This window comes from Anaeromyxobacter terrae (assembly GCF_022690685.1).
Classification (GTDB): Bacteria; Myxococcota; Myxococcia; order Myxococcales; family Anaeromyxobacteraceae; genus Anaeromyxobacter; species Anaeromyxobacter terrae.
In genome coordinates, this window is record NZ_JALCYY010000015.1 from 1 (window position 1) to 56,083 (window position 56,083).

Genomic DNA, 56,083 nt, shown 5'->3' on the forward strand with positions numbered 1-56,083 from the left:
CGCTCGCGCACGAGGCGGCGCGGCTCGCCCATGGGCTCTTCTCGCGGCTCGGCGTCGGTCACGTGCGCGCGTTCCGGCTCGGCACGGCGGCGCTCGCCGCAGTGCTCTCCGCGCTCCTCCTCCTCGCCGGTCACGCCCTCGGGGGCGCGGGCGGGGCGGTCCTCGCGCCCCTGCTCTTCTGGCTCGTCCCGCGCCACCTCCACGCCGGCCTCGTCGCCACCCCCGACCTCGCGGCGGCGGCCCTCTGGCTCGCGTCGGCCTGGGCGTATCGCCGCGCGGCTCGCGCGACGGGCGCGGCGGAGCAGCGGACCGCGGCGGCAGCGGCGGGCCTCCTCTTCGGCGCGACGCTCCTTGCGCGCGCCGACGCCTGGATCCTCCTCGCCGCGCTCGGGCTGCACGCGCTCCTCGCACCCCGCGTCTCGCCGCGGGCGGCGGGCGGCGCGGACGCCGGCGACGCGGACGCCGGTGACGCGACTGCGAGGCGACGGCGAGGCGGTCCGCTCGCGGTCGCCGCGATGGCGCTCCTCGGCCCGGCGATCCTCGTCGCGGCCTGGCCGTGGCTCTGGGTGAACCTGCCCGCGCGTCTCGCCGCCGCGCTCTCTCCGGCGCGTACCGCGGCGGAGGCGACCTGGCATCTCGCCGGCGCGCTGACCGCCGGTCGTCACGGGCTCCTCGTCATCGCGCTCACCGTCCCCGCCGCGATCCTCTGGGTCTCCGCGGGAGGGCTCCTCCTGGCGATCGCCGAAGCCGTGCGCGAGGCGCTCCTCCCGGGCGGACGCCGCGGCGTCGAGACCGACGCGAGGGATGCGCTCCTCCTCGCCCTCTGCGCCGTCGCCCCGTTCGCGGCCCGCGCGGCCGGGCTCGCGCCGCTCGGGCCCGGCGTCGGCCCGTGGCTCCCCGCGATGCCCTTCCTCGCGCTGCTCGGCGCGCGCGCGCTCGTCGCCGCCGCCGGGGCGGCGTGGTCCTCGCGCCGCGCGCCGCTCCTCGCGGCGCTCTCGGTGCTCGTCCTCTGGCCGGCGCTCCGCCAGACCGTCCACGCGTTCCCGGCGGGAACTTCGGCCTGGAACGAGCTCGCCGGGGGTGCGCCCGGCGCGGCGTCTCGGGGGCTCCGGCGCCAGGAGGGCGGCGAGGCGGCGGCCGCGGTGCTCGAGACGCTCAACGCCCGGGCGCGGCCGGGCGCGCGGGTCTGGTGGCCGACCACCGGGCCGGAGGCCTTGAGCGCCTGGGTGCGAGACGGGCGGCTGCGCGCGGATCTCCTCCGCGCCGACGGCCCCGAGGGCGCGGACGTCGCGGTCGTCGCGCTCGACGGTGCGAGCCGCGACGACGAGTACAGGATCTGGGCGGCCTTCCGGACGGCGCGCCCGTCGGCCGGCGCCTACCTCGACGAGGTTCCGCTCGTGCTCGTGTACGCGCGCAGCGGCGCGTGGCAGTGACGCCACGCGCCGCTCACGCAGCGTGACGGGCCGGGCCCTCGTCCGGCAGCGGCACGCGGGCGCGCACCACGATGACCGGGCACGGCGCCTCTCGCGCGACGCGCGCGGCGACCGACCCGAGCCGGCGCCCTCCCGGCGCGCTCCGGCCTCGCGCACCCAGGACGAGGAGGTCAGCGTCGCAGTGTCGAGCGAGGCGCAGGATCTCCGTCGCGGGATCGCCCGCGACCACCTCCGCGTTCACCAGCGCCCCGGTCCTCCGCTCCGCCTCGGCCCGCCAGACCGCCACGTCGCGGTGCAGGTCCACGGCGGACATCTCGAACGCCTCGGGGCGCACCTCGCCTTCCGGGACCGCGTGGACGTGAATGAGCCTCAGCTCGGCGCCGCTCCAGCGCGCGAGCTCGGCCGCCTCGACGAGCGCGAGCAGCGAAGCCTCGGAGAAGTCGATGGCGCAGCAGATGCGAGCAGCGACCATCGCAGTCACCTCCCTCCGCCCGGGCTGCCGCGCGCGCCGGCGTCCGGGCCCTACGCGTAGTTCGCCGCCTCTGCGGCGACCTCCCCCGCCTCGCCGGGGACGCGCGCGCGCGCGACGAGCACGGGACAGGGTGCCTCGCGGAGCACGCGCTCCGCGACGGAGCCGAGGATGAACCGGCGGATCCCCTTGCGGCCGTGGGTGCCGAGCACGAGCAGATCCGGTCCGTGCTCGCGGGCCCAGCGCACGATCTCACCAGCCGGATCTCCGACCAGCGTCGCCGTGCTCACCGCCCGCCCGAGGAGCTTCTCCGCGTCCGCCCGCCAGCCGGCGAGCGTGCGCTCCATCTCGTCGGCGGACATCCGTGCGATCTCGGCAGGGGAGATGATCACGTCGGAGGGGTTCGCCGGCGGCGGCACGTGCACGTGAACGAGCACGACCTCCGCGCCGGTTCGCCGCGCCTGCTCCACGGCCTCCGCCAGCGCGAGGCGCGCCGGGTCCGAGAAGTCCACCGCGCAGCCGATCTTCTTCCACTCGCTCATCGCCTGCCTCCTCCTCGCCTCCCTGGGCGGGGTCGGCCACGACGGCCCGATGGGATCGTACGCCTCCCGCGAGGAGCCACGCGCGCCGCGTCGGGTCGCCCCGCTGGCAGGGTCAGGCTGCCCGAGGCTCGCAGCGCCGCACGCCCGCGCCGGACGTGCGAAGCGGCGCCGCGGCCCACCCGAGCGCGCGCCGGGGCGCGCACGCCGGCGCAGAGTTTCGCCGGGAGAGGAGCATGGATGCCGGCGCCCTCGCCGCGCTCGTCGCCGCCGACGCCGCCGTCGCGCTCGGCTCGAGCGAGGACGGCCTCGCGCCGGAGGAGGCGGCGCGTCGCCTGCGCGCACACGGACCGAACGAGCTGCCGGCGGCGCCCAGGCTGTCCGGCTCGCTGCGGATCGTCGCGCAGCTCACCCACTTCATGGCGCTCCTCCTGTGGGCGGCGGGCGCCCTCTCGTTCGTCGCCGGCCTGCCCGAGCTGGGCTGCGATCTTCGCCGTCGTGCTCGTGAACGGCGCCTTTGGCGCATGGCAGGAGCACCGGGCGGAGCGGGCGCTCGAGGCGCTGGAGTCCCTCGTGCCGCGCCGCGCGCGGGTCGTGCGGGCGGGCGCGCCCGTGGAGATCCCCGCCGCGGCGGTGGTCCCGGGCGACGTCCTCGTGCTCGAGGAGGGCGACCGCGTGGCCGCGGACGCTCGCGTCCTCTCCGCGACGCTCCTGCGGCTGGACGTGTCGCTCCTCACCGGCGAGTCGCTGCCGGTGGAGCGCGACGCGCGGCCGTGTCCGCCCGGGCAGGCGATCGCGGACGCGACCTGCCTCGCGCCCGCCGGCGCCACGGTCGCGAGCGGCCGCGCGCGGGCGCTGGTGTTCGCAACCGGCCCCGGCACCGAGCTGGGGCGCCTCGCACGGCTCGCCACCGCGACGCGCCGCCAGCCGTCCACGCTCGAGGTGCAGGTGGCACGGCTCGTCCGCGTCGTGACGGTGATCGCCGTTGGAATGGGGGGCGCGGTGTTCGCGCTCCTCGCCCTCCTCGGCGCGGCGCCGGGCGAGAGTCTCCTCTTCGCCATCGGCATCCTCGTCGCGAACGTGCCCGAGGGGCTCCTGCCGACCATCACCGTGACGCTCGCGACGAACGTCCAGCGGATGGCGCGCCGGCGCGCCCTGGTGCGGCGGCTCTCGGCGGTCGAGACCCTCGGCGCGGTCGACGTCGTGTGCACCGACAAGACGGGGACGCTCACCCGGAACGTCCTCGCCGCGCGGGAGCTCTGGACCTGGGACGGGTCGCTCCCGCTCCCGGGCGGCGGCTCCGGGGGCGACGCGACCCTTGCGCTCTCGGCGGCGGCGCTCGCGAGCGACGCGCGGGGCGGCCCGGGTGCGCACCGCGGCGACCCGATCGACCGCGCGCTCCTCGACGCCGCGCGCGCCGCCGGGCTCGACCCTGACGGGCTCGCGCGCGCGTGCCCGCGTGTCGCTGAGCTGCCGTTCGACGCCCGCCGCCGCCGCGCGACCGCCCTCGTCCGGACCGGACCGGCGCTCGGACCGGCCGCGGCCGCCCCCTGCGCTGCGATCACGAAGGGCGCGCCACGCGCCGTGCTCGAGCGCTGCACCGCCGTGCTCGCCGGCGGCGCTGCCCGGCCGCTCGACGACGCCGCCCGGGCCCGCGTCATCGCGGCCGAGGACGGGCTCGCCGCCCGCGGGCTCCGCGTGATCGCGGTCTCGCTCCGCGCGGGCGGCGCCGAGCTCGCGGCGCTCCCGCTCGAGGCGGTCGAGCGGGACCTCACCCTCCTCGCTCTCTTCGCCTTCGAGGACCCGCCGCGTCCCGGCGTGAGCGAGGCGCTCGCCACGTGCCGCCGCGCCGGCGTCACGGTCACCGTCGTCACCGGCGACCACGCCCTCACCGCTCGCGCGATCGCGGAGGAGGTGGGGCTGTGGAGCGCCGGGGCGCGCGTCGTCGAGGGGCCGGCGCTGGACGCGCTCGACGACCGCGCCGTCGAGGACCTCCTCTCCGCCGGCGCCCCGCTCGTCTTCGCGCGCGCGATCCCCGAGCAGAAGCTGCGCCTCGTCCGCGCATACCAGCGGCTCGGCCGCGTGGTCGCGGTCACGGGCGACGGCGTGAACGACGCGCCCGCGCTGCACGCCGCGCACGTCGGCGTGGCGATGGGCCAGGGCGGGACCGACGTCGCCCGCGCCGCGGCCGACGTGGTGCTGCTCGACGACGACTTCTCGAGCCTCGTGGCGGCCATCGAGGAGGGCCGCGCGACCTTCGCGAACGCCCGCAAGTTCCTCGCCTACGTGCTCACCTCCAACGTCCCCGAGATCGTCCCGTTTCTCGCCATGGCGGCGCTGCGCATCCCGCCCGCGCTCGGGATCCTCCAGATCCTCGCGATCGATCTCGGCACCGACATGCTGCCCGCGCTCGCGCTCGGCGCGGAGCCGCCCGAGCCAGGCGCCATGCGCGTGCCGCCGCGGCCGCGCGCGCGCCGGCTCCTCGACGCGGCGGTCCTCCTGCGCGCCTACGGCGTCCTCGGGCTCGCGGAGGCCGCGGCGTGCATGGCCGCCTTCGCGGGCGTCTGGCATGGCGCAGGCCTCTCGCTCGGGGAGCTCCAGGCCGCGACGCCCGCGCTCCTCGCCCACACGGCGCCCGCCGCGCTCGCCGCCACGGAGCGGACGGCGACCACCGCTGCGTTCGCCGCGATCGTCTGCTGCCAGGTGGGTAACGTCCTCGCCTGCCGGTCCGAGCGCGAGCCCGCCCTCCGCGCGCACCGTCCCGGGCCGCTCCTCCTCGCCGGGATCCTCGCGGAGCTGCTGCTCCTCGCGGCCATCGTGTACGCGCCACCCCTCCAGGCGGTGTTCGGGACCGCTCCCCTCCCCGCGGGAGCGTGGCCGTGGCTCGCCGGCTGCGCGCCGGCCATGCTCGCCGTCGATGCGCTCGCCAAGCGGGCGAGGCGGCGGGCGGGGGCCATCCGCGCCACAGCGCGCGGCCCCCAGCGGGCGAACCCAACGTCCGGCATTGCCGGCCTCCCGCCGCGGCGGGAGGCTCGAAGGCGTCAGGGCACGCGACGCGGGAGGTCGCCATGAAGCTCACGCTCAGCGTCATCAAGGCGGACGTCGGATCGATCGGAGGCCACCTCGCGCCCTCCCCCGAGCTCGTCGCAGCGGTGGAGCGCCACGTGCGCGAGGCCGGGAGGGAGCTCCTCCTCGACGTCCACGTCGGCCACACGGGCGACGACATCGCGATCCTCATGACCCACCGGAAGGGCACGGGAGACGCGGGCATCCACCGGCTGGCCTGGGATGCGTTCGTGGCCGGGACGGAGGTCGCGCGCGCGCAGGGGCTCTACGGCGCCGGACAGGATCTCCTCAAGGACTCCTTCAGCGGGAACGTGCGCGGGATGGGGCCGGCCGTCGCCGAGATGGAGTTCGAGGAGCGCGCCGCCGAGCCGTTCCTCCTCCTCGCCGCCGACAAGACCGACCCCGGCGCGTTCGACCTCCCGCTCTACCTCGCCTTCGCCGACCCGATGAACACCCCGGGCCTCCTCCTCGCGCCGCGGATGACGAAGGGGTTCCGGTTCGTGGTGATGGACGTGCAGCACACCACGCAGGATCGCGTCATCGAGCTCGACGCGCCCGAGAGCCTCTACGACCTCGCCGTGCTGCTCCGCGACCCGGAGCGGTTCGTCGTCGAGTCGATCTGGTCGCGGGCGAGCGGGGCGCAGGCGGTCGCGGTCGCGACGTCGCGCCTCCACAACATCGCCGGCAAGTACACGGGCAAGGACGACCCGGTCATGCTCGTCCGCTGCCAGATGGACTTCCCCGCCACGGGCGAGGTGCTCGCGCCCTTCCACCTCGGCCACCTGGTCGCGGGCGGGATGCGCGGCTCGCACCAGATGCCGCTCATGCCCGTGACGCTCGGGTCCTCGGTGAGCTTCTTCGACGGGCCGCCGGTCGTCACCTGCGCGGCGTTCTCGGTCCGCAACGGCAAGCTCGCCGGCCCGGTGGACGCGTTCGCCCATCCGTTCTGGGACACCGTGCGCCGCGAGGTGGCGGAGGCCGCCATCCGCATCCGCCGGCAGGGCTTCGTGGGCGCGGCGATGCTCCCGATGTCCGAGCTCGAGTACACCGGGATCGTCGAGAAGCTCGGGGAGCTCGAGAAGCGCTTCCGCGTCCGGGCGGGGGCGTGATGCCGAACGCCCCCCTGTCCGCGGCGTCCCTCCGGCCGCGCGGCTTCGCGCGCGAGATGGCGTTCGAGACGACCGCCGAGCTCGAGGATCTGGAGGGACCGCTCGGGCAGGCGCGCGCGACCGAGGCGCTGCGCCTCGCCGTCTCGCTCGCCGGCGAGGGCTACAACGCCTACGTGATGGGGCCGCCCGGCGCGGGGAAGCGCACGTTCGTCATGCGCATGCTCGGCCGCGCCGCGCTCGACGCGCCCACGCCCTCGGACTGGTGCTACCTGAACGGCTTCGCCGATCCGCGCCGGCCCCGGCGCGTCGAGCTGCCGCCCGGGCGCGGACGCGAGCTGCGCGCGGACCTGGATCGCCTCGTCGCCGAGCTGCGCGACGCCCTGCCCTCCGCCTTCGAGAGCCGCGACTACCGCGCCCGCGTCCAGATCCTCGAGAAGGAGCGGGACGAGGCGCGAGAGGAGCCGATCGACGAGGTCCGCCGCCGCGCCGACGCGCGCGGCATCGCGCTGCTGCACGGGCCGATCGGGTTCGCGTTCGCGCCCGTGAAGGAGGGCGAGATCATCGGGCCGGACGCGTTCCATACCTTGCCCGAGGAGGTGCAGGAGCGCCTTCGGAACGACATCGGGGAGCTGCAGAACCAGCTCGCGGAGGTGCTGCGGACGATGCCGGACCTCGAGCGGCGGCATCGCGAGCGCGTGAAGGAGGTGAACGACGACGTGACGGTGCGCGCGGCCGCGGCGCTCCTCCACGAGCTGCGGCGACGCTACGCGGACGTGCCGGCGGTGCTCGAGCACCTCGACGCGGTCCAGCAGGACCTGGTCGAGCGCGTGCACGAGCTGTTCGCGGCCATCGAGGGCGCGGTCGAGCTCCCTGCCGCCCTGCGCAAGCTCCTCGCGGACACGCCCGTGCTCCGGCGATACGTCGCGAACCTCCTCGTCGAGCACGCCGGGCACGGCGGCGCGCCCGTCGTCCACGAGGACCTCCCGTCGCTCTCGAATCTCTCGGGGCACGTGGAGCACCACGCGCACATGGGCACCCTCGTCACGGACTTCACCCTCGTGCGGGCCGGCGCGCTCCACCGCGCCAACGGCGGCTACCTCGTGCTCGACGTCCGCAAGCTCCTCGTGCAGCCGTTCTCCTGGGACGCGCTCAAGCGCGCGATCCGGGCGCGCGAGATCCGCATCGACCCGCCGGAGCGGCTGCTCGGGGTGATGGGCACCTCGACGCTCGAGCCCGAGCCGATCCCCTTGCACGTGAAGGTGGTGCTCCTCGGGGACCGCGTGCTCTACCAGCTCCTCTCGCTCCTCGACCCGGAGTTCTCGCAGCTCTTCAAGGTGGAGGTGGACTTCGAGGACGAGCTCCCCCGCGATCCCGAGCTCGATCGCGACTTCGCGCGCTTCGTGGCGACGATCGCCCGGCGCGACGGGCTGCCGCCGTTCGATCGCGGCGCGGTCGAGCGCGTCCTGCATGAGGCGACGCGCCGCGCGGGCGACTCGACCCGGATCACGGCCGATGCGGGCGCGATCCACGATCTCGTGGCCGAGGCGGCGCACGCGGCCGCTGGCGAGGGCCGCGCCACCGTGACGGCCCGCGACGTGCGCGCCGCGGTCGACGCGCAGGAGCGCCGCGCCGGACGGCTCCGCGACCGCGTCGACGAGGAGATCCGCCGCGGCACGCTCCTCGTCGAGACGGCCGGGACGCGCGTCGGACAGGTGAACGGCCTCTCCGTGATGATGACCGGCCGGCGCGCCTTCGGGCGCCCGAGCCGGATCACCGCGCGGATGCGCCTCGGGCGCGGCGAGGTGCTGGACATCGAGCGCGAGGTGGAGCTGGGCGGGCCCATTCACTCCAAGGGCGTGCTCATCCTGGCGGGCTTCCTGGGCGGGCGCTACTGCGGGGCGGCGCCGCTCGCGCTCGCGGCCACGCTCGTGTTCGAGCAGTCGTACGGCGGGGTGGAGGGCGACAGCGCCTCCTCGGCGGAGCTGTACGCGCTGCTCTCGGCCATCTCGGGCGTCCCGCTGCGCCAGTCGCTCGCCGTCACGGGGTCCGTCGATCAGCTCGGCAACGTCCAGGCCGTGGGGGGCGTCACCGAGAAGGTGGAGGGGTTCTTCGAGGTGTGCCGCGCGCGCGGGCTGCGCGGCGACGAGGGCGTCCTCGTGCCGGCCTCGAACGTGCCGCACCTCGTCCTCCGCGACGAGGTCCTCGCCGCCATCGAGGAGGGAAGGTTCCAGGTGTACCCCGTCGCGACGATCGACCAGGGCATGGAGCTCCTCTCGGGCCTTCCGGCCGGGGCACCGGACGCGAAGGGCGCGTTCCCGCCGGACTCGTTCAACGGCCGCGTCGCCGCCCGGCTCGCCGAGCTCGGCGCCGCGGCGCGCGCGTTCGCCACGGGGGGCGAGCGCAACGGCCAGGGCGGGCGCTCCCGCTGACGCCCCGAGCGAGCGGTGAGCCGCGCGCGAGCGCGCTCCGGCGCGCCCCGCCCGCGTGTGGCTGCGACGCACCGCCCGATGGCGTCCCTGCGAACGGACGCACAGTCTCTGCCCGAGTCCCGCGAACGCGCGGGCCGCGCGCGCCGCGGGCCCCGGAGGCTCGCCATGTTCGACAAGGTCACGGGACGCAGGCGGTTCGCGACGGTGGTCGGCGCCGTCGCGGGCACGGCGGTCCTCGGCGGAGGCGCGAGCGCTGCCGCGGCGGTGAAGCACGCGAAGGCCGACGCGCACCGCAAGCTCGCCACGGTGCCCTGGCCCTACGTCACGCTCGATCCGGATCGCGTCGCCTCGCGCGCGTTCTCCGCGTATGAGCAGGGTCACTGCATGTTCGGCGCCTTCGACGCGCTCGTCGGCTCGGTCGCCGACAAGCTCGGCGATCCCTACGCGAGCTTCCCGTTCGACGTCATGAAGTACGGCGCGGGAGGTGTGAACGGCTGGGCGACGATCTGCGGGGCGCTGAACGGCTCCGCGGCAGCGTTCGAGCTGCTCTCGAGGGAGCCGGGCCCGCTCGTGGACGCGCTGTTCGGCTGGTACGAGCGCGAGCCGCTGCCCGACCTCGTGCTCAAGACCGCCGCCCATCCGAACGTCCAGTCCATCGCAGGATCGCCGCTCTGCCACACCTCCGTGTCCCGCTGGTGCGAGACCTCCGGGAAGAAGTCCTTCAGCGCCGAGCGGAAGGAGCGCTGCGGAATCCTCACCGCGAGCGTCGCTCGCCGCGCGGCGGAGCTGCTCAACGCGCAGGCGGCGAAGCGGCCGCTGCCGGTGACCTCCGCCTCGGCGGGAGCGGGCTGCGCCAGGTGTCACGAGGAGGGCGGCTCGCTCGAGGACACCCGCTCGAAGATGGACTGCCAGGGCTGTCACTTCCACCTCGGAGGGGAGCACCCGTCGCTCTGACGCTCCCCCGCCCGCGCCCCCTGCCGCTGGACGCGACGGATCGGGGGAGACGTGCTAGACCTCGTCGCTCGTGGGGAGGCTGCCTTGAGGATCCTGGCCTTCGCGATGGGACACGCGATCCGCGCCGACGACGGCGCCGGGCTCGCCGTTGCGCACGGGCTCGACGCGCTCGTCCCGGGCCTCGAGGTGCTCGAGGTCCCGGAGCTCCTCCCCGAGCACGCGGAGGCCGTCGCGACGGTCGACGGCGTGCTCTTCCTCGACGCATCGGTGGCCGGGACACCCGGCGACGTGCGCGCCGCGCGGCTCGTCCCGCGTCCCGCCCGCGAGGCGATCCTCCACTCGCTCACGCCCGAGGAGATCCTCGGCCTCGCCCGCGCCCTCTTCGGCCACGCCCCGCCCGGCGCGCTCGTCACCATCGCCGGCCGCGACTTCGCGTTCGGCGAGGCGCTGTCGCCCGAGGTCGAGGCCGCGCTGCCGCTCGCGCGCGAGAAGGCGCGCGAGATGGCCGCCGGGTTCTAGGGGCTGGCCGAGGGCTCGGACGCCGCCGCCGTGACGGGGAGCGGCGCGGGCGTCTCGATCGCCCGGCCGTCCGCGGAGTGCCAGCCGTCGTCGCGGCGCTCGAACACGCGCCGCTGCACCGTCCGGAAGGCCCCGCCGTCGAAGCTCCGCACCGCGAGGACGATCCGCGGGCCGTCCACCTCCAGCCAGTTGTAGGAGTTGGGCTCGTCGCGGAGGCGGACCGAGGTGGCGGTGCCGGCGTGGAACGCGAGGATGGATCGCGCGAGCCGCTCCACCGGGTGCTCGACCTCGCCGTTCGCGAGCCGGTGCAGGTGACCGGTGAGGAGGACCTCGAGGTGGCACTCCGCGAGCGCGCGAAGCGCCCGGCCGCTCCGGCCGACGAGGCGCAGCCGCGGGCGGTCCGCGGGCGCCGCGAACGGGTGGTGCGCCACGAGCACGTGCAGGCGGCCTGCCCCCTCGCCGCAGAAGCGGCGCCGCAGATCCTCGATCTGCGCGAGCGAGATCCGTCCCTCCTTCCAGGTCAGCGAGCGCGCGGTCGAGACGCCCGCCACGTACAGCGCGTCGTCGGCGTACACCGGCGAGAGGTCCGGGGTGACGATGCGCGTGTACCGCCCGAGCGGCGAGAGGAAGCGGCGCGCGACGTCGTAGAGCGGCACGTCGTGGTTGCCCGGCACGACCACCCGCGGCGCGGGGATCCGGTCGAGGAAGGCGCGCGCGGCCCGGAACTGCGCGGGGCGCGCGCGCTGGGTGAGGTCCCCGCTCACCGCGACGACCGTCGGGCGGAGGTCGGCGAGATCGGCGAGGAGCGCCTCCACGACACGCGGCTCCTCGCGCCCGAAGTGGAGGTCCGACAGGTGCGCGACCGTCCTCACGGAGCGAGGACCCGGAGCGCGCCGGGGCGGATCCGGTAGCGGATGGGCGGGCGCAGCGCGATCACCTCGCCGTCCACCGAGACCGCGAGCCGGCGGTGGTGCGACTCGATGGCGAGGCTCGCGACCTCGAGCGCCTCGACGTCGCGGCCCGGATCGACCTTGTCCACGAGCGCCCGCGCGGCGAGGCGGAGCAGGCCGAGACGCGTGGGGGCGGTCGCGACGTACACTCCGAGGATGCCTCGGTCGAGCGCCTCGCGCCGCTGGGTCGCGACGAGCGCCGTGTCGTAGCGGTTGTTGCCGACGAAGACGAACGGCGTGCGGCGGGGCCCGGCTCCGCCAGACCAGCGGATGCGCACCGACAGCGGGCGGAGCCGCACGAGCACGCGCAGCGCCGCCCACGCCATCGCGAGCCCCTTGCCGAGCCACCTCCCGAGGCGGCGACGGGCGCGCTCGCGCTCGCGGACCGCGTGCGGGTAGACGCCGATCGACGAGTTGTTGACGAAGACCCGGCCGTTCACCTCGGCGACGTCCACCCGGCGAGGCGCGCCCGAGGCAATGACGCGGGCGGCGCCCTCGAGGTCCGCGGGGATCCCCAGGTCCTTCGCGAAGTGGTTCAGGGTCCCGAGCGGCAGGACGCCGAGCGGCGTGTCGGAGCCGGCGAGCGCCCCCGCCACCGCGCTCACGGTGCCGTCGCCCCCCGCGGCGACCACCACGTCCACCGCGTGATCCTCGGCGGCAGCGCGCGCGACCGCGCCGAGGTCGCCCGTGCTCGCCCGGATCTGCGCCTCGGCCCCCGCGGCCGAGAGCGCCGCCCGCAGCCGCTCGGCGACATCCTCCCCGCCCGCGCTCCCCGCGCTCGCGTTCAGCACCACGACGCACCGCCGCGGCGGCGAGCGGGCCACCGCCGGCTCCGCGGGCGCTCGCACGCCCGTCTCGGGATGCTGTGCAGCGGACGTCACGCTCGAAAGGTAGCGCGTCCCCCGCCGCGAGGCGGTCGCCGCGGCGTCCTGCCGCCGCGCTCAGCGCACCTCGCGTCCGAGCGCGAGCAGGAGCTGCGCGCGCGTGCTCGACACGGACTGCTCGGCCTGGACCCGCTGTCCGGCCGCGGCCGTCGCGGCCACCTGGGCGTCGCCGAGCTCGATGATGCTGCCCGCGCCGGCCTGGTAGCGCCCCTCTGCGAGCCGGAGCCGCTCGCGGGCGTTCACGAGCGCCTCGCCGGCCGCGTCCAGCGCCGCGCGCGCCGCCTGCACCGCCGCGCGCGCCTGCTCGACCTCGACCCGGACCTGCTGCCGGAGCACGTCCGTCTGCGCCTCCGTCGCCCCGAGGTTCGCGTCGGCCTCGCGAGTCTGCGCGCGGGTGAGCCCGCCCTGGAAGATCGACCAGCCGAGCGTCAGCGTGGCGTTCCAGCCTCGATCGAGGTTGTCGAGCGCCGGGCCGATCCCCGTCACCGCGGCGCCCGCCGACAGCGTGGGGAGCCAGCCGGCCCGCGCCGCGTCGCGCGCGAGGACGTCCGAGCGCGCCTGGCTGCCGAGGGCGGCGAGCTCGGGCCGCGCCGCGAGCGCCTCCGCGAGGAGCGGATCGACCGGCCCGTCCTCGCCGGGAACCGCCGGGAGCGCGCCGTCGCCGAGGTCGAAGTCGGCCCCGCGATCGATCCCCATCGCCTGGACGAGCTGCGCGCGCGTGACGACGTAGTCGTTCCCGGCGCGGATGAGCGCCACCTGGGCGTTGGCGCGGTCGGCGCGGGCCTGGGCGAGGTCGATGGCCGGGCGCGTGCCCACCTGCACGAAGGCCTCCACCTGGCGGAGGTGCGCCTCCTGGTTCGCGAGCGTGTCCTCCGCGACGCCGACGAGATCGCGCGCCGCCCGCGCGGCGAACCACGCGGTCCGGGCCTGCGCCACGATCTGCTGCTCGGTCGCGCGCGCCGTCGACCGCTGCGCCTCGGCGCTCGCGCCGGCGGCGCGCCAGCGCTCGAGCTGAGGCACGTCGACGAGCGCCTGCCGCGCGGAGGCGCCGGCGCTCCAGGTCGTCGTGGCCGTAGTGAATCCGAGCCCGCTCGCCGCGCTCCCGCCGGACGCCGAGCCCGAGCCCCCGCGCCGCTGGACCTGGCCCTCGAGGTCGACCTGCGGCAGGAGCGGCGCGAGCGCCTGGTCGGTTCGAGCGCCGGCCGCATCGGTCGTGGCCCGCACCTGGCGCAGCCGCGGCTGGTGCTCGAGCGCGGTGCGGACCGCCTCGTCGAGGGTGATGACGTCGCGGGGCGCGACGGCGGGGCCGGGCGCGGGAGGCGGCGCCGCTGGCCCGGGGGTCGCCGGCGGCGAGGCGGGCCGGGCCTCCTGCGCGCGGGCGGGGGCCGCCGCGAGGACCGCGAAGACCGCGAGGAGCGGGGCGACGACGGTGAGTCTCATTCGAACCTCAGCGCCTGGATCGGATCGAGCCGCGACGCGCGGAACGCCGGGTAGAGGCCGAAGCCCACGCCGACGAGGCCGCTGAACCCGACCGCGATGAGCACGATGTCCGCGCGGAAGAGGACGGGCCAGCCGAAGCTCACCGCGAGCCGCCACGCGACGACGAGCCCCAGCGCCACGCCGATGACGCCGCCCGCGATCGACAGCGTGAGCGCCTCCGCGAGGAACTGCAGGAGGATGTCGCGGGCGCGCGCGCCGACCGCCATCCGCACGCCGATCTCGCGCGTCCGCTCGGTGACCGACACGAGCATGATGTTCATGATCCCGATGCCGCCGACGAGGAGGGACACCGCCGCGATCGCCGCGAGGAGCGTCGTGAGGGTTCGCGCCCCCTCCTGCTGGGCGCTCGCCGCCTCGGCGAGGTTGCGGATGGAGAAGTCGTCGTCCGCGCCGGGCTGCAGCCGGTGACGGTCGCGCAGCAGCGCGCGGATCTGGGACTCGGCGCGCACGGTGTCGGCCTGGCTCGCCGCGCCGACGAACACCACCCCCGAGACGACGTTCTTGAGCCCGCCCTGGATCTTCGCGAGGTAGGTCGAGGACGGCATGAACACCGCGTCGTCGAGGTCCTGCCCGCCCGGCGACTGCCCCTTCGCCTCGAGCACTCCGACCACCTGGAACGGCACGTTCTTCACGCGGACCTGGTGGCCGACCGGGTCCGCTCCCGGCCCGAAGAGCCGGTCGGCGACGGTCTTCCCGAGCACGAGCACCTTCGTGCCCGCGTCGACGTCGGAGGCGCTGAAGTTCTCACCCCTCACCGCCGCCCAGTTCCGGATGACGAAGTAGTCCGGGGTCGTGCCGTTGACGGCGGTGGTCCAGTTGAGGTCCTCGTAGATCAGCGACGCGACGGAGCGGAGGATCGGCGCCGCCCCGCGGACCACCGGGAGCTCGGTCTGGATCGCGCGGACGTCGTCCCAGGTGATCGTGGGCAGGCTGCCGAACCCGCCGAACGCGCCGCCCGAGGTGGAGGCGCCCGGGAGGATGATGAGCATGTTCGAGCCCATCGCCTCGAAGGTCTTCTGCACCCGCGCGTTCGCGCCGTCGCCGATGGCGACCATCGCGATGACGGCGGACACGCCGATGACCACGCCGAGCGTGGTGAGGAACGAGCGCATCTTGGAGCGCCGCAGCGCCCGCAGCGCGATCCGGATCGTCTGCAGGAGGTTCACGACTCCACCCTCCCCTCCACCGCTTCGTGCGGCCTCGGCGGCGGCGGCACCGCCGGACGCGGGATGCGCCGCTCGTCCGAGAGCACGCGCCCGTCGCGCATGACGAGGACGCGCGCGGCGTACTCCGCGATGTCGTGCTCGTGGGTGACGAGCACGACGGTGATCCCGGCATGCCCGAGCTCCTGCAGGAGCGCCATCACCTCCACGCTCGTGCGGGAGTCGAGGTTGCCGGTGGGCTCGTCGGCGAGCAGCACGCGCGGCCGGTTCACGAGCGCGCGGGCGATGGCGACGCGCTGCTGCTGCCCGCCGGAGAGCTGGTTCGGCAGGTGGTCGGCGCGGTCGGCGAGCCCGACCCGCTCGAGCGCCTCCTTCGCGCGCGCGTGCCGCTCGGCGGTCGAGATCCCGGCGTAGAGGAGCGGCAGCTCGACGTTCTCGAGCGCGCTCGTGCGCGCGAGCAGGTTGAAGTTCTGGAAGACGAAGCCGAGGGTGCGGTTGCGGATCGCGGCGAGCGCGTCGTTCGGGAGGCGCGAGACGTCCTGGCCCTCGAGCAGGTAGCGGCCGCGCGTCGGGCGGTCGAGGCAGCCGAGGAGGTTCATGAGCGTCGACTTGCCCGAGCCGGACGCGCCCATGACCGCCACGAACTCGCCCTCCTCGATGGTGAGCGTCACGCCCTGGAGCGCGCGCACCTCGACGTCCCCCATGACGTAGGTCCGGGCGACGTCCTCGAGCCGGATGAGCGGAGGAGCTTCCACGCGCGCTCCTAGAACGGCCCGCGCCGGCCGCCGCCGGGGAACCCGCCGCCCGGCGCGCTCCCGCTGCGCGTCGCCTGCGCGTCCGTCACGAGCTCGTCGCCCGGCTGGACCTCGCCCTTCACGAGCTCGGTCAGGGAGCCGTCGGAGACCCCGAGCACCACCGGCACCTGCACCGGCCGGCCGTCGCGCACGACCCACACGCTCCGGTCGGCGCCGCGCCCCCCGCCGCGACCCGGGCCCGCGCCCCGGCTGCCGATCGCGCCCTGCCCGGCCGCGCCGCCCGGCGTCGCCGCGGCGGCGTTCCCGCTTGCGCCCCCGTTCGCCCGCTCGGGCTGCCCGAACCCCGGCGGCGGACGAAAGCGGAGGGCGGCGTTCGGGAGCCGCACCACGTCGTCCTTCTCCGCGTAGACGAACGTGACCGTCGCGGTCATGCCCGGCTTGAGCTTCAGGTCGCCGTTCGGCACGTCCACCACCGCGTCGTAGGTGACGACGTTCTGCACCGTCTGCGGCGCGTTCCGCACCTGCCGCACCGACCCGGAGAAGACCTCGCCGGGGTAGGCGTCCACCGTGAACGTCGAGGTCATCCCCGCGCGGAGCCGCCCCACGTCCGCCTCGGCGACGTTCGTGTCCACCTGCATCTTCGCGAGGTCCTCTGCGATGACGAAGAGCGTCGGCGCCTGAAGCGACGCGGCGACGGTCTGGCCGACGTCCACGTTGCGGGAGATGACGACGCCGTCGGTGGGCGAGGCGATCTGGGTATAGGCGAGGTTGACCTCCGACTGGTGGAGCGCCGCGCGCGTCTGCGCGAGGGTCCCCTGCGCGGCCTGGACGCCGGCGCGGGCGCCGTCGGCGTTGGCGCGCGCGGTGTCGAGATCCGCCCCGGCGATGAGGTTCTTCGCCGCGAGCTCCTCCGCGCGCCGGAGCTGGCGGTCCGCGTCCGCCGCCTGCGCCCGCGCCTTCGCGAGGTTCCCCTCCGCCGCGACGGTGTTCGCGCGTGCCTGCTCCACCGCCGCCTGGAAGAGCGCCGGATCGATGCGGGCGATGATCTGGCCCTTCTTCACCGGCGTGTTGAAGTCGGCGAAGAGTCCCGCGACCCGCCCCGAGACCTGGCTGCCGACCTGGACCGTGACGAGCGCCGACAGCGTGCCCGTGGCGGTGACCTTCGCGACGATGCGGCCGCGGTCCACCCGCGCCGTCTCGAGCCTGGGCTCGCCGTTCGCGACCCCCGCCCGCCAGCGCCAGATCCCGCCCGCGGCGATGAGGACCGCGAGCGCGGCGGCGACGAGGATGAGGGTCTTGCGGCTCATGTACGCTCCCTGGAGCCGGCCCCCGACGCCGCCCCGGAACCTGAACCCGCGACGCCCCGGAACGTTACGCCGCCCGTGCGCGAGGCACGCGGGCGCGGCCTCGGCCGCTTGGGGCTGCGCCGCGGAGACTCCCAGGGCGAGCGCCCGCCGAGCGCCGGCCTCGCCGCAACGCCAGCCCCGAGCGACGTGACTAGCCTCTGGCGAAGGCGCGGCCGCAATCCCTCCCCGCGCCCGGAGGAGGCACACATGGCAACGGCGATGCCGGTGATCTCGACCTGCGAGGTGTCGAGCTGCTTCTACAACGCGGGCAAGATGTGCCACGCGCCCGCCATCAACGTCGGGAGCGACCACGCGCTCTGCGACGCGTTCATGGCGGACAGCAAGGGGCGTCACAGCGCCCGCAAGGACGTCGGCATGGTGGGCGCCTGCCACATCGAGGAGTGCAAGTTCAACGACGCGATGACCTGCTCCGCCTCGGCGATCGTGGTGCTCGGCCACAGCGGGCACGCGGACTGCGGGACGTACCAGCACCGCTGAGGGGCGCGCCGGCAGGGTCCGTCCCGAGAGACGAGCGCCCGGCTCGCTCTACTGCCGCCGGGCCGCCGTCCGCTTCCGTGCTAGGATGCCGCCGCCGCTTGACTCTCGCGGCGGCGGTCTTATGAAAAGGACCGTCAGTTCGCAGATTTGGGGGCGAACTGGTTTCGACGGAGGACGGAAGGCGACTGGTGCGCGCCGTGGTTGGTCAGCAGGCCACGTAAAAAGCCGACCAAGCAGAAACGCGAACGAGCCCATGGCTCTCGCGGCCTAAATATAGGCCGTGCGTTCCCCCGGAAGCGCCGGGTACCGGGTGTGAACGTCAGCTCCGGCTGGACCTTGGTGGGAGGCGAGCCGCCTTACCGAGGTCGAGATCAAAGGGCGAGAACGTGAGCGGTTGCAGGCCCGGAGGTTGCCGTTCACGTATTCACTCCGGGATACGCGCGTAGGACCTGTCACTGGAAGTCTTTCGGACCCGGGTTCGATTCCCGGCGCCTCCACTTCAAGCTCCCGTCCTCGGGAGCTTTTTTCGTCCGGTAGCAAACCGGTGGCAAGGCCGTGTTACCGAGGGCCTGACTTCGAGGACTTGGGCGTTCGAGGCGCCATGCACCTCGACACCGGGTCGTACACTCTCGGTGATTCACGTCGTGAGCTGAACCCGAACTGGAGAGCGATTGAGCGAGAAGGAAGCAGGCATCGAGGTGCAGGGCCGCATCGAGGAGTCGAGCGGCGGCATGTACCGCGTGAAGCTGGATCAGGGACCGGTCGTGCTGGCGTATCCGTCGGGGAAGATGAAGCGGTTCCACATCCGCATCATCACCGGCGACCGCGTGAAGGTGGAGCTGTCGCCGTACGACCTCACGCGCGGGCGCATCACGTATCGGGACAAGTAGCGCCGAGCAGCCGCCCTGGCATCGCAGCTCGCCAGCGCTCGCGGCGCGGTCATCGGTCTCTGGGATACTCCGCCGACCGGATCTCGCAGAGGTACGCTCGGTGAGGCACGGACCCGCTGATCGGGTCGATCGCCCCGTTCCCGATCATGAGGTTGTAGTTCGCGCCGTCGGGACTGAACGGCTCGTAGCCGGGCGCCCCCACGTCCGGGCACGGCTGCCACCAGCCGTGCTGCCCGCAGACCACGTTCGGCCGCAGGGCATCGTTCAGCCGCGCCCGCGCCCGCACGCTGCCGTCGGGCGTCTCGATGCTGACCCAGTCGCCAGCCGCGATCCCCCGTTTCGCCGCGGCACTGGGATGCAGCTCGACCTCGGGGTCCATCGCCTTGCGCCGCAGGCTGGGAAGCGCACGGTGCTGGCTCTCGCAGAACAGGGTGTGCTTGGTGCACGTGAGGATCAGCGGATAGCGCTCCACGAGATCCGGACGGGACGCCGGACCCACCAGCGGCTCGTGGTACTCCGGCAGCGGCGGATAGCCGTGTGCGAGCAGGGTCTCCGAGTACAGCTCGATCTTGCGCGTGGGCGTGTTGAAGCCCAGCGGGACACCGTCGACCTCGTCGGCGAACTTGCGGTAGCGCGTCTCGAGCGCGACGCGCGCACCCTCGGGGTGGTCGCGCAGCCAGTCGAGCGAGAGGCCCGAGGGCGCCAGCTGGTGGCGGTAGGCCGCGTCGATGTTCCCCTCCCAGAAGTGGTCGCCGAGACCGAGACCGACGGCGAGGTCGAAGACGATCTCGGTATCGGAACGAGCCTCGCCGGGGGGCGCGGCTACGGGCCGGCGGAGCTGGACCAATGACTGCGCCTCGGGGCTCACCTCGAAGCCGAGCTTGAGCGCCTCGCGCTCGAATCCGCTCGCCACCGGCAGGACGACGTCGGCGAGCTCCGACGTGGGGTTCATGAACAGGTCCGCGTGGACGTAGAAGTCGAGCGCGGCCAGCGCCTCGCGCCCGCGCAGGACGTCGCCGTGCGACAGCAGGAGGTTGGCGCCGAATCCGACGAGGCCTCGCACCGCGTAGGGCTTCCGGTCGATGATGCCGCGGTACAGCTCGTCGGTCGTCGCGAACCCCCACCGCGCCGGGCCGAGCGGGCGTTCCGCAACGCCGAGCCCCACGGCGGGGCGCTCCGGCGGTGGTGGTCCCTCGATCCCGACGCCGGGGGTGGGGACTGCGGGGAAGAGCACGTTGCCCCCCTGTGCATCGAAGCTGCCCGTCAGCACGGAGAGCTGCGCGATCGCGCGTGCGATCTGGGTCGAGTTCGTCTGCATCTCGACGCCGCTCCACGCGTAGTACGCGAGGGGCCTCGCCTCCCACAGGAGCCGCGCTGCGTGCTCGACCTCACCTCGTTCGACGCCGGTGATCGACTCCACTCGCGCCGGCGTATAGGCGCGGCAGCGCGCGGCCGTGAGATCGAAGGCGGTCCGGCAGCGCACGCTGCCCGTCGGCGTCTCCAGCGCGTGCTCGCCGAACAGGGCGAGGTCCGCGGAGTCGACCTCGTACCGTCCACGGGCGGGATCGTAGATGGCGGGGCGGCCGGCCCGGTCCCAAGCCACGTAGCGTCCCGGGTCCCCGCCCTCCGAGAGGTCGGCCTCGGTGAGGAGGCGGCCCGTATCCGAGCGGACGAGCAGCGGGCCGTTCGTCCACTCACGTATGAACGGCTCGTCGAACCAGCCACGCTCGATCATCACGCCAGCGATCCCCAGGGCGAGCGCGGCGTCAGTGCCCGGGCGCACCTGCAGCCACGCGTCGGCCCGCCGAGCCGGTTCGGTGCGCCGGGGGTCGACCACGACGAGGCGTGCCCCGCGCTTCTGCGCCGCGATGGTCGCGGTCGCATGGCTGAGCCGCGCGTGGTTGGGGTTGTAGCCCCAGAAGAGGATACAGCCGGCGTTCTCGAGGTCGGGCAGGTACCGTCCGGGCACGGGCGCGCCGAACGTATAGCCCGTCGCGAAGTACCGGCCCCAGCCGCACAGCTCCATCGCGCCGACGAGGTTCGGGCTGCCGAAGGTGCGCATCAGCCGTTCGACCCAGGCCATCGAGTCGTCCGACGCCGAGGTCGAGGGCGAGACCAGGCTGAATGCGACGCTTTCGGGCCCGGACTCCGCGGCGAGCGCGCGGAGCCGCGACGCGGTGAGCTCCAGCGCTTCGTCCCAGCCGATTCGCCGCCAGCCCGGGTCGGGATCGCCCTTCGGACGCGTGCGCTTCAACGGGTATTTCAGGCGGTCGCGGTGATAGACGAGCTCCGGCGCGGCCCGGCCCTTCGCGCAGAGCGCCTGGCCTGTGGGATGCGACGGGTCGGGATCGAGGCGGACGAAGCGCCCCTCCTCGACGGTCGCGATCGCGCCGCAGCGCGAGACGCACAGCGCGCAGTACGTGGAGACGCGCTCCGATGTCGTGACGCCGGCCGCCATCGTCTGTGCCCCTGGGCCGTGATGCTGCTACTGGATATGCACCTCGGGGTGCTGGCCCGGAAGCGTGCGCCTCCGCCGGCGCACCTAGAACCTGGTAATGCGATCAGCATCGCTGGCGCGGCGGCCTGGCTGCCCTTCCTGGGTCCGAGCCCCGAACGGATTACGGTGCAGGCCGCGCCAGCGCGAACACGACTGGTGAGCCGTTCTCGATTCTTAGAGGAGACGCAGCATGGACCGATTCACCGGCGGTTGCCTGTGTGGCAACGTCCGAATTGTCGCCTCGGGACTCCCATACCGGGTCGGCCTTTGTCACTGTCTCGACTGCCGCAAGCATCACGGGGCCCTCTTTCACGCTTCCGCGGTGTTCCCTCAGGATGCGGTGACGATCGATGGCGAAACACGCGACTACGCCGGAAGGTTCTTTTGTCCCCGCTGCGGCTCGTCCATTTTCGGACGCAGCGCAGACGAAATCGAAGTGAACCTGGGATCCCTGGATGCTCCTGACCAACTGACGCCAACCTACGAAAGCTGGATCATCCGTCGCGAGTCCTGGTTGCCACCGTTTCCGCTCACGCGACGATACGACCGCAATCGTGACGCGTCGGGTCGCTTCGAGTAGTAGCGTGAAACGGCGAGGTCGACGGCGAGCCTCCGGGCGTTGGCGAGCCAGGCGTCCGCCGACGGGCCGACGTCGAAGAGCACGGTGCGCCGCGCCTCGCCGCGCCACCCCGTCGCCAGCGCCGAGAAGCCGCGTTCGGATTCGATTCCCGGCCCCTCCACGCAGAAGCCCCGGAATGATCCCCCGCGCTCAGCGCAGAGGCCGGGCTAGCCACCCACCTCGAGCGGCAGAGAGCGATCACGACACCACTCGTACAGCCCTCCCTCGTAGATCGCCACGCTGGGATGCCCCAGCCGAACAACCACGTTCGCGAGGCTAGCCGCGGCAGCGCCGGCACCGCAGTAGGTCACGACGCGTTCCGCCTCGAGGACGCCGCCGAGCTTCTCCCGAAGCTCCGGCAAGGGTCTGTAACATCCAGTCTCGCGGTCTAGGACCTCCCATGCGGTGACGTTGCGCGAACCGGGGATGTGCCCCCGCCGGCCGTATTCGTTGACCTCGCCACGGTGTTGCCGACGACCCAGCGCGTTGACGAGGCACACGCGCGGGTTGCCTATCAGGTCGAGCACCTCCCGCTTGCTCACCGCGAGCTGGGGTCGAGGATGGGCAACGAAGGTCGCCGGCCTGTACGCGCACTCCAGGCGACAAATCGACTGACCCGCCGCCCGCCATGCCGCCCAACCGCCGTCGAGTACGGCAGCCCTGTCGTGCCCGAAGTAGCGCAACATCCACCACAACCGACATGCCCACATGTTCTCCCGCCGGTCATAGAGAATCACGCGATGCTCGCTACCGATCCCGAGCTTCCCGACGGCGGCGGCAAAATACTCGGCGCTCGGCAATGTGAACGAGTGCCGCGATGCGTGCGGATCCCCCAGGGCGAAGAGGTCCGCGAAGGCACTGCCAGGGATATGTCCCCGCCGCCAATCACGCCGGCCGCTGCGGACCATCGGCAGAAACAGCATCCGGCTGACCTGAACTGTGGCATCGAACACACGCAGGTCTGGATCGCGCAGGTGCCCGGCCAGCCAAGCAGCCGACACCAGCGGCTCCATCTGCGTCCCCGGGACGGCTGCGTTGTTCATGCACGGACTCCCTTGGCGCAGCCCTGGTGGCGCGCCCGAGAGCTAGTTCCGCACGAGGGTACTCGCACTACCAGCCGCGCCTCGTGTGAACATGGGTGCGCTCCGCGGTCGAACGCTCGTGCCGACGTGGGCCCGCCTCTTTACCTCGACGCGGCGGCTAACACCGCCCACGAACGTCGCCGATCGCCGCGAGGAGCGTCGGGTAGACCATCGCCGTACCGGCGCCGAGGAGCACGCCGCCCGTGGCGAAGCCCGGGAACGCCTATGACGCCGGTCGAGACACGCCCACGACTCGTGGGCATCGTGGGCGCTCGTGGCCTGTCGGCGACTACCAGAGGCGGCGTGAGCCCCCCGTTCCCGCGCCATGGTGCCCGGCGCGGCGGCAGCGCGAGATCAGAGCGCGCTCTTCGCGAGCCACCAGCTCTGCGCGTGCATCAAGCTGCCCACGGGGAGCGTCGTCTCCCAGCCCTTGGACCAGTCGATCGGGCTCGACTGCCAGCCGGTCCAGCATAGGCCGTTGGAGCAGGCTCCGCTGCTCACGAAGTCACCCGTGCTGCTCGTCAGCATCCGGCCGCTCCCGCCGCTCGTCTCGAGCTTTTTCCCGTTCGGGAACCCGACGCCGATCCACTCCGCGGCGCTCGAGACGCCGCCGGGCGGATCGGGCAGGTAGGCCAGGGCGCCCGCCGCGGAGGGCCAGCAGCCGCCGGTGCAGCCGAAGTAGGGATCGGACACCTTCGCGTAGGTGACGTCGTACTCCTGCATCTCCCACCCCGGGCCGACGTAGTCGAGCTCGAGGATGACGCGGAACCCCCTCGATTGTTCCGGGCCGCAAGGGCTGCTGGTGCAGACGGCGTACGTCGCCTTGAAGATCCCGATGTACCTGCCCGCGTACGGCCTGCCCGGCACCACGCCGGGGGTGACCGCGTCGAACGCCCCCGAGACCTCATGCGCGGCGCCGTTCCAGGCGACGACCGTCGCAGCGAAGCTCCCGCTCACGCGGCCCCCGGAGTGGCCGGTCACGGTGATCGTGTACGAGGAGCCCGACACCCCGTCGGCGGCGTCGAACACGGCTCCCGCGCGGTCGAGGTACGTGACGGTGCCACCGGCCGTCGAGCCGCTCGCGAAAGTACCGGGTGTCGTTCCCAGGAACCCGAGGCGGATCGTCGCGTCGCCCGCCGCGGCAACGACGAACGCGGTGCCGCCCGCGTCGACGCCGGTGGTGACGTCGGAGGTCGCCACGCCCCCGCCGTCGACCGAGAGGGTGAGCGTGGAGACGCCTCCACCGCCGCCGCCGCCACCGCCCCCAGGGCCGACCGCGTCGCCGCCGCCGCTACATCCGGCGAGCAGGAAGGCCATGAAGAGCAGGGTGGCGCGGGTCCGTTCCATGTCGTGCCTCCACTCTGCGATGATGTCACATCACGCAAGGTGACAAAACTCCACGAGCGGCCCGGGTCGAGGCGCCGGCGTCGGGTGGACGCTTACACAGGGGCAGGTCACGAGTCATGACGAAGAGGAAAGCCGCTTTGCGTGGGTCGCTGGCCGCCATGATGTGGGCAACGATCCTCACGGCGATCACCACGTTGATCCTTCACGTCTCTGGAACGAACGAGAGCGTACTGCCGACCGGCATTCGTGCAGGAGCGAAGCTGCTGTCGCCGCGCTTCGCCGAGATCCTGATGTGGGCCGTGCTCGTTCTTCCAGTCTCGGGCATGGCCGGGGGGCTCGTCGGGATTCTTGGCGACAAGCTGCGAGCGCGACCGTTCGTGCGCGCCATCCTGCTTTGGCTGACGTTCTTCGCGGCGCTGAGTGTGATCACGGGGCCCTGGTTGACGCTGGTGGGGTCGGTCTACGAGGTGACCCACGGTTCGCCCTCACTCTTCCCACCCTCGGACTCGGGACTCGACGTCGCTTTGAAAGCGCTCTTCATCGGATGGGTCGGGACCGTCGCGCTGGCGCCAGTTCTCGCGATTCCGGTGCTGTTCGCAGCCATCACCGTCGAGCGCTGGACGCGTGCGACGGCAGGTGCGCGCACGCCCGGGACGCCTTGAATGGCCTCGCGCGTTGTTCGTCACGCGCGCGTTGGCCGTTCCCCCTCCCGAATTGCGCCTCGAGACCCGTCGCCCAGCCGATTCTCGGCGCCTCCGCTCGAAGCCCCCGGAAACTGGAGGCTTTGCCGGATCTGGGCTTGGTCTCAGTTGGCCTCCGGGACTTGGTCTCCATCGCGCTGCGCGTGAAATGGGGCAGGATGATGACCGCATGCGCTTGCAGTTTATCTCCGAGGGCTCGCAGGACACTCCACTCATCCTGATCACCTGCAACCGGGCGCAGGCGGTCGCGGCGTTCTCTGCAGCCTTGCTGCGTACTTCCAGCGGCCCAGTCGAGTTGCATCGACTGCCCGGGGTCGAGGCGGTGGATGGTCTGTCCCTCGTCGCGCACGCCACTCTCCGGGACCTCGGCGTACGTAAGGGAGCAGGGAGCCGATTCGACTGGTTCTTGAGTCAGAGCGGCTGGGAGGAGGTCGCCGGGCTCCTTGAGCCATTCGCGGAGCCGAACCGGACGACGGACGGCTTACAGTTCCTCAACCGCCACGGCGGTCCCAACGCCATCATCTCGACCAACGGTCGGTGGTGAGCCCGTGACCCAACGCGCCGCCCAGGACACCGCCAGCATCGACCTCACGCTCCACCTCCTCAAGTACCGGGAGGCCGCTCGCCACCTATGGAACTCCTTCCTCCGTGAGGACGACTCCGACGGCGCGGTCCCCGACGGCTTCCTCCTGGACCGATGGGAAGCCATCCAGGATGAACTCTTCGCTGCCCTCGTATTGCGCTACACGGGCGACGACACCCCGGAGAAGGTGAGACTCGCCCCGGGCGCCGCGAAGCCGCTCCCCATTCTCAAGGTCGTGCCGACGAGCCCGGAGGTTCCCGCCCACGTCAGCAGGACGAAGCCTGCGCAGACGTACTGGGACCATCAAGTCCAGAGGCTCGGCCCAACCGATGACCTCCGGTTCATCGCCTTCTTCGACTTCGGCTCGTATGACTTCATGGACTTCAAGTTCTTCCACGTCTTCATCCAGGGCTCCGAGAAGCACCCCGAGCTAGCGGGGCACGAGGCGCTGGTCGAGGTTCAGGACGTGCGCGTACTCCTCGCCGCCGAGCCGACCGACCAGGACTCGCCCTGACGTTGCGCTTTGCACGCCTCGCTGCCGGAGTCGTCGCGTTAATCGCCTGCAAGGAGCAGCGCTCGTGGGAGTCGCGCGCTTGAAGGTTGGCCGAGAGCAGCGCGCGGAACTCGGCCGCGGAGGCGAAGTTCGCTCGTCCGCAGGCCGGCGAACCGGAGCAAGCCCACACCCTCAGCGCCTCCGCTCGCGCGACAGACGGCGCAGCTCCTTCGACACCGCCTTCCACCGCTCGCGCTCCGCCCGCGCCGCGCCGCCCTCGCGCCGCTCCGCCTGCCGCGCGAGCTCGAGCGCGAGCTTGCGGTGACTCTCGACGCGCGCAGCGTCGATGCGGCCGTCGGCGGTCGCCTCGCGGACGGCGCACCCCGGCTCGGTGCCATGCGAGCAGTCCCGGAACCGGCAGCGCGCCGCGATCGCGGCGAGGTCCTCGAACGTCGCCTCGAGCCCGCTCGCGTCCCAGAGCCGCAGCTCGCGGATCCCCGGGCCGTCCACCAGCGCACCGCCGCCGGGCAGCGGGAAGAGCTCGCGGCCCGACGTCGTGTGGATGCCGCGGTCGTCGGAGGCCCGCACCGGAGCGGTGCGCTGCGCCTCGCGGCCGAGGAGCGCGTTCGTGAGGGTGGACTTCCCCGCGCCGGAGGGGCCCACGAGGACGGCGGTGCGGTCCGGGCGCAGGCGCGCCGCGAGCGCGGCGACGCCCTCGCCCGTGAGCCCGGATGCGACCTCGACCTCGACGGCGGGCGCGGCGGCGCGGGCCTCGGCGAGAGCAGCGGCGAGGTCCTCCGCCTGGTCCGGCTTCGTGAGGACGATCACCGGCTCCGCGCCGCCCGCATGCACCGCCGCGAGCGTCCGCTCGAGGCGGCGCGGGTTCGGGCCCTCGTCGAGCCCCTGCACGACGAACACGACGTCCACGTTGGCGGCGAGCACCTGCTCCGCGGTCGCGCCGCCCGCGACGTTACGGGAGAGCCAGGTGCGGCGCTCGAGGACGCGCGTGACGGTGCGAGCGGGCCCTGGGCTCGCGACGACGAAGTCGCCCACCACCGGGAGGACGCCCTCGGCGCGCAGCCGGCCCGGGACGACGACCGGGTGGGCGCCGTCCGGGAACTGGACGAGGAGGCTGCGGCCGCGATCCGCGACCGCGCGGCCGACGAGGGAGGACTGGAGCTCCTCCACGGTGAGCTGGGAAGAGAAGAAGGGACCGAAGCCGATGAGCTCGGGATGGACCACGGCTAACCTCGAGAGCGCGAGTGACGGACGGGATCCGCGCCCCTCGACGGAGGTGGCGGGATCCGGACGGGCGCGTCACCTGCCGTTCGGCGGGCGGACGCGGCGACTCGGGCTAGCGGGCACGATCCACGCCTCCCGAATAGACCGGATGCGGGTGCGCGGGCAAGCCGCGCGAGCGGGGCCCCCCGCTCGGCGTCCCGGTGTCGTCAGCCCTGGCTGCTCCGCAGATGACTCGCCCGGCGCACCTGGCTCCGATGCGGCTTGGCTCGCAAACCTTCGCCCTCCCGCCGAAGCATCGGGCGGAGTGCCGCCAGTTCGGTCAGGGAGCACCACGCCCGGCGCGAGATGACGAGAGCCCTCTTCCGGGCGCGGCCGATGGTTCGGCGCGCCGATAGGCATCGCGCATGTTCTCGAAGCCGAGGGCCATCGCGGTCCCGGCGCCCGCTCGAGCGACGCCGACGCCCGCTCCTGCCGCCGGACGAGCACGCGCCCTGGTGCGCCGATTCCTCCTCCACTGCGCGTTGCTCGTCGCCGCCGCGGTTTCGTTCGCCGCGTACGAGCACTTGAAGCTGCAAGGCGCGTCGACCGAATCCACGCTGGCCCTGGTCGCAGCCGCCGGCCTCGGGCTCTCGCCCCTGCGCGCCGTCGTGCACGAGCTCTTCACGATCGAGGGCGCGTTGCTGCACTTCGTGCACGGCATGGGCGGCCTCGCCTTGATGGGGCTGACGCTCGGCGGCGTGATCTCGGGCCGGCCGGTCCTCGACCACGCCGCGCTCGCGCCCTTCACGATCATGGGTGCCGCGCAGAGCATGATGCACCAGCCGCGGAACGCCGAGCAGGCCGTGGCGCTCCGGCGCTTCGTGACGAGCATCTCGGAGGTCCGGACGCTCACGAGATCCGGCGCGCTCGGCTCGACCGCGAACGTACGCCAGTCCGTCGCGATCCTGAGCGAGCTCATCGCGAAGGCCCAGGCGCTCGGGGAGACGGAGCTCAGATCCGATCCGGCGTTCCAGAGCGCGTTCAGGCGAACCCTGCTCCGCACGGGGGTCTCGCTCGAGCTCGACTCGGTCGAGGAAGCCCTGGGGACACTCGGCACGAACCCCGCGGCTGCGAGCTCCGTCACCGAGCTCCGCAGGCGACTCGCTGCGGCGCGCCACACGTTCGACCGCTGAGGGCGTGGTCTCCAAGGCAGGCACGGCCATGGATCTCGACCAACTAAGCGAGGAACAGGCGCAACTCTGGTCGCGTGTCGACGCGCTGTGGAAGCTGTCCTTGACGCGAGAGACGGCGCCCGTCCGCTGCGCGCTCCATGCGAGCTACACGGGCTGGGTCACCGGGCAGCCCGAGCCGCACGACAGGGAGGCGGCGGTGGCGTCAGCAGGGCCGTCGTCGCCGCGGGTCCTGAGCTACAGGCTGACCCCGCTGCGGATCACGATCTTCGACGGGATCGTCGGGGTCGTCCACTACAGCTACGTGGCCGAGGTCGAGGCCGGCGCGGACTCGAAGAATGTGCCCGGCCGCTGGAGCGAGGTCTATCTACGGAAGAACGGCGAGTGGCTGATGATCTCCGTCAGCGGCGGGCCTGACGGGCAGCGATGATCGAACGGAGGTCCACATCCTCGCTCTTCGCGACGCGCCGCTCTGCTTCTGACGTCGTGAAGTCGGGCGGCGCTCGTGCGCCACCATTGCGGAAGTCATGGAGCGGGGCCGCCCCCCATCGAGACTGGACGCTCGGGCATGAGCGGCGGCGCGGACGCGGTCCGATGCGTGCCGTCATTACGGCGCTCCCGACTGGAGCGGTGAATCGGTGCGCACGAGCACGACCTTGCCGGTCACGCCTCCCTTACCGAGCAGCTCCTGCGCCTGTCTCGCCTCGACAAGAGGAAATCGCTGCGCGATGAGCGGCTCGATCTTTCGCTGTTGAAGGAGGTCGAGCAGAGTGATCAAGTCCTGTCGAAACCACGCCGGCTTCAGCCGTTTGAGCGTCTGGATGCTGTAGGGGACCACCCGCCTCCGGCCCGGGAGAAGCCAGCCGCCGGCGATGTACAACGCGAACATGGCAGTTCCACGAAAGCGTTGACGACGACCTGGACGACGTGAGGTCAATCCCTCCCCGCGAATCGAGCTGCTGAGGCCATAGCCCACCACCCTCCCGCCAGGACGGAGAGCCTGGCGGGAATGCCAGAGGTGAGCACCGCCGATAGGGTCGAAGACGACGTCCACGCCCTCACCCGTGAGGCGGTGAACTTCCTTCACGAAGTCTTGATGCTGGTAATCAATCGGAATGCCGCCAAGGTTCGAAACGGCCGGCGCTCCTCGCGATGAACACGTTCCGTACATCTCCAGCCCGGCGAGGCGCCCAAGCTGCAATAGAGCCGTCCCGACCCCGCCTGCCGCGCCGTGAATCAGCGCGCGCTGGCCCGGTCTCACCTTCGCGGAACGGTGCATCATCTGGTACGCCGTGATGTAGTTCAGCACGAGGCAGACGGCCTCGGCGGCGTCCAAACCGGCTGGCACAGGAACCAGCTCGTGTTCCGGCAGGCAGACGAACTCCGCGTACGCGCCGTGGATCGGCATCGCGGCAACCGTCTGGCCTGGCTGGACTCCAGAGACACCGGCGCCGAGCCGATCCACCACGCCGACCAGATCCCACCCCGGCGTGAAGGGCACAGCGGGCGTCTCGGGATGAACGCCCTCGCGCGCCATGATGTCGGGCAAGGAGACGCCTGCGGCCAGCACGCTCACCCGGGCTTCACCCGCCTTCGGCTCGGGGCGCTCTTCTTCGATCACCCGAAGTGCATCGGGCCCGCCGTAGTGCGTGACGATGATGCGGGTGTGTCTCATGGTGTCAAACGACAGGGAAACATCCCTGCGACCGGCCTTCGACACGGACTTTGCGCTGATCGGCCGCACGCCGGAACAGGTCAACGCATGGGCGGTTGGGTGGCCCCGAACGATGGAGGTCGGCACGTAGCCGGCCTCACGGCCGTTCGCCGTGGACGACCGCGTCTTCACCCGCCTGCGCTCTGGGCAGCTTCACGGCTTCCGGCGGTCCGCGGGCTTCGCGAGGTACCGCTCCAGCTCGTCCGCCTCCCGCGCGTTTCCAGCCTTGCGATGGGCGCGCGCGAGGAGCTGCAGGATCGCGCGATCCTCGGGGCGCAGCGCGGCGGCGCGCTCTAGCCTGGGAACGGCCAGCGCGGCATCGCCCTCGTCGAGGAGCTTCCTGCCCTCCGCGAGCAGCGCGTCCGCGTCCGGCTTCTCGGGGCCCAGGAAAGCGGCCATCGCCCAGCCGCGCCGGACGCACTCCATGACCACGCCGTGGCCGGGAGCCTCGACCCAGACCCAGTTCCCTGCGCGGTGCGCGATGGCGACCTCGGTGCCGATCCGGACGTCGGCGAGCACGGCGCCGTCGGTCGCGCGCCTCGCGCGGAGCTTCAGGCGCGACGCCTGCACGAAGGCCTTCTCGCGCCGCGGCGTCACGCGCTCCACGCATCGCCACGCCCGAGGCGATGGCTTGTACTCGTCACCCCAGAAGGACCATGGGTTCTGGTGCACCTTCACCCAGGTCTCACGCGGCTCCTTCCCGCCGGCGACCACCTTCGTCTCGGCTCCGAGGTGCTCGCCCAGGCCGGCGAAGTGCACCCAGCCTTCGACCCCCTCGGCCTCGAGGCTCTCGGCCGAGTACGCGCACGGCTCCTCGGGGGGCTCGGCGAGGTACTCGAACGCGTTGCCCACAGTGAAGCCGCGCTGCCTCGCCGCGACGAGCCACTCCTCGGGCCTCGGCGCTTCGCAGACGTCGTGCTCGTACTCGCCCTGGGTGGCGCGCGCCTGGATACGGTACGCGTCGAGGTAGTACTCGGCGCCGCCGACCTCGTACACGCCGCCCTCGATCGCGACCCACGCCAGTCGCGGCGCTTCGACCGCGCGCGCGCCGAGGCTCGCGAGGACCGCGAAGCTCGCGAACACGGCGCGTGCGTGCAGGCAACCTCGGGAAGTCATGTCGGGAGTTCTAGCAACTGCGTCGCGCGAGGGGAAACGCAATGCGGCGGAGGCTCAGCCCCCAAGCCGCGTCCCCCTCGACGGAGAGCTGCTTCAACCTGAAGGCTGCTCGGGGCTTTCCGAACTCTGCAAGCATCGCGGGGGAAAACCGAATCCTGCGCCTACGGTGACGAGAGGGGCAGGTTCAGTAGGACGTTCCGTCCTTGTGCGTGAAGCGCCGCTTCCCGTCGGGGCCAACCACCAGCATGAGGTCGTCGACCGGGTAGACCACCTGGTCTCCGGGGGCACGGTCACCGACCTCCAGGACGAGCACGTCGTGCTCGGTGCGGTTCTCGAGGTGATGCGCCGGTCCGTTCGCCGGGAACCCAGCGCACATACCCGGAGACAGGATCACTTCGCCGCCGTCGGTGACGAGTGTCGGGTGGCCCTCGAGGACGTAGACGAACTCGTCCTGCAAGGTGTGGCGGTGGTGGAGCGCCGAGACATCTCCCGCGGCAAACCGTGCGAGGTTGACGCCGAAAGCCTTCAAGCCGAAGGGGTCACCGAGGGCGTGTTTCACTCTCCGCGACAACAGCGTCGCGAAGGGTTCAGGCACGAGGAGCGCACCCGTGCGTGAGGGTGTCGCGGCCGCCTCGACGGCGATCGGCGGTCTCGTCGGCTTCGGCTCAGTCATGCGCTCCTCCACGGGATGACCGCTCGAGGCGGAGACATCCCCTGATGCCCATAACTCGAACCCGCGGGAGCGGCGCGACCCTCAGCGCTCGACGCCGTCCAGGGCCGCCGCCCCGACGATGCGGCCCGCCACGAGGCGCACCCGCCACACGCCTCCGTTCGGGATGAAGGGTGGCGGGGCGACCGGCGCGGGCCCCGGGGCGACGCCGAGCGCGGCGGCGAGGAACGCCCGCATCACGCCGCCGTGGGTCACGACGACGGCCGGCGACTCGAGGCGCTCGGCGGCCCGGTGGACCGCCGGGACGATGCGCGCGAGCAGCGCGTCCGTGGACTCGCCGGCGGGCGGCGGAGCGCGTGGATCCGAGACGTGGCGCGCCCACTCCTCCGGGAACCGTGCCTCGCACTCGCACCGGGTCAGGCCCTCCCAGCTGCCGTAGGCGCGCTCGCGCAGGTCCGGGTCCACGAACGCGACCTCGAGCCCGAGCGCCTCGCCCACGATCTCCGCGGTGCCGCGGGCGCGGCAGAGGTCGCTCGACGCGATCGCGCGGACGCCCTCGGCGCGCAACCGCGCCGCGAGCGCGAACGCCTGCGCCCGTCCGGTTGCGTTGAGCGGCACGTCCGTCTGGCCCTGCCACCGCCCGGCGGCGTTCCAGTCCGTCTCGCCGTGGCGCACGAGGAGGAGGTGTCGTTCGGTCGTCGGCATCGGAGAGAGGTTTACGCGAGCCGGGCGGAAACGCCAGATCCCGCAGCCGACGAGCGCCGCACGAAAGGCCAGACGGCGGCGGTGACTGCGCCCAACAGACGCTCGCGGATCGGCTCGAGTTGACGGGGCCTGCGCTCGATCTTTCTTCGCTCGCTCATCGTGGTTCCTCGAAGCGGGGTTTTCCCCGGTTGGACGACGCGGGAGGCGCGAGCTGACCCCTGTTCTCGATGCGCCCGGCGCGCCGCGCTCGTAACCGGAGGAGTCCGCGCGCGTACTGGGTGCACGAGGTCTCGCTCTCCATGCAGGCAGCGGGACGAGTTGCGCCCGCCCCGTTCGCGGAACGTCGAGCGCGCGAGGACGCAGCGCATCGACATGCAACGGAAAGGTGATAGCGAATGAAGACCCATGGTTCTCGCTCGGTCGTGGCTGGCTTCGTCGTGCTGACGGCCATGACGTGGCTCCCTTCGGAGCCGGCGCAAGCGCAGGGCAACACTTCGAGAGATTTCGTCCCCCCGCTGGTATTCCAGGCGGCGGGGCCGAGCGCCGCCTCGATTCAGGGCACGATCGATGCGTACCGCGCCGCTTTGGGAGCGCCCAACGGCAACACGGCAGGGCCGCTCGCCAGCGGTCGCCGCGAGATCAACTGGGACGGTGGGGGCGGCGTCGACACGACCACGGCTCCGGTCACGCCGTTCAACGTGTTCCTGAACACACGCGGCGCCCAGTTCACCACGCCGGGGACGGGCCTTTCGCAGGCTCCGCCATCGGGCGGACCCCAGGGCGGCCTCGCGGGCCTCTTCGACAATCCGACGTACGGCACCATCTTCAAGACCTTCAGCCCGTCGCGCCTCTTCACGCCCGTGGGCAGCAACATCACCGAGGCCTCGTTCTTCGTACCTGGCACGAACGGGACCGTTCCGGCGACGGTCAGTGGCTTCGGCGCGGTGTTCGCTGACGTCGATCGGCCGGATGGGAGCGGACCTGGCAAGAAGCAAGGAGACCGTGGCGCCAGCACGCTGATCGAGTACTTCGACATCGACGGCAACTTGCTGTTCAGCAGCTTCGTCCCCGCCTCGCCAGGCGATGGGAGTCTGTCTTTTTACGGCATCCGCTTCGCTGCACCGGTGATCGCGAGCTTGCGGATCACGACCGGTGACGTGGCGCCGGGGCCGAATGACGAACCGGACCGTGACATCGTCGTGATGGACGACTTCATCTATGGCGAGCCGCAGGCCGTGCGGTAACTGCTCCTCGTCCGACGCGGGCACCCGTCATTCGGTTCCTGGCGCCTCCTCGAAGCCCCCGGTTCTCGGGGGCTTCGTCGTCTCAGATTGAAGGTACCCAGCGCGGAGGAGAGGACCACGACCCGTTCGCGCGTAGCGGACCGTCCGCGCGCAGGCGGCGCGTCGCGCAGCGCCTGACGACGCTCGCCGGGAGCCGTCTCGGGACCGGTGTCGGACGGGGTGCGCGGGGCGACGCTCGCACATCGCGCTGCGACACTTCGAGTGGCTCGCGACGGTCAGTGAAGTATGCTGGGCGCCCGCTCGCCAGGACTCTCGGCGCGAGCGCGTCAGGGGGAACGCCGATGGCTCCGAATCCTTCCCGCGGCCGCGCCTGGCCCGCCGCTCTCGGCGCCGCCGTCCTCGCGGTCTCGGTCGCCTGCAGCGGCGGTAGCGACGGCGGCAACACGGGTGGCGGCGGCACGCTCGGCGGCGGCGGATACTCGCTCGAGGTCGCCCCGACGGCGCTCGCGTTCGCGGCGGACCAGAATGCCACGACTCCGGCAGCGAAGACGCTCACGGCGAGGTTCGTCGGGGACGGGCTCGTCGTCGGCTATCCCCCGGGCGTCAGCGCGCCGAGCTGGCTGTCCGTGAGCGTGGCCACCTCGACCGCCTCCTCGGCGACGCTCTCGGTCCGGGTGAGCACGACGTCGCTCGCGCCCGGCGCCTACCGCACGACCGTGCGGCTCGTCACCGGCAAGCAGGACGGCAGCAGCGTCGTGTGGAAGGACGTGCCCGTCGAGTACGTGGTCAGCGCCGGCCTGCAGGCCTCCGCGACGTCGCTCTCCTTCTCCGCGTTCGACGGCGTCGCCCCGGCGGCGAAGACGATCACGCTCACGTCCGACGTGCTGCCCAAGGCGTGGACGCTCGCCGTCGAGTCCTCCGGCGGCGCCCCGTCGGACTGGGTCGTCCTCCCCGCGACCTCCGGCACGCTGGCGAGCGCCTCCGCCGACGTGCAGGTCGAGGCCGCGCCGCGCCCGCCGGGGACCTACCACGCGACCCTCGTCGTGAAGGACGGCGCCGGCGCGTCGCGCGCGAGGATCTACCTCACGTACCAGGTCGCGCCCGCGTTCACGCTGAGCGGCACCCTCACGACGCGCGTGACCGAGGCGGCGACGCTGGCGAGCCTCGACCTCCCCCTCGCGCTCCACACGCAGCTCGACGCCGCGACCGGGGCCAGCCGCGCGTGGCAGGCGACGAGCACCGCGGACTGGCTGTCCGTGATCCCCGCCTCGGGCGACCTCGCGGCCGACGCGAGCCTCGTCGTGCGGCTCGACCCGGCGAAGCTGTGGGCGCTCGCAAACGGCCCCTACACCGCGACGATCACGATCGCCACGACCCAGGGCGGCGCCACGACGGCGTCCGTGCCGGTGTCGCTCACCGTCGCGCTCTCGCCCGCGCTCACGGCCCCCCCGACCGTCTCGTGGTCGATCGGCGTCGCGGCGACCTCGGCCGACCTCGCCCGCACCGCGGCGGTCTCGAGCAACCTCGGCGAGGCCTTCGCGGGGCACGGCGACTGGCACGCGACCACTCCGGCCGCGTGGCTCCAGGTGACGCCCTCGTCCGCGGCGGACGGCGGGAACCTGACGCTCGCGGTCCCCGTCTCGGCGCTCGCGGGCCTGGCGAACGGCGCGCAGGTCGGGACCGTCGCGCTCACCGCCGACGACGCCCGCGTCGCGGGCGCGACGGTCCAGGCCAGCGTGAACATCTCGCTGCCGGACGTGACGCACGTCGCCCCGTACACCACCTGGGCCGGCCGCGCTCCCGCCGTCATCCTCCGCGGCAGCGGCTTCGGGGCCGGCGGGACGCTCCCCGTGCTCCTCGGGCCGGACACCGTGACGGGGACGGTCGTGAGCGACACCGAGATCCGCGTCCAGGCTCCGCTGCAGGCGGCAGCGGGTCGCGTGCCGGTGTCGATCGCGAACTCGTTCGGCGTCGCGCGCGCCACGTCCGAGCTGGTCGTCCTCGCCGACCCCGGCTACGCGTCGGTGGCGGCCTCCCTGCCGCTGACGAACGCGCCGACGAAGATGACTCTCGACCCGGAGCGCCAGGCGGTGCTGCTCTTCGGGGGCGGCCCCGAGATCCGCCGGCTCAGGTTCGCCAGCGGGACCTGGACCCAGGACACGTTCCAGGCGCCGAACGTGACCGGTGCGTACGTGCCCGCCGACGGCAAGACCCTGCTCGTCACGTCCGGGTACAGCGGCTCCCCGGCCCAGATCTTCTATGAGCTCGACCCCGTGACACTCGCGGTCATCAAGCAGACGAGCTATCCGGCGTACAACATGTCTTACAGCATCGCGGCGGGCCTCAACGACGGCCGCGTGCTCGTCATCAACTCGGACCAGTTCGCCCGCACGATCTGGTACCCGAGCCTGACGAGCGGCGTGTACGTGTCGGCGTACCATCCGATCGTCCTCGTCACCCGCGACCGGAGCCGGATCATCGTGGACGACGACGGCACGTACGGGATGTCGTCCTACGACGTCGCCGACGTCGCGTTTCGGTCACGGCCCATCGGAGCGGATCCGTGGGGTTCGAAGGACTGGAGCGTGAGCGGCGACGGCGGCCGCCTCGCGGTCGACGCCGCCGTCTACGACCGCGACTTCAACTTGCTCGGGATGGTGAGCCTGCCGGAGCCGGGCGTCAGGACCGTCGCCGTCTCGCCCGACGGCGCAACGCTCTACACGCTCGCGTTTGCGCAGAACCCGACGACCTCCGCCTGGTACTGGACCTTTCGCCGCACGGACATCGCCGGCGCGCCGCCCTACACGACTGACGCGACGGCGCTCCCTTTCGCCATCGCTTCGAACGAGTCCCCCTACGCGATGGCCGTGAGCGAGGACGGGAGCACGCTCTTCCTGCTCACGCATACCGTGTCGACGAGCGTGACGACGACGGCGGTCACGTTCCGGGCGTTCCCGCTGAAGTAGCCTGCAGCCTGCTCACTCCGGTCCGCCCGGCGCCGTCATGCCGAGCCGGCGCACGCTCGGGACTGCGACGCTCTGATAGGCGCGCAGTCAGCCGGGCAGCTGACAGACTGGGCGGACGCCCGGACGGTGCATGCTGGCTGGTTGTCCCTTCACCACCGCTCGAGGGATCATGAGGGCACACTCGAGAGAATCGTCGTGACACCCGTCGGGCCGTGCTGCGCCAGACGCGAAGAGCAGGACCAAACGGTCATGAGCTTTGAACCGGCTGGGCTCACCATCGAGAGACTCCACAGGGACTACGGCGACCGCATCCGCCGTTACCTGGCACGCCTCGTCGGCACGACCGAGGCCGAGGACCTCGCGCAAGACGTCTTCGAGAAGGCTCAGCGCACCATCGGCACGTTCCGGGGAGACTCGCGCGTCCTGACGTGGCTCTACCGCGTCGCGACGAACGTGGCCATCGACCGACTGAGGAGCGCCGGGCGGCGAGCCGCTCTCGAGGACGAGGACGACGGCGCTGATCCGCTGGACGCGGCGCTCTCCGCAGACGCGGCGCAAGAGCGTTCTCTCGACGACGAGCTCGACCGCTCGCGAATGCGGGAGTGCATCCTGGGGATTGTCGAGCAGCTTCCCTCGAGCCAGCGCGCGGCGATCCTGCTCGGGGAGCTTCGCGGGTTCAGCGACCGCGAGCTGGCCGATGCGCTCGGCATCTCACTCGGAGCCGCCAAGATCCGGCTTCATCGCGCGCGCCGGGCGTTGAAGCTTGCGCTGGAGCGCGCCTGCGACTTCGACCGCGACGAGCAGAACGAGTTCGCCTGCGCGCCCAAGAGCGGTGGCCTCGTCTCGCTGGTCCGCGGCAAGTAGACGATCACCCGTATCCTTTCAGGTCCCCGGTTCGTCCACGCAGAAGACGAACCCGCACTCCGCCGATATCCGTCGAGGGCAGGGAGGACCTGGGACGCGAGGCGACAGCGCGGATGCAGCGACGCGGGTGAAGCGCCGGAACACGAATGATGCGAAGTCGAGGGAGGTAGTCGCATGCCGTGGTGCGGATACTGGGGAACGACCGGAATTGCCTACGCGTGGATCCTTCCGCTGATCGGTCTCGTCCTCATGGGAGTGATGTTCTTCGTCTGTTCCCGTGGCTTCGGATGCATGGGCCGGCGCCGGCACTCTTCCGGAGATGTCTCGGGCCTGCAGCGCGAGGTCGAGAGCTTGAAGGAGGACGTCCGGAAGCTGCTTCGCAACCCGAACTGACGGAGAAGACGATGGAAAACGGAGCCAAGCCGACGCAGGAGCCGATGGATGTTCCGTCGATGATGCAGCAGATGATGGAGAGGATGTGCGGCGCGGGCGAGTTCAGCCCGGCCGACATGTGCCGGCGGATGATGGCGTCGAAGGAACCGACGACGAAGGTCCGGGCGCAGTCCGCCGCGCCGGGGGACTGCACGTCGTTCGAGGAGCCGGGCCGCAGCGCCCACGACGAGTGGGCTCGCGACGACTGCTGCGGCCCTCGGTCAGGATGCGCGCCGAAGCGCCGGTAGACCTCTGCTGCGCCGCGCGGTGTCGGCGCCCCGCGTCCGGTCGTACAGCACGCCCCGCGACGCTCGTGAACCGCTAGGCGGCGTGACGCCGGGCGGCTGCCCTGCTCGCGCGGGCGGGGTCCTCGGCCGGCCGCTCCGAGGGTCCCGAGGCGCCCTCCAGCACCGACCTGCGCGCCGAGTTGCGAAACGCCACCGGTTGTGCAAGTTTGCGCGCGCGCGCGACGCCGTCGAGTGGGTGAAGGGCGCATGTTTCCGCACCGGTCGGCCCGCTGGAGAGAAATTCCAGCGACGCGCGACGGGTTCGACACGAGCGGCGTCCATGCTGGCCAGGCGGATGGCCAAGCGGCGCCGCGCACCGATTCGCGCATGCTGGTCGGTACGCCCCCGCAGGTGGAGGTACGACGTGTACACGGATTTCTCGAAGCTCCGGAACATCGGGATCTCGGCCCACATCGACAGCGGGAAGACCACGCTGACGGAGCGGATCCTCTTCTACACGAACCGGATCCACGCCATTCACGAGGTGAAGGGCAAGGACGGCGTCGGCGCCAAGATGGACTCGATGGAGCTCGAGCGCGAGCGCGGTATCACCATCGCCTCGGCCGCGACGCACTGTGAGTGGAAGGGGCTCCACTTCAACATCATCGACACCCCCGGGCACGTCGACTTCACCATCGAGGTCGAGCGGTCGCTGCGCGTCCTGGACGGCGCGATCCTGGTGCTCTGCGCCGTCGCCGGCGTCCAGAGCCAGTCGCTCACCGTCGACCGCCAGATGCGGCGCTACAAGGTGCCGCGCGTCGCGTTCGTCAACAAGTGCGACCGGTCCGGCGCGAACCCGCTCCGGGTGAAGGACCAGCTCCGCGAGAAGCTCCAGCACAACCCCGTGCTGATGCAGCTCCCGATCGGCCTCGAGGACAAGTTCGAGGGCGTCGTCGACCTCGTGACGATGAAGGCGGTCCGCTTCAGCGGCGACGACGGCGAGGTCATCAGCGAGTCCGAGATCCCCGCCGAGCTGCTGGCGGAGGCGTCCAGGGCGCGCGAGGAGATGCTCGACGCCGCGTCGATGTTCTCCGACGAGCTGACCGAGGCGATCCTCGAGGAGCGGGTCACCGAGGCGCTCATCAAGGCGGCGATCCGCAAGGGGACGATCGCGCTGAAGCTCACGCCCGTGTTCATGGGCTCGGCGTACAAGAACAAGGCCGTCCAGAAGCTGCTCGACGGCGTCGTCGACTACCTCCCCGACCCCACCGAGGTGGTCAACGAGGCCCACGATCTCGCCGCCGACGAGGCGAAGGTCGTGCTCTCGATCGACAACGACAAGCCGACCGTGGCGCTCGCGTTCAAGCTCGAGGACGGCCGGTACGGTCAGCTCACCTACCTGCGCATCTACCAGGGCAAGCTCTCGCGCGACATGTTCATCACCAACATGCGCACGAAGAAGGATCACCGGGTCGGGCGGCTCGTGCGCATGCACTCCGACGAGATGGAGGACATCGACGCCGCTGGATCCGGCGACATCGTCGCGATGTTCGGGATCGAGTGCAACTCGGGCGACACGTTCACCGACGGCAAGGTCAAGCTCAACATGACCTCGATGCACGTGCCGGATCCGGTGATCTCCCTCTCCATCAAGCCGGCCGACTCGAAGAGCGAGGTCAACATGGGGAAGGCGCTCCGGCGCTTCACCCGCGAGGACCCCACGTTCCGCGCCGGTATCGACGAGGAGAGCAGCGAGACGATCATCCGCGGGATGGGCGAGCTGCACCTCGAGGTCTACATCGAGCGCATGAAGCGCGAGTACAACGCGCTCGTCGAGGTGTCCCCGCCGCAGGTCGCCTATCGCGAGACGGTGAGCCAGCGCGCCGAATTCGCCTACACGCACAAGAAGCAGACCGGCGGGTCGGGGCAGTTCGGCCGGGTGTGCGGCTACATCGAGCCCTGCGAGCAGGCGTTCGAGTTCGTCGACGACGTGGTGGGCGGCTCGATCCCCCGCGAGTTCATCTCCTCTGTCGAGAAGGGCTTCCGCTCGATGATCGCGAAGGGGAGGCTCCTCGGCTTCCCCGTGGTGAACGTGCGCGTCGTCATCAACGACGGCGCGAGCCACGCGGTCGACTCGTCCGACATCGCGTTCCAGGAGGCCGCGCGCGGCGCCTGGCGCGAGGGCTTCGATCGCGCGAAGCCGCGCCTGCTCGAGCCGATCATGCGGGTCGTCGTCGAGACGCCGGCCGAGTTCTCGGGCGGCGTCCTCGGCACGCTCATGCAGCGGCGCGCGATGATCGTCGGCTCGCAGGAGGACGGCGGGCTCGTCCGGGTCGAGGCCGAGGTGCCGCTCGCCGAGATGTTCGGGTACTCCACGACGCTCCGCTCCTCGACGCAGGGCAAGGCGGAGTTCAGCATGGAGTTCTCCCGGTACCTGCCGGTTCCGGCGGCGATGGCCGAGGAGCTCATGTCGAAGGCGGCCGGCAAGAAGGCCGCGGAGGGCGGCAAGAAGTAGATCCCGTCCGGCGCCATGATCCGGAAGGAAGCGATCCTCCAGAGCCCGCTGCGGGTCCTCGACCGCTCGATCCACGGCGGGCTCGGCAAGGGTCACCTCGGCCTGATCATGGCGCCCGCGGGCGTCGGGAAGTCCGCGTGCCTCGTGCAGATCGGGCTCGACGCCCTGCTGCGCGAGAAGCCCGTCCTTCACGTCGCGGTCGGGCAATCCGTGGAGCACGTCTCCGCCCGCTACGACGCGCACTTCGAGGAGCTCGCCGAGCGCGTCGACCTGGCCGACCGGCGGGGCGTGCGCGAGTCCATCGCCCACCGGCGGCTCATCTGGGCGTCGGTGGAAGGCACCTTCAGCGCGCGAGGGCTCGACGAGGCGCTGGCTGCGTTCCAGGCGCACCTCGAGGTCGCGCCCTGCACCATCCTCGTCGACGGCTTCGACTGGGAAGATCCCGGGTGCAGCGCGACGGTCGCCGCGGTCAAGGCGAGCGCGGCCGACATCGGGGCCGAGCTCTGGATGACCGCGCGCGACGCGCGAATCGGCGAGGCCGGTCGTGCCCGACGCATGGCCCCGGTGCCGGACGACTGCGCCGCGCTCGTCGACGTCGGCATCCTCCTCGAGCCCCATGGCCGGTGCGCCCGGCTGACGCTGCTGAAGGATTTCGAGCGGTTTCCCGCGTCCGACGTCGCGCTCGTGCTCGAGGGCGGCACGCTCCGGCTGCCCGAGGACGGCGAGGAGCCTCCATCGGACGAGCTCTCCCCGGAGTCGTTCACGCTGCTCGCGAGCGGGTCCACGGGCGCCGAGGAGGAGTTCGGCGCCTGCGCCGAGCGCTGGGGCGTCCGAGAAGTGAACTTCACGTTCCGCGGCCGTCACGAGGTCGCCCGGACGCGCGGGCTCGTCGAGCTGAGCGAGGACGAGCTCGGCGTGGGCGAGGTCAGCGACGCCTACCTGAAGGCGCACATGCACCGTGCGTTTCCGGAGTCGTCGGAGCTGCGGCGCGTGCTCCAGGCCATCTGGCACCAGGTGAGCACGGCGGGCGAGGTGTTCTCGGTCGGCGCCGTCAACCCTGACAAGACCGCCCACGGCGGGACGGGCTGGGCGGTCGAGCTGGCGCGGCAATGGGGAAAGCCGGTCCACCTGTTCGACCAGGAGCGGAAGCGCTGGCTCCGGTGGGATGAGCGGGACTGGGTCGCCGAGGAGCCGCCTGCCATCACGCGCGAGCGGTTCGCGGGCGCCGGCACGCGATCCCTGTCCGACGACGGCCGCGCGGCGATCCGCGGGCTGTTCGAGCGGAGCTTCGGGGCTCCGCGTTCCTAGCCGTCGCTCGCCTGGGTAACCGCTGCGCGCGGAGCTGGGACCGCGTCAGTAGCCGCTCTCGCAGTACGTATCGGGCCCCGGCTGGATGACGTTCGTCGTGTCGATGGCAGCGGTGGGACTCGGGTACTTCGGTGGCAGCGCGGTGCCGTCGTAGCTCGACAGCGGACTCATCGCGAAGGGGTCGACGTCGGCGCGGTACTGCTTGATCTCGTCCTTCGTGACCGTGATGACCATCAGGTCGCACGCCCACGTCATGTACCCGCGCGTCGCGCCGCCGATCGCGTCCTTTCCCAGCCACTGGATCCACTCCTTGCAGTGACTCCAGACGCTCTTCTTCGCGCAGGCGATCGTGTCGTCGGCGACCGTGAAGTGGGCCGCGACCGTGAGCCGCGGATGGACGTCGATCTGGTTGAGGAGATACCCGAACGCTCCCTGCGGCGTGTGTGAGTTCTCGTAGACCGTGGCCGCCAGGGCGACATGCTTCTGGAATTGCTCGTACAGCTCCGGCTGGAGGACCGGGTCGGGGACCCTTGGCAGGCGCAGCGCCTTCACGACGCTCGCTTCCGGCGGCGGCACCATCTCGTGGATGAACACGTCCACGCCCTTGCCTTCGGTCTCCTTGCTGCTGGCCTGCTGGACGCACATCGTCTCGGGCCTGGTGTCGCTCGTATAGATCATGCTGAGCCCATTCCACTCCAGCTTGTAGCCGACGGATCCCTTCCGCGCGTGGACCACCGGGAAGTGCGTGATCCTGACGCCCGTCTCGTGGTTCTCGTAGGCGACGCCGACGCGAGTCCAGTCCAGCTCGATCGCGTACAGCGCGAATCCATCACCGGGCGGGTCGTCTCCGACGTTCACGGCAGCGACGGGCAGGCCCCACTTCGGCGTCTCGTCTCGCCACTCCTCCACCGCCGTCGGCAGGAAGCTGAAGCTCTCGGTGTGCCACCTGCACGCTTCCCTGAGGTTCCTGCAGAGCGCGGTCGTACCGTCGTCGTACAGCCTGCGAGGCGGCGTCGGGCTCTTGACGCGCGAAGGTCCAGGGCCCCAGACGTAGAGCGGCTTCTTGCGGTCGGTCGCCGGCCCGAAGGTGTAGATGCAGGTCAGGTCCGACATGTGGTCTCCGTGCAGGTGGTTCAGGAAGACCTTGTCCATCTTCTTGAAGCCGACGTTCATGGCGGTGTAGTTGCCCATGACGCCGCTGCCGCAGTCGAAGATGAACTGGTCCGGCGCCGTGCCGTTGGACCCCGGGCCGACCTCCACGAACACGCTCATCATCTCCTGCGCGGGCCTGGCGGGAGGGAACCCCGATCCCATGAACGTGATTCGCAGCTCGTCCATCCCCGCCGGCCTCAGGGGGGGAGTGACGGTGTCCAGCTCCTCGGAGAACAAGGTGTAGGCGTCCCGCTTCTCCGGCGTCGGATAGCAGTCGCCCGTGTCCAGGGTGCATTGGCTCGCCGCCCGGCCGATCCCCGATCCGGCGATGGCGAGGCCTCCCAGCGCGAGGCCGGACCCCTTCAACAGGCTTCTCCGCGTCAACCCCGCCTCGGGCTTCCTCTCGTCCGGCGACGTCATGGGACCCCCCCGACCGCAAGGCTTCTGGTGCTCTGGTGAACGCTCCGTGGATGGATTCACGGAAAACTGTCCGCCGCGATCGGTGATGCGTAAAGGGGCAGGACGGGTTCGGACGATCGCCCGCGACACTCCCTGCAGTCGAGCTTTCCAGAGCTCGACCGCCAACGATCGCGGACCGTGTCGTTCCGCCGCGCCTGCCGGGAGACGCTCGCCCGCGGCAGCACCCGGCGTCGTCGATTCAGCGCACGCAGAAGAAGCTGCTGGGGCTAGACGGCCTGCCTCCCGAGGGCTCATCACGCCGTGGCGGCGGCCACCGGAACGAGCCTCGGGAACGACCGGCGCCCAGTCGGACGCGTTCCAGGGATTGGGTGTAGAGTGCCGCCCCTCGCGTAACGCGCCGACGGCGCCGTGGCGAGGCGCGGCGTCGTCATCCGATGGACTCAACGAGAAGGAGAGAGATGAGCGAGAAGGAAGCCGGTATCGAAGTGCAGGGCAAGGTGGAAGAGGCGTGCGGCGGCATGTACCGCGTGAAGGTCGATCAGGGCCCGACCGTACTGGCCTACGCGTCCGGAAAGATGAAGCGGTTCCACATCCGCATCATCACGGGCGACCGGGTCAAGCTGGAGCTGTCGCCGTACGACCTGACTCGCGGCCGCATCACGTATCGCGACAAGTAGCGCCGGACCTCTCGAGCACCGCGCGGACGCTGGCCGCGCTCGGGATCGCCGAGCTCGGCTCGAGGTCGTCGGGACCGGCCGCCCACGAGCCGTGGGCGCCGCGCGTCACCGCGAGTTCCGCCTCGAGGACACCCCCTACCCTCGGCGCGTTCAGAGATCGATGATCACGTCTCCGGCGGGCCTCGAGCAGCAGATGAGCACGCTGCCGGCCGCGGGAGGGTCGAGCGGCTCGGGGTCGTAGCCCACCTTTCCCGAGATGAGCCCGCTCTGGCAGTTGTGGCAGACGCCCGTGCGGCACGACCACCTCGCCGGCACGTCGCAGGCCTCCGCCAGCTCGAGCAGGCTGCCGAGCGACGGGTTCCAGGGGACGGCGAGCCCGCTCCTGGCGAAGGAGACGAGCGGTCCCGGCCCGGGCGATCCGAGGGGCGGGTGCGGCGTGCGGGCGACGGCGGGAGCGATCCCCGGCGTCATCGCTTCGCCGGGCCCGAACACTTCGGTATGGATGCGGCCGCGGGAGATTCCCCACCCCGCGAGGCCGCCGGTCAGGTCGCGGAGGAACGCGGGAGGGCCGCACAGGTAGAAGTCCGCATCCCGGGGAACGCCCACCTCCTCGAGAGCGGCGAGGGTGAGACGTCCGGGGGCGTCGAAATCGACCCCGGGCACGTCCTCCGGGCGCGGCCTGCTGTAGCGGACGTGAGAGTGCCCGCCGAGGAGCGCACGGAGCAGGCCGCGGGACTCCTCGCGGAACGGGTGGTCGTCACGGTTGCGTCCCCCGAACAGCCACCACACGTCCCGCCGCGACGCCTCCGCCGCCAGCACGTGGAGCATCGCCAGCACCGGCGTCGCTCCCACGCCGGCGCTGAGCAGGACGACGGGGCCCTCGCCGTCACGCAAGGTGAACGTACCCCGGGGCGCGCTCACCTCCACCCGATCGCCCACGCGAGCGCGGTCGACGAGGTAGGTGCTCGCCACGCCATGGGGCTCGCGTTTGACGCTGACGCGGTAGCGCTCGGCGCTCGGCGCGCCGGAGAGCGAATAGCTGCGCAGCACGGGAGGCGATCCAGGAGTGGGCCGAAGCCGCAGCACCACGAACTGTCCCCCCAGCGCGGCAACGAGGGGGGACCCGTCGGCGGGCTCGAGCTCGATGGATGCGACGCTGCTGCTCTCCCGGGCGATGCGCGCGATCCGGAGCGGGCGAAAGCCCGGCCATGCAGGTGGGGCCGATGACGTAGGGTCGAGCCCGGGGTTGCCGGCGGGCGTCCCTGCGATCCTTCCCTCGTGCTCGAGCATGGCCTGGAAGGATCCTCTCCAGCCCGGGCTGAGCGCCGGGATACGGAGCGCCCGCTCCAGGTCCGCGCGGACGTGGCCGGGCAGGTAGAGGAGCGCGTTCACCCGCGCGACCGTCATGCGCTCGGGGCCATCGGCCACCTTGACGATCTCGTCGCCCGCCGAGACCTCGCCCTCCTGGAGCACGCGCATGTAGAACCCGGGCCTGCCGCTCGAGACGAGCAGCGCGGGCATCCGGGGCTCGTTCATGCGGATGCCGACGCGGTAGCAGGTCACGCGTGGCTGCGTCACCTCGAAGATCGCTCCCCCGACGCGATACCGGTCGCCGATGCACACCTCGTCGTCGGGCAGGCCATCGACCGTGAGGTTCTCGCCGAATTGCCCAAAGGTGGAGCCACTCCGCCCGAGCTCCCTCTCCCAGAATCGGTACGAGTCGAGCTGGTAGACGAGCACCGCCCGCTGCTCGCCCCCGTGACCGGCCAGGTCGCCCTGCCTGTCGCCGTCGATGTTGAGCCGCCTCACCATGCGCCGGCCAGCCACGGGCGCCTTCCAGACGGACGTGTGAACGGTCTGGCCGTGCCATGCGACGTCGCGGGGCACGCCTACGTTCACTGATAGCAATCGAGCCACCTGGTACCCCCTCGCTCCCTCCCCTCGCCAGCAGCGCGGCCGGCCCGGAAAGAGGATGCCTCGATGTTAGGAGGCGCCCTTCCCAGGCGCGACCCGGACCCAATGGCGCCCCGCGGAGAACTGAACCCCCGCCCGCGCAGGACACGAGGGACGCGGCGGAGTGAACGCCGTCAGGTCGCGCGGGCGACCTGCCGCAGCAGGCGCCGGGTCGCGAGCCGGTGCCCGCCGCTCCCGATGACCGCGGCACGGTAGAGCCGGCCGAGGACGCCGGGGAACGCGGCGTGCGTCTGCGCGCGCAGGCGGTCGCCGTCGAGGACGAACGTCAACGCGTAGTCGGAGAAGCGGTGGCGCCCGCGCAGGGCGAGCCGCCGGCCGGGATCGGCCTCGACCACCCGGAAGCCCGGCACCGCGTCTCCGGGCCGACCGGCGAACTCGGCCGTGCCCTGCGCGGGGTCGCAGCCCAGGATCCGCGCGATCGGCGCGCTGCCGCCCATCTCGCGGCGCAGGACCTTCAAGAGCGAAGTCCAGACCACGTCGGCGGAGGCGTCGACCTGCTGGCTGTGCTCGTCGATGTAAGGCAGCTGATCCATGGAGCGCGGCCCGAGGGCGAACGGGAGCGGGTCGCCGCGGGCGGTCCCGGGCTCATCCCCCCGCCGGCCGGGCCTGCTTGCGAACCTTCTTGATGAAGGTCTTGGTGCACCGTCCGTGCGTGCTCTCGTGGTTCACGATCTCCGCGATCAGGCGCGTCTTCGCGTCCGCGGCCAGCACCGTGGAGGCGTTCACCTCCTGCGCGAGCTGCACGCCCTCCGACGTGGCGGGCACCTTTGGCCCCGTGGACACCGCGGGCGCCGGGCGATGATGCGAGGGCTTCGTCTTGGTGACGTCGTGGAAGCCGGATGATGCCTCGGCGCGTCGCCCGGACCCGTGGCAGCTGGGGCAGGTGGCGGTGCTGCCGCCGAACACGTTGCCGACGCGGCCGTCTCCACCACACATCCTGCAGGTCTCACCTTCCAAGGGATCCTCCGTGGAAGGTCGCGCCTGCACGGGCTCGCCGGTTCGCTCGCATGCGAAGACCGTAGCACGCTGAGCGGTCCCATGCTGGGAGGCGCACCGAGCACGAACCCCGGCACGCGCGCTCCATCATGCCGGGCAGCGCGCCAGGCGTGGATCCCGGGAAACCGGCCGGCGCCCGCGCTCCTTGGACGGGAGCTGATGTGCCGGCCAGCCGGCCGGATGGACCACCCGAACCGGCGTCCCCGCCTGGCCTTTGCGCGCGGGCGCGCGCGTCGCCACCGGCAGGACTCAGGCCGGAGGTGTGCTCATGGAGACGATGCAAGACGTCGGGACGAAGGACTACAAGGCGGAGCCCTCTCTCGAGACTGCGTTCCGGAAGTTCAACGAAGCGTTCAACCGGTTCGACACGAAGCAGGTGGCGGCGTTCTGGGCCGAGGACGGCACCCTCATCACCCCCATCGGAGAAGTCGGAAAGGGCCGCTCCGGCGTCGAGGCCGCGTACCGCCACGACTGCGAGACCATCCTCGCGGGCACGACGTCGAGGTTCACGATCTCCTCCGTGCGGCGCCTGGGAGACGAGCTCGCGTTCATGGACCTCGACCACGAGCTCCAGAACTTCAGGATGCCGGACGGCTCGACGGGGACGATGAAGCTGCACCTCGTGGTGCTCGCGAAGAAGAGCGGGAGCACGTGGCAGTGGCTGGACGCGCGCCCGTACGCGTACCTCCCCCCGCTTCCGTCGGTGCACTGAAGCCGCGGACGTCGATGCGTCTCCGGGTCGAGCTCCGGAGACGCACCGCTGCCATCGCAGCCTCCCCCTGCCGCTCGGGGCGCGTCCACACGCTCACCCCATCCTCGCCCCGCGCGCGACGAGCAGCTCCCGCAGCACCGACCGGTGGCAGCGCGCCTCGTCCTCGCAGTAGCACCCCACCGAGAAGTCCGCGGTGTGCGAGAGCGCAGCGAGCAGGTCGAGCGTGCGGCTCGCCGCTGGCTCTGCCATCTCGGCGCGAAACTTCTTCGCGAACGCCGCCCAGTCCCGCTCGGTCCGCGCCGCTCTTCCGAGCTTCATCGTCCCGACGCTCGGCGCGAGGTTCGGATACCAGACGTCATACCAGTCGTCCGAGGCAAAGCGCGTCGCCGGAACGCCACGCGGCGGGCGGCGCACGGTGCCGATCCGTAAGCCCTCTCCGGCGGGGCGGGGACTGCCGAGGCGGACGACGAGAACCGTCATGACTTCCCTCTCGTTCAGGAGTTCGGCGCGGGCGCGGTGGCCGGTGCCGCGGGGAGCGTAGCCGATCGACGAACGATCTCGGTCCAAGACCTGCGAGGAGGCGGCGCGCTGGGCGCGAAACGGCCCGCGAGGGTCACGGCGGCGCCGATGCCGCGATGCGCGCGACCGTCCCGCCCGTCATCCGCACGAGCTCGGCGGGGGTCAGCTCGAAGACGGCGTGCGGGTGACCGGCCGCCGCCCAGATGCGCTCATACGCGAGCAGCGCCTCGTCCACCACCGCCAGCACCGGCTGCGCGTGTCCGATGGGTGGCACGCCGCCGATGGCGAACCCGGTGCGCTCGCGCACGAACTCAGCCGACGCGCGCGAGATGCGCTCGCCGATGACCGCCGACACCGCCCGCTCGTCGACGCGGTGGCTTCCGCTGGCCGCGACGAGCACCGCTCGCCCGCTCGGCTTCGCCTCGAAGAGGAGTGACTTCACGATCTGCCCGACGGCGCAGCCGACCGCCGTCGCAGCCTCGGCCGCGGTCCGCGCCGAGTCGGGCAGCTCGATCACCGTGTTGGCGAAGCCAGCGCCTCGCAACGCATCCTGAACCCTCTGAGAACTCGGCTTCAGCGCCATGATCGTGGTCCCACCGTGGATGTATAGCGCAGCTCGGAACCTGCGTGAGCGATCGACGAGGCGACCCGCTGTCGGGTGCGTCAGACCCGCCCAGCGCGGTGGCGGCCACTCGTTTGCATCCCAAGATTGTCGCGGATGAAGCGTTCGCTGACGGTCGCTGTCGCCGCCTGTGCGGCCCTCGCCTGGCCCGCCGCTCCCTCCGCCGATGACCTCACCGTCCATCCGGCCGTCGACGTCCCGGTGACCCTCCTCGCAGGGGCCCTCGCCGCGGGCCTCGCCCTCCCCCAGCTCTCGCCGAGCCATTGCCGGTTCTGCGCCGTGAACCGCCTCGACGAGGCCGCGCGCGATGCGATCCGGCTGCCCGGCGCTGGCGCCGCGCTCCGCGCCCGACACATCTCCGACGTGATCGACAGCGGCGTGCTGTCCGTGGGCGCGGTCACGCTCTCCGCGCTCGGCGCGGCGCAGGACGGGATGCGGCAGACGTTCTTCGAGGACATGCTCGTCGTCGCGGAATCCGTCGCGATCGCGTCGGACCTCGCGAACGCCGCGAAGGACGGCTTCGCACGGCCACGCCCGGCCGGCGGCTCCGCGTTCATGCCGGGGTCGCGCGATCGCAGCTTCTACTCGGGCCACACCTCGTTCGCGTTCTCGCTCGCGACGGCGACCGCGACGGTCGCGACCATCCGGGGCAGATCGTGGGCGCCTTGGGCGTGGGGCGCCGGGCTCACGCTGGCGACCGGGGTGGGCTACCTCCGGATGGCCGGCGACGCGCACTGGCTCACCGACGTCGTCGCGGGCGCGGCCGTCGGGAGCGCGGTCGGGTTCGCGGTCCCCTGGTTCTTCCATCGCAGGTCGGGCCCGCGCCGACGCCGCGGCCTGGATCTGCAGCCCGCGCCGGGCGGCATCGCGCTGGTGTTTTGAGCGCTGCCGAAAGCGAGCGTGGCGGTCCGCACGCCCTCACCGGCAGCGGGGTGTGACCACCGAGGCGGGCGACGAGAACCGTCAAGGCTCGGCCGGCGAGGCCTGCGAGATGGCACGGAGAAGGTCCGCGACCTCGAAGGGCTTCTGGAGCTTCGCGTGCGCTTCGACGTCGCCGCAGTCCTGCGCAGACATGACGACCACCGGGATCGGCGCGAGCGCTGGATCTGCAAGCTGCGCCTCTCGAAAGTTCCACCCGTTCATCACGGGCATCATCAAGTCGAGCAGTATCAGGTCTGGAACGGCAGGCTCACGCCGGAGCAGGCGCAGCGCCGCGCACCCGTTCTCCGCCTGCTCGGTCGAGAACCCCTCGAGCGCCAGGAGCTCGACCACGCTCTCCCGCAGATCGGGGTCGTCCTCCACGACGAGTACCTTGGCCGTCACGGCGCGAGCCCCCGGGGAGCCCTCCCCGCGACGGCGGGCTCGCGCCGCGCGGCGGTCGCGTCGAGACCTGCGCGACCCAGCGCGTCCTTCAGGTTCCACCACGCCCTGACGAGCCGCCGCCACCGTGAAGGAGTGCAGTCTCGCCGGGCAGCCGCGAGCGCGTGTTCGTAGGTGGTGCGAGCGAGCGTGACGCGCGCTGTCGTAGTCAACGGTTCCTCCGTATCGGATGAGTTCCTCCTTCAAGCTCGACGTTCGTAGAGCAGGGCGCAACCGCCGCCTCGCGGCGCACCTGCCAGGCACGCATCCCGCCGTTCGTCATCGCGTCAGGTGCGCGCTCGACGCCGAGAGGTGCGAACGGAGCCGGGAGCAGTCGGCCACCCATGCCGGGGGCCGCAGGGCGGTCAGGCTCGCCAGGCACGGGCCGCCCGAGGCCTGGTCGCCGGTGAGCGCTACGGCCGGACCTGCAGCACGACCCGGAACCGCGCCCGGTTCGTGATCATCCGCTCGAAGGCGTCGTTCACCTGGCTGAGCGGGAATGCTTCGTTCCGCGAGGCGACCGCATTGAGCGCGCTGAAGGCCAGCGTCTCCTCGGAGTCCTTCGCCGTGCCGCTCGGCCAACCCTGCACCCGGCGCCGCCCTCCGATGAGCGGGAACGGCGAGACCTGGATCGGATCGGCCGACGCGCCGAGGACGAGAAGCGTCCCGTTGCGTCCCAGGCCGCCCATCAGCGCCGACATGAGCTGCGCGTTCGGCGCCGTGGCGAGGATGACGCGGGCGCCGCCCAGCTTCTGCAGCGCGGCCGCCGCGTCGCCGGTCTCCTGGTCGACGTACTCGTGCGCGCCGAGCTCCAGCGCGAGCGCGCGCTTCTCCGCACCGCGCGAGAGCGCGACGGTCCGGAAGCCGAGCTTCCGGGCGTACTGGAGGCCGAGGTGGCCGAGGCCCCCGATACCCTGCACCGCCACCAGGTCGCCGGCCCGGGCGCCGCTGTTGCGCAGCGAGTTGAACGTGGTGACGCCGGCACAGAGCAGCGGAGCGGCGGCGACCGAGTCGAGCGCGTCCGGGATGGCGGCGAGCGCCTCCTGCGGCGCGACCATGTACTCCGCGTACCCGCCGTCGTAGCTGAAGCCGCAGACGAGGCCACGTTCGCACTCGATGAAGTCGCCCGAGCGGCACGCCTCGCACACGCCGCAGTGCCCCCCGTGCCAGCCCACGCCGACACGCTGCCCGGGGCGCCAGGCGACCACGCCCGCGCCGACGGCGTCGATGCGGCCGACCACCTCGTGGCCAGGGACGCGCGGGTAGGTCAGGCCTGGGTAGGTGCCGTCCGTCACGAACGCGTCCGAGTGGCAGATGCCGCAGGCCTCGACCGCGATGCGGACACGTCCCGCTGCCGCCTCGGGCACCGGACGCTCCACGAGCGCAAAGCCCGAGCCGGGCCTGGTGACCTCGACTGCTCGCATCGTCTTCGCCACGCGCCACCTCCGCCGCCGGGTTCCGCCCAGCGGCCACGTGCGGCGAGCCGACCAGGCGGCGAGAACATGACCACCGCGGAGCGGCAACGCTACGCAGCCGGCGCGACGTCCGGACGCGGGCGCCTGACCTTCCTCACGGCCGCACGGCATCCGGTCGAGGTGCGAGCGGCGGCGTCGTTCCACGGCGGCGGACTCGTGACCCGCCATGGCCGCCGCGGACGCCGCAGGACGAGGTAGCGCGTCCGAGTCGGTGCGGAATGGGGATTCAACCGGTTCTTACGCCCCACGCGGCCAGAGACGCCGAGAAGAGCCGCCGAGGACGCCACCGTACATCTGCGGCGACGGTGTGGCCGCGTCGGCCACCGTGGCTGCGGAGGCTGAAGTCGGGAGCGCCGTGGCGGCGCCGACCTGATTCCGCAATCTCTCGCTGGAGCCGGAGTCCGTATGAATAGGCTCGTCGACAAGAACAGGGAAAAGGTGATGGACGTACTCGCGGAGCGCCTCTGCTTCGAGCGTACGAGCGTGAAGCTGTACGAGAAGGTCCTGGAGCGCATGCGCCGGATGCTCGGCTGGAACGCCGCGGCTTCGGACGCCGGTGACTACACCACGTACGGCTTGAGCGGCTTCCGTGACCCAGATGCGTTGCGGGCTCTGCGCAAGGACATCGAGCGAGAGCAGGGCGGTGCTGCCGCCGAGAGCGATCCCGAGGAGAGGTTCACCGCTGCGATCCTGCGGGACGTGGAGGCATGCCGCGATCAGGAGAAGGCACACGCACGCTGGCTCGAGGAGTACATCCGGAAGCTCGGCGGCGACCCGGAGCGCATGACGGAGATGGCGAAGCTGAGCACGCGAGAGTCGCGGGGCATCGACGCCGTGATCATGAAGGACGCCGAGCTCCCCCACCTGTTCCATGCGTTGCTCGCGGCGGAGCACCTCGACGCGGCGGGGTGGGACCTGCTCGTCGCGCTCGCCGACGACGCGGGCGATCGCGACACCAGGGACGAGTTCGAGAAGCGACTGCGCGAAGAGGAGCAGCACCTCTCGTTCGTACGCGAGGCCTTGCGGACCTTCGCGGCCCACGCAATCCTGGGCCAGGACTTCCGGTCGCCCACGCTCGGCGCGCCACCGGCGCATTGAGCTCCAGCGAGCGGGAGCTCGCAAGTTCGACGGCGGCGCCGCGCGCGCGGCCCGGGTTAGAGTGGACGCCATGCCCATCCACGTTCCCGCGCCCACCCTGCCGACGAACAAGTGCCCGAAGTGCGGCACCGAAGGCGTCGTCGAGCAGTCCATCGGCAACATGACGACCTATGTCTGCCCGAAGTGCGGCGCGCGATGGGTAGGGGCGCGCTGATCCTGCCGGCCTGCGGCGACGCCTCGAGGTCCGTCGCTCAGCGAGAGAGCACGTTCGCCGCCGCGGCGTTCGTGGGGACGGAGGGCCCCCCGTCCCCAGGTTGCGGCCGCGGGCGTCGCCAGAGGGCCGCGAGAGCGAGCGCCGCAGGGATCAGCAGCCACCCCGACGGAGGACGAGGATGTCCCACGAGGAGGAAGCCGGCCGCGGCGATGCCGAGGAGGAGGCGCGCGATGCGCTGGAAGCACGCCAGGCTCTCATCGAGATCGTCGATGCGGCGTAGCCGGGCTCCCCGCTCGTGCCGTCGGGTGAACAGCGCGCCCGCGACGCAGAGCGCGACGCTGGCGCCGCCTGCCGCCCGCTGCGCGATCCAGCCACGCGCTCCCGCCGCCTCGAGGACCCCGAGCGCGACGAAGATGCCGCTCCAGAGCAGCGTCAGGAGGACGTTCGGGTGGCGGAACAGCCCCGTGCTCCAGAGGCGCGGCACGTAGTTCCAGCGCGAGTACTCCGCGGTCAGCGGGTACCGCGCGTGCAGGACCGAGGCGGCCCAGATGGCCGCCAGCGCCAGGAAGCTCGCACCGACGAGGCCGGGCGGTGGCGCTGCTCCCGCGGCGACGCCCGCGCCAGCTGCAGCGAAGACGAGCGCCGTGGAACGCTCGCCGAACGTCGCTCCGCCCCTCGCCTCGCGCGAGCCCCAGATCACCACGGCGATCACGAACCCGGTCAGGACGGCCCTTCCGCTGCCCCAGGCGGCGGTCAGCATCCAGACCGCCTTCCAAGGAAGCAATGCGACGAGGAGCCACGCCATGGCGGGCAGCCGTAGGGGACCAGGCGGCCGCTGTGCTGCGGGGGCGCGGAGCTCCTCGGGCTTCACCTTTCGGAAAAGCCGCGGGAGGCGCTGGAACAGTCCCAGGTCGCCGCTCACCTTCATCCGACCGTCCAGGATCGCGGTCGTCGGGTCGAGAAGGTTCTCGGCCACTGCGCGCCAGACCGCGGCCTCCGTCTCGACCCTGAGCGTCGGCGGCTCGAGGGGACCTCGCTCGAACCGGCAATGGCCGTCGGCGATGATCAGCTGGTACGTGCCGCGCTCCTCTCCGACGAAGGTGAGCTCCACCACCGCGGGATCCGAGCCCAGCGACGCATCGAACCCGAGCGCCATTCCTTCCACCAGCTGCCGCATGCTGACCGGTCGTGTCATCACGGCCTCGCGCTCCCGAAGAGCTCGTTCATCCGGACGAGGAGCCCGATGTCACCGCGGGCACGGTAGGCCCCCTCCTCGAGCGCTCGACGGCCATCCCGGCGCCCGGTGGCGATCGCGGTCCACACCTCGGACTCGGCCTCGATGGTGAGCGTCGGAGTCGACGCCGGCCCCTCCTCGAACCGGCAGGTGCCGTTCTCCACGGCGAGGTGGTAGGTGCCCGGCTCCGCTCCGCCGATGCGGAACTCGATCCGAGCGTCGAGGTCTCCGGCGGCGGCGGAGGCGAACGTGGTGGTCATCCCCGCGACGAGCGTCCTGCAGGAGAGGCCTGCATCGGCTGGGTCGAGGTCCTCCTCGGCGAGCGCGGTCGGCGTCGCGCCGGCCGGGCGACCGTGCCGCGCCATGAGCTCGGTCCAGAATCGGTTCGCCTGCTGGTAGAAGGCGATCCGGCCGCCGGGGAACAGGTCGCGCCCGAGGGCCTCCGCCAGCGCGTCGGGGAGGCGCCCCTCTCGCACCAGCGCGGCTCCCGCGCGGCGGACGTCGGCGAGGTACGGCGCGAACAGCGGCGCCAGCGCCGTGCGCGAGAGCGGCTCGGCGCCGGGTCGGAGCAGCTCGCCCATCCACGTCCAGTGGTGGCGTTCGGCGATGTACCGGAACGTGTGGACCATTGGCGCGAACTGATCCGTGTCCGGGAAGCCGCAGGGCGACACGAGCATCGCTCGCGCGGGCCCATCATGACGCCTGGGGTGCGTGGTCTGCGCGGGCGCTCGCGGATCAGGGACGAGCCACGGCTCGCTCTCCGGCAAGAGGCGGTCGAGGAACGTCTTCATGAGCCCCGTCATCGAGAAGTGGTACAGCGGGGTGCCGAACACCACGACGTCCGCCGCGCGCCAGTCGTCCATGATGCCGGCCATCCCGTCGCGGTCGCGATGGATGCACGCACCGGGCGTGGCTACCCAGCACGTGTAGCAGCCGACGCACGGCCGGAGATCGAGCGCCGCGAGGTGCACGAGCCTCGTGTCCGCGCCCGCGTCCTCCATGCCGGCCAGCAACGCCTCCAGGATGCGGAACGTGGCGCTCACGCGCTTCCGAGGCGAGCCGTTCAAGGCGAGAACCTTCATACGTCCTCCTCCTGGGTGACTGCCGCCGTTTGACGGGCGCAGTCGGGCTGCGTACCCTGGCTGGTACCGAACCGTACCAACGGCGACAGGGAGGATGGTACTGATGGGTACCAAAGTCAAGGGTCGAGCCGTCTCCCGGAAGCCCTCCCCCGCGCGAGCGGTGCCCCGCTCCACGGCAGACGCGCCGCCGGGCGCCGTGGAGGCGCAGGATCCGCGTGCGGCAGCGATCCGCCGCGCCGCCTTCGAGGCGTTCGTGGAGCACGGCGTGTCGGGGGCGACGACCGACGAGATCGCGCGCCGCGCCCAGGTGTCGAAGCGCGAGATCTACCGGCTCTTCGGGAGCAAGGAAGTGCTCTTCACGGAGCTGGTGCGAGAGCGTGCCTCGCTGATGCGGCGCGCCCTCGATCTGCCGCCGCCGTCGGACCGCGCGTCCGCGCTCGAGACGCTCGAGCGCTTCGGGCGCGAGTTCCTGACGCTGCTCACCGCCCCGACGACGGTCGCGGTGTATCGGCTGGTCATCGGAGAGGTCACTCGACTCCCGGAGCTGGGGC

At 72.1% G+C, this 56,083-nt stretch carries 52 protein-coding genes, 1 other RNA gene and 1 pseudogene (1 of these 54 cut by a window edge); 28 read left to right on the forward strand and 26 right to left on the reverse strand.

Features of this window, described 5'->3' with window-relative positions; translation table 11 throughout:
- The coding region (locus MNY62_RS08785) for a hypothetical protein (RefSeq protein ID WP_242343776.1) at positions 1 to 1,433 on the forward strand (1,433 nt) is incomplete at its 5' end.
- Between the two features lie 13 nt (positions 1,434 to 1,446).
- Here the strand turns inward: MNY62_RS08785 and MNY62_RS08790 are convergent.
- Together MNY62_RS08790 and MNY62_RS08795 are read right to left on the reverse strand one after the other, a co-directional pair.
- Entirely contained in the window at positions 1,447 to 1,905 is a 459-nt protein-coding gene (locus MNY62_RS08790) for a universal stress protein (protein WP_242343777.1), read from the reverse strand.
- 50 nt (positions 1,906 to 1,955) lie between these two features.
- Entirely contained in the window at positions 1,956 to 2,444 is a 489-nt protein-coding gene (locus MNY62_RS08795; protein ID WP_242343778.1) for a universal stress protein, read from the reverse strand.
- Between the two features lie 233 nt (positions 2,445 to 2,677).
- On the opposite strand from MNY62_RS08795, the pseudogene MNY62_RS25720 reads away from it, so the two are divergent.
- The 6 genes and pseudogenes from MNY62_RS25720 to MNY62_RS08820 all read left to right on the forward strand — a co-directional run.
- Positions 2,678 to 2,884 (forward strand): annotated as a pseudogene (locus MNY62_RS25720) (cation-transporting P-type ATPase); the annotation flags it as partial.
- Between the two features lie 55 nt (positions 2,885 to 2,939).
- On the forward strand, positions 2,940 to 5,513 hold the full coding sequence (locus MNY62_RS08800) for a cation-translocating P-type ATPase (protein ID WP_242343779.1): 2,574 nt from the start codon (positions 2,940 to 2,942) through the stop codon (positions 5,511 to 5,513).
- Positions 5,510 to 6,616, forward strand: a complete 1,107-nt coding sequence (gene fbp / locus MNY62_RS08805) for a fructose-1,6-bisphosphate aldolase/phosphatase (RefSeq protein WP_242343780.1) — start codon at positions 5,510 to 5,512, stop codon at positions 6,614 to 6,616. Before MNY62_RS08800 ends, fbp begins: the two co-directional genes overlap by 4 nt.
- The gene (locus MNY62_RS08810) at positions 6,616 to 9,045 is read left to right on the forward strand and encodes a Lon protease family protein (protein ID WP_242343781.1); all 2,430 of its coding nucleotides are present in this window, start codon (positions 6,616 to 6,618) and stop codon (positions 9,043 to 9,045) included. Before fbp ends, MNY62_RS08810 begins: the two co-directional genes overlap by 1 nt.
- Positions 9,046 to 9,210: 165 nt before the next feature.
- Positions 9,211 to 9,999, forward strand: coding sequence for a C-GCAxxG-C-C family (seleno)protein (locus MNY62_RS08815; RefSeq protein ID WP_242343782.1), 789 nt, complete (start codon positions 9,211 to 9,213; stop codon positions 9,997 to 9,999).
- Between the two features lie 84 nt (positions 10,000 to 10,083).
- Positions 10,084 to 10,518, forward strand: coding sequence for a hydrogenase maturation protease (locus MNY62_RS08820; protein ID WP_242343783.1), 435 nt, complete (start codon positions 10,084 to 10,086; stop codon positions 10,516 to 10,518).
- Here MNY62_RS08820 and MNY62_RS08825 read toward each other — a convergent pair.
- Genes MNY62_RS08825 through MNY62_RS08850 form a run of 6 tightly spaced genes read right to left on the reverse strand, consistent with a single transcriptional unit; the run spans position 10,515 to position 17,077 of the window.
- Positions 10,515 to 11,390: a metallophosphoesterase family protein gene (locus MNY62_RS08825; protein WP_242343784.1), complete on the reverse strand. Its 876-nt coding sequence runs from the start codon at positions 11,388 to 11,390 to the stop codon at positions 10,515 to 10,517. The genes MNY62_RS08820 and MNY62_RS08825 overlap by 4 nt on opposite strands.
- Positions 11,387 to 12,349, reverse strand: a complete 963-nt coding sequence (locus MNY62_RS08830; RefSeq protein WP_242343785.1) for a diacylglycerol/lipid kinase family protein — start codon at positions 12,347 to 12,349, stop codon at positions 11,387 to 11,389. The genes MNY62_RS08825 and MNY62_RS08830 overlap by 4 nt, the downstream gene beginning before the upstream one ends.
- Positions 12,350 to 12,409: 60 nt before the next feature.
- The gene (locus MNY62_RS08835; protein WP_242343786.1) at positions 12,410 to 13,792 is read right to left on the reverse strand and encodes a TolC family protein; all 1,383 of its coding nucleotides are present in this window, start codon (positions 13,790 to 13,792) and stop codon (positions 12,410 to 12,412) included.
- Positions 13,789 to 15,018 carry an ABC transporter permease gene (locus MNY62_RS08840; protein ID WP_242343787.1) on the reverse strand — a complete coding sequence of 410 codons (1,230 nt, stop codon included), beginning with the start codon at positions 15,016 to 15,018 and terminating at the stop codon, positions 13,789 to 13,791. Before MNY62_RS08840 ends, MNY62_RS08835 begins: the two co-directional genes overlap by 4 nt.
- Positions 15,015 to 15,770, reverse strand: coding sequence for an ABC transporter ATP-binding protein (locus MNY62_RS08845; RefSeq protein ID WP_279426343.1), 756 nt, complete (start codon positions 15,768 to 15,770; stop codon positions 15,015 to 15,017). The genes MNY62_RS08840 and MNY62_RS08845 overlap by 4 nt, the downstream gene beginning before the upstream one ends.
- 8 nt (positions 15,771 to 15,778) lie before the next feature.
- Positions 15,779 to 17,077, reverse strand: coding sequence for an efflux RND transporter periplasmic adaptor subunit (locus MNY62_RS08850; RefSeq protein WP_242343788.1), 1,299 nt, complete (start codon positions 17,075 to 17,077; stop codon positions 15,779 to 15,781).
- A 246-nt stretch (positions 17,078 to 17,323) separates the two neighbouring features.
- Between MNY62_RS08850 and MNY62_RS08855 the strand changes: the two genes are divergently transcribed.
- The 3 genes from MNY62_RS08855 (at position 17,324) to infA (MNY62_RS08865) (ending at position 18,504) form a co-directional block, all read left to right on the forward strand.
- A complete protein-coding gene (locus MNY62_RS08855; RefSeq protein WP_242343789.1) occupies positions 17,324 to 17,614 on the forward strand; it encodes a DUF1540 domain-containing protein in 291 nt (96 codons plus the stop codon).
- 149 nt (positions 17,615 to 17,763) lie between these two features.
- Positions 17,764 to 18,114, forward strand: a transfer-messenger RNA (tmRNA) gene (ssrA, locus tag MNY62_RS08860).
- Between the two features lie 171 nt (positions 18,115 to 18,285).
- On the forward strand, positions 18,286 to 18,504 hold the full coding sequence (infA, locus tag MNY62_RS08865) for a translation initiation factor IF-1 (protein WP_242343790.1): 219 nt from the start codon (positions 18,286 to 18,288) through the stop codon (positions 18,502 to 18,504).
- 49 nt (positions 18,505 to 18,553) lie between these two features.
- Here the strand turns inward: infA (MNY62_RS08865) and MNY62_RS08870 are convergent, their stop codons facing one another.
- Positions 18,554 to 20,962, reverse strand: a complete 2,409-nt coding sequence (locus MNY62_RS08870) for a molybdopterin-containing oxidoreductase family protein (protein WP_242343791.1) — start codon at positions 20,960 to 20,962, stop codon at positions 18,554 to 18,556.
- Between the two features lie 229 nt (positions 20,963 to 21,191).
- On the opposite strand from MNY62_RS08870, the gene MNY62_RS08875 reads away from it, so the two are divergent.
- Complete coding sequence (locus MNY62_RS08875) at positions 21,192 to 21,581, forward strand: GFA family protein (protein ID WP_242343792.1); 390 nt, start codon at positions 21,192 to 21,194, stop codon at positions 21,579 to 21,581.
- A gap of 206 nt (positions 21,582 to 21,787) precedes the next feature.
- Here MNY62_RS08875 and MNY62_RS08880 read toward each other — a convergent pair whose 3' ends face one another.
- Positions 21,788 to 22,663: a sulfurtransferase gene (locus MNY62_RS08880; RefSeq protein ID WP_242343793.1), complete on the reverse strand. Its 876-nt coding sequence runs from the start codon at positions 22,661 to 22,663 to the stop codon at positions 21,788 to 21,790.
- Positions 22,664 to 23,056: 393 nt separating this feature from the next.
- Positions 23,057 to 24,049 carry a hypothetical protein gene (locus MNY62_RS08885; RefSeq protein WP_242343794.1) on the reverse strand — a complete coding sequence of 331 codons (993 nt, stop codon included), beginning with the start codon at positions 24,047 to 24,049 and terminating at the stop codon, positions 23,057 to 23,059.
- A gap of 116 nt (positions 24,050 to 24,165) precedes the next feature.
- Here MNY62_RS08885 and MNY62_RS08890 point away from each other — a divergent pair, with 116 nt between their 5' ends.
- The 3 genes from MNY62_RS08890 (at position 24,166) to MNY62_RS08900 (ending at position 25,847) form a co-directional block, all read left to right on the forward strand.
- A complete protein-coding gene (locus tag MNY62_RS08890) occupies positions 24,166 to 24,711 on the forward strand; it encodes a hypothetical protein (RefSeq protein ID WP_242343795.1) in 546 nt (181 codons plus the stop codon).
- A gap of 208 nt (positions 24,712 to 24,919) precedes the next feature.
- Positions 24,920 to 25,294, forward strand: coding sequence for a hypothetical protein (locus tag MNY62_RS08895; protein ID WP_242343796.1), 375 nt, complete (start codon positions 24,920 to 24,922; stop codon positions 25,292 to 25,294).
- Between the two features lie 4 nt (positions 25,295 to 25,298).
- Complete coding sequence (locus MNY62_RS08900; protein ID WP_242343797.1) at positions 25,299 to 25,847, forward strand: hypothetical protein; 549 nt, start codon at positions 25,299 to 25,301, stop codon at positions 25,845 to 25,847.
- A gap of 171 nt (positions 25,848 to 26,018) precedes the next feature.
- Here MNY62_RS08900 and rsgA read toward each other — a convergent pair whose 3' ends face one another.
- The gene (gene rsgA, locus MNY62_RS08905) at positions 26,019 to 27,068 is read right to left on the reverse strand and encodes a ribosome small subunit-dependent GTPase A (RefSeq protein WP_242343798.1); all 1,050 of its coding nucleotides are present in this window, start codon (positions 27,066 to 27,068) and stop codon (positions 26,019 to 26,021) included.
- Positions 27,069 to 27,562: 494 nt separating this feature from the next.
- Here rsgA and MNY62_RS08910 point away from each other — a divergent pair, with 494 nt between their 5' ends.
- Complete coding sequence (locus tag MNY62_RS08910) at positions 27,563 to 28,240, forward strand: hypothetical protein (protein ID WP_242343799.1); 678 nt, start codon at positions 27,563 to 27,565, stop codon at positions 28,238 to 28,240.
- Between the two features lie 28 nt (positions 28,241 to 28,268).
- Positions 28,269 to 28,667, forward strand: coding sequence for a nuclear transport factor 2 family protein (locus MNY62_RS08915; protein WP_242343800.1), 399 nt, complete (start codon positions 28,269 to 28,271; stop codon positions 28,665 to 28,667).
- 177 nt (positions 28,668 to 28,844) lie between these two features.
- Here MNY62_RS08915 and MNY62_RS08920 read toward each other — a convergent pair whose 3' ends face one another.
- From MNY62_RS08920 to MNY62_RS08935, 4 genes are all read right to left on the reverse strand, one after another.
- Positions 28,845 to 30,038, reverse strand: coding sequence for a medium chain dehydrogenase/reductase family protein (locus MNY62_RS08920; RefSeq protein WP_242343801.1), 1,194 nt, complete (start codon positions 30,036 to 30,038; stop codon positions 28,845 to 28,847).
- 66 nt (positions 30,039 to 30,104) lie between these two features.
- Entirely contained in the window at positions 30,105 to 31,067 is a 963-nt protein-coding gene (locus tag MNY62_RS08925) for a tetratricopeptide repeat protein (RefSeq protein ID WP_242343802.1), read from the reverse strand.
- 184 nt (positions 31,068 to 31,251) lie between these two features.
- On the reverse strand, positions 31,252 to 31,740 hold the full coding sequence (locus MNY62_RS08930) for a cupin domain-containing protein (RefSeq protein WP_242343803.1): 489 nt from the start codon (positions 31,738 to 31,740) through the stop codon (positions 31,252 to 31,254).
- Positions 31,741 to 31,821: 81 nt separating this feature from the next.
- Complete coding sequence (locus tag MNY62_RS08935; protein WP_242343804.1) at positions 31,822 to 32,442, reverse strand: histidine phosphatase family protein; 621 nt, start codon at positions 32,440 to 32,442, stop codon at positions 31,822 to 31,824.
- A gap of 395 nt (positions 32,443 to 32,837) precedes the next feature.
- On the opposite strand from MNY62_RS08935, the gene MNY62_RS08940 reads away from it, so the two are divergent.
- From MNY62_RS08940 to MNY62_RS08965, 6 genes are all read left to right on the forward strand, one after another.
- The gene (locus MNY62_RS08940; RefSeq protein ID WP_242343805.1) at positions 32,838 to 33,686 is read left to right on the forward strand and encodes a hypothetical protein; all 849 of its coding nucleotides are present in this window, start codon (positions 32,838 to 32,840) and stop codon (positions 33,684 to 33,686) included.
- Positions 33,687 to 34,027: 341 nt separating this feature from the next.
- On the forward strand, positions 34,028 to 36,652 hold the full coding sequence (locus MNY62_RS08945; protein ID WP_242343806.1) for a BACON domain-containing protein: 2,625 nt from the start codon (positions 34,028 to 34,030) through the stop codon (positions 36,650 to 36,652).
- A gap of 195 nt (positions 36,653 to 36,847) precedes the next feature.
- On the forward strand, positions 36,848 to 37,516 hold the full coding sequence (locus MNY62_RS08950) for an RNA polymerase sigma factor (protein WP_242343807.1): 669 nt from the start codon (positions 36,848 to 36,850) through the stop codon (positions 37,514 to 37,516).
- A gap of 404 nt (positions 37,517 to 37,920) precedes the next feature.
- On the forward strand, positions 37,921 to 38,196 hold the full coding sequence (locus MNY62_RS08955; protein ID WP_242343808.1) for a hypothetical protein: 276 nt from the start codon (positions 37,921 to 37,923) through the stop codon (positions 38,194 to 38,196).
- 403 nt (positions 38,197 to 38,599) lie between these two features.
- On the forward strand, positions 38,600 to 40,690 hold the full coding sequence (gene fusA / locus MNY62_RS08960; RefSeq protein WP_242343809.1) for an elongation factor G: 2,091 nt from the start codon (positions 38,600 to 38,602) through the stop codon (positions 40,688 to 40,690).
- Positions 40,691 to 40,705: 15 nt separating this feature from the next.
- On the forward strand, positions 40,706 to 41,998 hold the full coding sequence (locus MNY62_RS08965; protein WP_242343810.1) for a hypothetical protein: 1,293 nt from the start codon (positions 40,706 to 40,708) through the stop codon (positions 41,996 to 41,998).
- Positions 41,999 to 42,043: 45 nt separating this feature from the next.
- Here the strand turns inward: MNY62_RS08965 and MNY62_RS08970 are convergent, their stop codons facing one another.
- The gene (locus MNY62_RS08970; RefSeq protein WP_242343811.1) at positions 42,044 to 43,516 is read right to left on the reverse strand and encodes a hypothetical protein; all 1,473 of its coding nucleotides are present in this window, start codon (positions 43,514 to 43,516) and stop codon (positions 42,044 to 42,046) included.
- Between the two features lie 512 nt (positions 43,517 to 44,028).
- Between MNY62_RS08970 and infA (MNY62_RS08975) the strand changes: the two genes are divergently transcribed.
- Entirely contained in the window at positions 44,029 to 44,247 is a 219-nt protein-coding gene (gene infA, locus MNY62_RS08975) for a translation initiation factor IF-1 (protein WP_242343812.1), read from the forward strand.
- 150 nt (positions 44,248 to 44,397) lie between these two features.
- Here the strand turns inward: infA (MNY62_RS08975) and MNY62_RS08980 are convergent, their stop codons facing one another.
- The 3 genes from MNY62_RS08980 to MNY62_RS08990 all read right to left on the reverse strand — a co-directional run bounded on the left by MNY62_RS08980 (position 44,398) and on the right by MNY62_RS08990 (position 47,178).
- Entirely contained in the window at positions 44,398 to 46,134 is a 1,737-nt protein-coding gene (locus MNY62_RS08980; protein ID WP_242343813.1) for an MOSC domain-containing protein, read from the reverse strand.
- A 200-nt stretch (positions 46,135 to 46,334) separates the two neighbouring features.
- On the reverse strand, positions 46,335 to 46,754 hold the full coding sequence (locus MNY62_RS08985; protein WP_242343814.1) for a DUF2867 domain-containing protein: 420 nt from the start codon (positions 46,752 to 46,754) through the stop codon (positions 46,335 to 46,337).
- A gap of 52 nt (positions 46,755 to 46,806) precedes the next feature.
- A complete protein-coding gene (locus MNY62_RS08990) occupies positions 46,807 to 47,178 on the reverse strand; it encodes a molecular chaperone DnaJ (RefSeq protein WP_242343815.1) in 372 nt (123 codons plus the stop codon).
- Between the two features lie 307 nt (positions 47,179 to 47,485).
- Here MNY62_RS08990 and MNY62_RS08995 point away from each other — a divergent pair, with 307 nt between their 5' ends.
- Positions 47,486 to 47,929 (forward strand): YybH family protein, encoded by a 444-nt coding sequence (locus MNY62_RS08995; protein ID WP_242343816.1) that lies wholly within the window; start codon positions 47,486 to 47,488, stop codon positions 47,927 to 47,929.
- A gap of 93 nt (positions 47,930 to 48,022) precedes the next feature.
- Here the strand turns inward: MNY62_RS08995 and MNY62_RS09000 are convergent, their stop codons facing one another.
- Positions 48,023 to 48,409 carry a DUF488 domain-containing protein gene (locus MNY62_RS09000; RefSeq protein WP_242343817.1) on the reverse strand — a complete coding sequence of 129 codons (387 nt, stop codon included), beginning with the start codon at positions 48,407 to 48,409 and terminating at the stop codon, positions 48,023 to 48,025.
- A 133-nt stretch (positions 48,410 to 48,542) separates the two neighbouring features.
- Positions 48,543 to 48,992: a YbaK/EbsC family protein gene (locus MNY62_RS09005; protein ID WP_242343818.1), complete on the reverse strand. Its 450-nt coding sequence runs from the start codon at positions 48,990 to 48,992 to the stop codon at positions 48,543 to 48,545.
- Positions 48,993 to 49,166: 174 nt separating this feature from the next.
- Between MNY62_RS09005 and MNY62_RS09010 the strand changes: the two genes are divergently transcribed.
- The gene (locus MNY62_RS09010) at positions 49,167 to 49,952 is read left to right on the forward strand and encodes a phosphatase PAP2 family protein (RefSeq protein ID WP_242343819.1); all 786 of its coding nucleotides are present in this window, start codon (positions 49,167 to 49,169) and stop codon (positions 49,950 to 49,952) included.
- A gap of 81 nt (positions 49,953 to 50,033) precedes the next feature.
- Here MNY62_RS09010 and MNY62_RS09015 read toward each other — a convergent pair whose 3' ends face one another.
- Together MNY62_RS09015 and MNY62_RS09020 are read right to left on the reverse strand one after the other, a co-directional pair.
- Complete coding sequence (locus tag MNY62_RS09015; protein WP_242343820.1) at positions 50,034 to 50,393, reverse strand: response regulator; 360 nt, start codon at positions 50,391 to 50,393, stop codon at positions 50,034 to 50,036.
- A gap of 449 nt (positions 50,394 to 50,842) precedes the next feature.
- Positions 50,843 to 51,865, reverse strand: coding sequence for an alcohol dehydrogenase (locus tag MNY62_RS09020; protein WP_242343821.1), 1,023 nt, complete (start codon positions 51,863 to 51,865; stop codon positions 50,843 to 50,845).
- 552 nt (positions 51,866 to 52,417) lie between these two features.
- Between MNY62_RS09020 and MNY62_RS09025 the strand changes: the two genes are divergently transcribed.
- The gene (locus MNY62_RS09025; RefSeq protein ID WP_242343822.1) at positions 52,418 to 53,002 is read left to right on the forward strand and encodes a DUF892 family protein; all 585 of its coding nucleotides are present in this window, start codon (positions 52,418 to 52,420) and stop codon (positions 53,000 to 53,002) included.
- 70 nt (positions 53,003 to 53,072) lie between these two features.
- Positions 53,073 to 53,216, forward strand: a complete 144-nt coding sequence (locus tag MNY62_RS09030) for a zf-TFIIB domain-containing protein (protein WP_242343823.1) — start codon at positions 53,073 to 53,075, stop codon at positions 53,214 to 53,216.
- A gap of 37 nt (positions 53,217 to 53,253) precedes the next feature.
- Here the strand turns inward: MNY62_RS09030 and MNY62_RS09035 are convergent, their stop codons facing one another.
- Both MNY62_RS09035 and MNY62_RS09040 read right to left on the reverse strand, forming a co-directional pair.
- Complete coding sequence (locus MNY62_RS09035; protein WP_242343824.1) at positions 53,254 to 54,411, reverse strand: SCP2 sterol-binding domain-containing protein; 1,158 nt, start codon at positions 54,409 to 54,411, stop codon at positions 53,254 to 53,256.
- On the reverse strand, positions 54,411 to 55,532 hold the full coding sequence (locus tag MNY62_RS09040) for an NAD(P)H-dependent oxidoreductase (RefSeq protein WP_242343825.1): 1,122 nt from the start codon (positions 55,530 to 55,532) through the stop codon (positions 54,411 to 54,413). Before MNY62_RS09040 ends, MNY62_RS09035 begins: the two co-directional genes overlap by 1 nt.
- Positions 55,533 to 55,635: 103 nt before the next feature.
- Between MNY62_RS09040 and MNY62_RS09045 the strand changes: the two genes are divergently transcribed.
- On the forward strand, positions 55,636 to 56,083 hold the 5' portion of the coding sequence (locus tag MNY62_RS09045; RefSeq protein WP_242343826.1) for a TetR/AcrR family transcriptional regulator. 266 nt of this gene lie beyond the right edge of the window; the window shows 448 of its 714 coding nt (coding positions 1-448); its start codon is at positions 55,636 to 55,638; its stop codon lies off the right edge, out of view.

Excerpts from the sequence above, each read along its gene's own strand:
- MNY62_RS08810 (WP_242343781.1), top strand. The coding sequence starts at position 6,616 with ATGCCGAACGCCCCCCTGTCCGCGGCGTCCCTCCGGCCGCGCGGCTTC.
- MNY62_RS08795 (WP_242343778.1), bottom strand. The coding sequence starts at position 2,444 with ATGAGCGAGTGGAAGAAGATCGGCTGCGCGGTGGACTTCTCGGACCCG.
- MNY62_RS08985 (WP_242343814.1), bottom strand. The coding sequence starts at position 46,754 with ATGGATCAGCTGCCTTACATCGACGAGCACAGCCAGCAGGTCGACGCC.
- MNY62_RS08930 (WP_242343803.1), bottom strand. The coding sequence starts at position 31,740 with ATGACTGAGCCGAAGCCGACGAGACCGCCGATCGCCGTCGAGGCGGCC.
- MNY62_RS09035 (WP_242343824.1), bottom strand. The coding sequence starts at position 54,411 with ATGACACGACCGGTCAGCATGCGGCAGCTGGTGGAAGGAATGGCGCTC.
- MNY62_RS08965 (WP_242343810.1), top strand. The coding sequence starts at position 40,706 with ATGATCCGGAAGGAAGCGATCCTCCAGAGCCCGCTGCGGGTCCTCGAC.
- MNY62_RS08995 (WP_242343816.1), top strand. The coding sequence starts at position 47,486 with ATGGAGACGATGCAAGACGTCGGGACGAAGGACTACAAGGCGGAGCCC.
- MNY62_RS08885 (WP_242343794.1), bottom strand. The coding sequence starts at position 24,049 with ATGGAACGGACCCGCGCCACCCTGCTCTTCATGGCCTTCCTGCTCGCC.
- MNY62_RS08855 (WP_242343789.1), top strand. The coding sequence starts at position 17,324 with ATGGCAACGGCGATGCCGGTGATCTCGACCTGCGAGGTGTCGAGCTGC.
- MNY62_RS08955 (WP_242343808.1), top strand. The coding sequence starts at position 37,921 with ATGGAAAACGGAGCCAAGCCGACGCAGGAGCCGATGGATGTTCCGTCG.
- MNY62_RS08945 (WP_242343806.1), top strand. The coding sequence starts at position 34,028 with ATGGCTCCGAATCCTTCCCGCGGCCGCGCCTGGCCCGCCGCTCTCGGC.
- fbp (WP_242343780.1), top strand. The coding sequence starts at position 5,510 with ATGAAGCTCACGCTCAGCGTCATCAAGGCGGACGTCGGATCGATCGGA.
- MNY62_RS08790 (WP_242343777.1), bottom strand. The coding sequence starts at position 1,905 with ATGGTCGCTGCTCGCATCTGCTGCGCCATCGACTTCTCCGAGGCTTCG.
- MNY62_RS08895 (WP_242343796.1), top strand. The coding sequence starts at position 24,920 with ATGCGCTTGCAGTTTATCTCCGAGGGCTCGCAGGACACTCCACTCATC.
- MNY62_RS08815 (WP_242343782.1), top strand. The coding sequence starts at position 9,211 with ATGTTCGACAAGGTCACGGGACGCAGGCGGTTCGCGACGGTGGTCGGC.
- MNY62_RS08935 (WP_242343804.1), bottom strand. The coding sequence starts at position 32,442 with ATGCCGACGACCGAACGACACCTCCTCCTCGTGCGCCACGGCGAGACG.
- MNY62_RS09030 (WP_242343823.1), top strand. The coding sequence starts at position 53,073 with ATGCCCATCCACGTTCCCGCGCCCACCCTGCCGACGAACAAGTGCCCG.
- MNY62_RS08880 (WP_242343793.1), bottom strand. The coding sequence starts at position 22,663 with ATGAACAACGCAGCCGTCCCGGGGACGCAGATGGAGCCGCTGGTGTCG.
- MNY62_RS08890 (WP_242343795.1), top strand. The coding sequence starts at position 24,166 with ATGACGAAGAGGAAAGCCGCTTTGCGTGGGTCGCTGGCCGCCATGATG.
- MNY62_RS09000 (WP_242343817.1), bottom strand. The coding sequence starts at position 48,409 with ATGACGGTTCTCGTCGTCCGCCTCGGCAGTCCCCGCCCCGCCGGAGAG.
- MNY62_RS09010 (WP_242343819.1), top strand. The coding sequence starts at position 49,167 with ATGAAGCGTTCGCTGACGGTCGCTGTCGCCGCCTGTGCGGCCCTCGCC.
- MNY62_RS08940 (WP_242343805.1), top strand. The coding sequence starts at position 32,838 with ATGAAGACCCATGGTTCTCGCTCGGTCGTGGCTGGCTTCGTCGTGCTG.
- MNY62_RS08925 (WP_242343802.1), bottom strand. The coding sequence starts at position 31,067 with ATGACTTCCCGAGGTTGCCTGCACGCACGCGCCGTGTTCGCGAGCTTC.
- MNY62_RS09025 (WP_242343822.1), top strand. The coding sequence starts at position 52,418 with ATGCGCCGGATGCTCGGCTGGAACGCCGCGGCTTCGGACGCCGGTGAC.
- MNY62_RS08870 (WP_242343791.1), bottom strand. The coding sequence starts at position 20,962 with ATGGCGGCCGGCGTCACGACATCGGAGCGCGTCTCCACGTACTGCGCG.
- MNY62_RS08850 (WP_242343788.1), bottom strand. The coding sequence starts at position 17,077 with ATGAGCCGCAAGACCCTCATCCTCGTCGCCGCCGCGCTCGCGGTCCTC.
- MNY62_RS09040 (WP_242343825.1), bottom strand. The coding sequence starts at position 55,532 with ATGAAGGTTCTCGCCTTGAACGGCTCGCCTCGGAAGCGCGTGAGCGCC.
- MNY62_RS08875 (WP_242343792.1), top strand. The coding sequence starts at position 21,192 with ATGGACCGATTCACCGGCGGTTGCCTGTGTGGCAACGTCCGAATTGTC.
- infA (WP_242343812.1), top strand. The coding sequence starts at position 44,029 with ATGAGCGAGAAGGAAGCCGGTATCGAAGTGCAGGGCAAGGTGGAAGAG.
- MNY62_RS08915 (WP_242343800.1), top strand. The coding sequence starts at position 28,269 with ATGGATCTCGACCAACTAAGCGAGGAACAGGCGCAACTCTGGTCGCGT.
- MNY62_RS08835 (WP_242343786.1), bottom strand. The coding sequence starts at position 13,792 with ATGAGACTCACCGTCGTCGCCCCGCTCCTCGCGGTCTTCGCGGTCCTC.